58 protein-coding genes and 1 tRNA gene (2 of these 59 running past the window's edge) are annotated in these 55,067 nt (G+C 70.6%); 24 read left to right on the top strand and 35 right to left on the bottom strand.

From position 1 onward, the window contains the following. The 7 genes from ABT254_RS08315 to ABT254_RS08345 all read right to left on the bottom strand — a co-directional run. Window positions 1-517: the 5' portion of a serine/threonine protein kinase gene (locus ABT254_RS08315; RefSeq protein WP_351465379.1), read on the bottom strand. Its footprint begins 278 nt before the window's first position; the window shows 517 of its 795 coding nt (coding positions 1-517); the start codon lies at window positions 515-517; the stop codon falls past the left edge of the window. 96 nt (window positions 518-613) lie between these two features. Next, complete coding sequence (locus tag ABT254_RS08320; RefSeq protein ID WP_351465382.1) at window positions 614-751, bottom strand: hypothetical protein; 138 nt, start codon at window positions 749-751, stop codon at window positions 614-616. Window positions 752-1,133: 382 nt separating this feature from the next. Next, window positions 1,134-1,595, bottom strand: coding sequence for an ATP-binding protein (locus tag ABT254_RS08325; protein WP_351465385.1), 462 nt, complete (start codon window positions 1,593-1,595; stop codon window positions 1,134-1,136). Window positions 1,596-1,730: 135 nt separating this feature from the next. Next, the gene (locus tag ABT254_RS08330; RefSeq protein ID WP_351465388.1) at window positions 1,731-1,928 is read right to left on the bottom strand and encodes an ANTAR domain-containing protein; all 198 of its coding nucleotides are present in this window, start codon (window positions 1,926-1,928) and stop codon (window positions 1,731-1,733) included. Between the two features lie 229 nt (window positions 1,929-2,157). Further along, window positions 2,158-2,616, bottom strand: a complete 459-nt coding sequence (locus tag ABT254_RS08335; protein ID WP_351465391.1) for a phosphatase PAP2 family protein — start codon at window positions 2,614-2,616, stop codon at window positions 2,158-2,160. Window positions 2,617-2,767: 151 nt separating this feature from the next. Further along, on the bottom strand, window positions 2,768-3,817 hold the full coding sequence (locus ABT254_RS08340; RefSeq protein ID WP_351465394.1) for a YihY/virulence factor BrkB family protein: 1,050 nt from the start codon (window positions 3,815-3,817) through the stop codon (window positions 2,768-2,770). Window positions 3,818-3,905: 88 nt separating this feature from the next. Beyond that, a complete protein-coding gene (locus ABT254_RS08345; RefSeq protein WP_351465397.1) occupies window positions 3,906-4,100 on the bottom strand; it encodes a hypothetical protein in 195 nt (64 codons plus the stop codon). Window positions 4,101-4,388: 288 nt separating this feature from the next. Here ABT254_RS08345 and ABT254_RS08350 point away from each other — a divergent pair, with 288 nt between their 5' ends. Genes ABT254_RS08350 through ABT254_RS08360 form a run of 3 tightly spaced genes read left to right on the top strand, consistent with a single transcriptional unit; the run spans window position 4,389 to window position 5,459 of the window. Next, entirely contained in the window at window positions 4,389-4,748 is a 360-nt protein-coding gene (locus ABT254_RS08350; protein WP_351465400.1) for a phage holin family protein, read from the top strand. Continuing rightward, the gene (locus ABT254_RS08355; RefSeq protein WP_351465403.1) at window positions 4,745-5,188 is read left to right on the top strand and encodes a DUF3618 domain-containing protein; all 444 of its coding nucleotides are present in this window, start codon (window positions 4,745-4,747) and stop codon (window positions 5,186-5,188) included. The genes ABT254_RS08350 and ABT254_RS08355 overlap by 4 nt, the downstream gene beginning before the upstream one ends. A 4-nt stretch (window positions 5,189-5,192) precedes the next feature. Beyond that, complete coding sequence (locus ABT254_RS08360; protein WP_351465406.1) at window positions 5,193-5,459, top strand: DUF4235 domain-containing protein; 267 nt, start codon at window positions 5,193-5,195, stop codon at window positions 5,457-5,459. Between the two features lie 842 nt (window positions 5,460-6,301). Here the strand turns inward: ABT254_RS08360 and ABT254_RS08365 are convergent. Both ABT254_RS08365 and ABT254_RS08370 read right to left on the bottom strand, forming a co-directional pair. After that, window positions 6,302-6,375 (bottom strand) — tRNA-Pro (locus ABT254_RS08365). A 111-nt stretch (window positions 6,376-6,486) separates the two neighbouring features. After that, a complete protein-coding gene (locus ABT254_RS08370; protein WP_351465409.1) occupies window positions 6,487-7,935 on the bottom strand; it encodes an MFS transporter in 1,449 nt (482 codons plus the stop codon). A 225-nt stretch (window positions 7,936-8,160) separates the two neighbouring features. On the opposite strand from ABT254_RS08370, the gene ABT254_RS08375 reads away from it, so the two are divergent. Next, entirely contained in the window at window positions 8,161-8,745 is a 585-nt protein-coding gene (locus ABT254_RS08375) for a TetR/AcrR family transcriptional regulator (protein ID WP_351465610.1), read from the top strand. Between the two features lie 93 nt (window positions 8,746-8,838). Here ABT254_RS08375 and ABT254_RS08380 read toward each other — a convergent pair whose 3' ends face one another. Beyond that, window positions 8,839-9,840: an ABC transporter permease gene (locus ABT254_RS08380; protein ID WP_351465411.1), complete on the bottom strand. Its 1,002-nt coding sequence runs from the start codon at window positions 9,838-9,840 to the stop codon at window positions 8,839-8,841. 52 nt (window positions 9,841-9,892) lie between these two features. After that, a complete protein-coding gene (locus ABT254_RS08385; protein ID WP_351465614.1) occupies window positions 9,893-10,852 on the bottom strand; it encodes a substrate-binding domain-containing protein in 960 nt (319 codons plus the stop codon). 345 nt (window positions 10,853-11,197) lie between these two features. Between ABT254_RS08385 and ABT254_RS08390 the strand changes: the two genes are divergently transcribed. Both ABT254_RS08390 and ABT254_RS08395 read left to right on the top strand, forming a co-directional pair. Next, window positions 11,198-11,959 carry an ATP-binding cassette domain-containing protein gene (locus ABT254_RS08390; protein ID WP_351465414.1) on the top strand — a complete coding sequence of 254 codons (762 nt, stop codon included), beginning with the start codon at window positions 11,198-11,200 and terminating at the stop codon, window positions 11,957-11,959. 75 nt (window positions 11,960-12,034) lie between these two features. Then, entirely contained in the window at window positions 12,035-12,469 is a 435-nt protein-coding gene (locus ABT254_RS08395) for a VOC family protein (protein WP_351465417.1), read from the top strand. 32 nt (window positions 12,470-12,501) lie between these two features. Here the strand turns inward: ABT254_RS08395 and ABT254_RS08400 are convergent, their stop codons facing one another. The 9 genes from ABT254_RS08400 to ABT254_RS08440 form a co-directional block, all read right to left on the bottom strand. Beyond that, on the bottom strand, window positions 12,502-12,717 hold the full coding sequence (locus tag ABT254_RS08400) for a hypothetical protein (RefSeq protein WP_351465420.1): 216 nt from the start codon (window positions 12,715-12,717) through the stop codon (window positions 12,502-12,504). Between the two features lie 111 nt (window positions 12,718-12,828). Beyond that, window positions 12,829-13,653, bottom strand: coding sequence for a hypothetical protein (locus ABT254_RS08405; protein ID WP_351465423.1), 825 nt, complete (start codon window positions 13,651-13,653; stop codon window positions 12,829-12,831). 64 nt (window positions 13,654-13,717) lie between these two features. Then, window positions 13,718-14,464 carry a PP2C family protein-serine/threonine phosphatase gene (locus ABT254_RS08410; RefSeq protein ID WP_351465426.1) on the bottom strand — a complete coding sequence of 249 codons (747 nt, stop codon included), beginning with the start codon at window positions 14,462-14,464 and terminating at the stop codon, window positions 13,718-13,720. 273 nt (window positions 14,465-14,737) lie between these two features. After that, complete coding sequence (locus ABT254_RS08415) at window positions 14,738-15,688, bottom strand: catechol 2,3-dioxygenase (protein ID WP_351465429.1); 951 nt, start codon at window positions 15,686-15,688, stop codon at window positions 14,738-14,740. Next, window positions 15,685-16,797, bottom strand: coding sequence for a 4-oxalomesaconate tautomerase (locus tag ABT254_RS08420; protein WP_351465432.1), 1,113 nt, complete (start codon window positions 16,795-16,797; stop codon window positions 15,685-15,687). Before ABT254_RS08420 ends, ABT254_RS08415 begins: the two co-directional genes overlap by 4 nt. Further along, window positions 16,794-17,498, bottom strand: a complete 705-nt coding sequence (locus ABT254_RS08425; RefSeq protein WP_351465435.1) for a 4-carboxy-4-hydroxy-2-oxoadipate aldolase/oxaloacetate decarboxylase — start codon at window positions 17,496-17,498, stop codon at window positions 16,794-16,796. Before ABT254_RS08425 ends, ABT254_RS08420 begins: the two co-directional genes overlap by 4 nt. Further along, a complete protein-coding gene (locus ABT254_RS08430; RefSeq protein WP_351465438.1) occupies window positions 17,495-18,244 on the bottom strand; it encodes a PIG-L deacetylase family protein in 750 nt (249 codons plus the stop codon). Before ABT254_RS08430 ends, ABT254_RS08425 begins: the two co-directional genes overlap by 4 nt. Window positions 18,245-18,420: 176 nt before the next feature. After that, the gene (locus ABT254_RS08435; protein WP_351465441.1) at window positions 18,421-19,071 is read right to left on the bottom strand and encodes a GntR family transcriptional regulator; all 651 of its coding nucleotides are present in this window, start codon (window positions 19,069-19,071) and stop codon (window positions 18,421-18,423) included. A 142-nt stretch (window positions 19,072-19,213) separates the two neighbouring features. Next, on the bottom strand, window positions 19,214-19,357 hold the full coding sequence (locus ABT254_RS08440; protein WP_351465444.1) for a hypothetical protein: 144 nt from the start codon (window positions 19,355-19,357) through the stop codon (window positions 19,214-19,216). 75 nt (window positions 19,358-19,432) lie between these two features. Here ABT254_RS08440 and ABT254_RS08445 point away from each other — a divergent pair, with 75 nt between their 5' ends. Continuing rightward, on the top strand, window positions 19,433-20,908 hold the full coding sequence (locus tag ABT254_RS08445; RefSeq protein WP_351465447.1) for an MFS transporter: 1,476 nt from the start codon (window positions 19,433-19,435) through the stop codon (window positions 20,906-20,908). A gap of 60 nt (window positions 20,909-20,968) precedes the next feature. Here ABT254_RS08445 and ABT254_RS08450 read toward each other — a convergent pair whose 3' ends face one another. Genes ABT254_RS08450 through ABT254_RS08465 form a run of 4 tightly spaced genes read right to left on the bottom strand, consistent with a single transcriptional unit; the run spans window position 20,969 to window position 24,096 of the window. Then, window positions 20,969-22,012, bottom strand: a complete 1,044-nt coding sequence (locus ABT254_RS08450; RefSeq protein WP_502971944.1) for a maleylacetate reductase — start codon at window positions 22,010-22,012, stop codon at window positions 20,969-20,971. A gap of 35 nt (window positions 22,013-22,047) precedes the next feature. Further along, window positions 22,048-22,914, bottom strand: coding sequence for an intradiol ring-cleavage dioxygenase (locus ABT254_RS08455; RefSeq protein WP_351465453.1), 867 nt, complete (start codon window positions 22,912-22,914; stop codon window positions 22,048-22,050). A 26-nt stretch (window positions 22,915-22,940) separates the two neighbouring features. Further along, complete coding sequence (locus ABT254_RS08460; protein WP_351465456.1) at window positions 22,941-23,534, bottom strand: hypothetical protein; 594 nt, start codon at window positions 23,532-23,534, stop codon at window positions 22,941-22,943. A gap of 49 nt (window positions 23,535-23,583) precedes the next feature. Then, on the bottom strand, window positions 23,584-24,096 hold the full coding sequence (locus tag ABT254_RS08465) for a hypothetical protein (protein ID WP_351465459.1): 513 nt from the start codon (window positions 24,094-24,096) through the stop codon (window positions 23,584-23,586). 127 nt (window positions 24,097-24,223) lie between these two features. Between ABT254_RS08465 and ABT254_RS08470 the strand changes: the two genes are divergently transcribed. Beyond that, complete coding sequence (locus ABT254_RS08470) at window positions 24,224-24,568, top strand: cupin domain-containing protein (RefSeq protein WP_351465462.1); 345 nt, start codon at window positions 24,224-24,226, stop codon at window positions 24,566-24,568. Here the strand turns inward: ABT254_RS08470 and ABT254_RS08475 are convergent. Further along, a complete protein-coding gene (locus ABT254_RS08475) occupies window positions 24,558-25,562 on the bottom strand; it encodes a LacI family DNA-binding transcriptional regulator (RefSeq protein ID WP_351465465.1) in 1,005 nt (334 codons plus the stop codon). The genes ABT254_RS08470 and ABT254_RS08475 overlap by 11 nt on opposite strands. A 122-nt stretch (window positions 25,563-25,684) precedes the next feature. Here ABT254_RS08475 and ABT254_RS08480 point away from each other — a divergent pair, with 122 nt between their 5' ends. After that, window positions 25,685-26,842, top strand: coding sequence for a Gfo/Idh/MocA family protein (locus tag ABT254_RS08480; protein ID WP_351465468.1), 1,158 nt, complete (start codon window positions 25,685-25,687; stop codon window positions 26,840-26,842). Here ABT254_RS08480 and ABT254_RS08485 read toward each other — a convergent pair. After that, a complete protein-coding gene (locus ABT254_RS08485; RefSeq protein ID WP_351465471.1) occupies window positions 26,826-27,440 on the bottom strand; it encodes a poly-gamma-glutamate hydrolase family protein in 615 nt (204 codons plus the stop codon). The genes ABT254_RS08480 and ABT254_RS08485 overlap by 17 nt on opposite strands. Next, window positions 27,437-28,480, bottom strand: coding sequence for a LacI family DNA-binding transcriptional regulator (locus ABT254_RS08490; RefSeq protein WP_351465474.1), 1,044 nt, complete (start codon window positions 28,478-28,480; stop codon window positions 27,437-27,439). Before ABT254_RS08490 ends, ABT254_RS08485 begins: the two co-directional genes overlap by 4 nt. 115 nt (window positions 28,481-28,595) lie before the next feature. Here ABT254_RS08490 and ABT254_RS08495 point away from each other — a divergent pair, with 115 nt between their 5' ends. From ABT254_RS08495 to ABT254_RS08515, 5 genes are all read left to right on the top strand, one after another. Further along, window positions 28,596-29,762 carry a phytanoyl-CoA dioxygenase family protein gene (locus ABT254_RS08495; protein ID WP_351465476.1) on the top strand — a complete coding sequence of 389 codons (1,167 nt, stop codon included), beginning with the start codon at window positions 28,596-28,598 and terminating at the stop codon, window positions 29,760-29,762. A 17-nt stretch (window positions 29,763-29,779) separates the two neighbouring features. Continuing rightward, window positions 29,780-30,556, top strand: coding sequence for an SDR family oxidoreductase (locus tag ABT254_RS08500; RefSeq protein WP_351465479.1), 777 nt, complete (start codon window positions 29,780-29,782; stop codon window positions 30,554-30,556). A 113-nt stretch (window positions 30,557-30,669) separates the two neighbouring features. Further along, the gene (locus ABT254_RS08505; RefSeq protein WP_351465482.1) at window positions 30,670-31,674 is read left to right on the top strand and encodes a Gfo/Idh/MocA family protein; all 1,005 of its coding nucleotides are present in this window, start codon (window positions 30,670-30,672) and stop codon (window positions 31,672-31,674) included. 160 nt (window positions 31,675-31,834) lie between these two features. Continuing rightward, window positions 31,835-33,196 (top strand): protoporphyrinogen/coproporphyrinogen oxidase, encoded by a 1,362-nt coding sequence (locus ABT254_RS08510; RefSeq protein ID WP_351465485.1) that lies wholly within the window; start codon window positions 31,835-31,837, stop codon window positions 33,194-33,196. After that, window positions 33,193-34,209: a Gfo/Idh/MocA family protein gene (locus tag ABT254_RS08515; protein ID WP_351465488.1), complete on the top strand. Its 1,017-nt coding sequence runs from the start codon at window positions 33,193-33,195 to the stop codon at window positions 34,207-34,209. Before ABT254_RS08510 ends, ABT254_RS08515 begins: the two co-directional genes overlap by 4 nt. Here the strand turns inward: ABT254_RS08515 and ABT254_RS08520 are convergent. Further along, entirely contained in the window at window positions 34,164-35,852 is a 1,689-nt protein-coding gene (locus tag ABT254_RS08520; protein ID WP_351465491.1) for a tetratricopeptide repeat protein, read from the bottom strand. The two genes, ABT254_RS08515 and ABT254_RS08520, sit on opposite strands and share 46 nt — an antisense overlap. 30 nt (window positions 35,853-35,882) lie before the next feature. Here ABT254_RS08520 and ABT254_RS08525 point away from each other — a divergent pair, with 30 nt between their 5' ends. Further along, window positions 35,883-36,326: a GNAT family N-acetyltransferase gene (locus ABT254_RS08525; protein WP_351465493.1), complete on the top strand. Its 444-nt coding sequence runs from the start codon at window positions 35,883-35,885 to the stop codon at window positions 36,324-36,326. Here ABT254_RS08525 and ABT254_RS08530 read toward each other — a convergent pair. The 5 genes from ABT254_RS08530 to ABT254_RS08550 are packed head-to-tail and all read right to left on the bottom strand — an operon-like array spanning window position 36,316 to window position 41,290. Then, window positions 36,316-37,344: a Gfo/Idh/MocA family protein gene (locus tag ABT254_RS08530; protein ID WP_351465496.1), complete on the bottom strand. Its 1,029-nt coding sequence runs from the start codon at window positions 37,342-37,344 to the stop codon at window positions 36,316-36,318. The two genes, ABT254_RS08525 and ABT254_RS08530, sit on opposite strands and share 11 nt — an antisense overlap. Window positions 37,345-37,368: 24 nt before the next feature. Then, window positions 37,369-38,271, bottom strand: a complete 903-nt coding sequence (locus tag ABT254_RS08535) for a sugar phosphate isomerase/epimerase family protein (protein WP_351465499.1) — start codon at window positions 38,269-38,271, stop codon at window positions 37,369-37,371. A gap of 1 nt (window position 38,272) precedes the next feature. Continuing rightward, a complete protein-coding gene (locus ABT254_RS08540) occupies window positions 38,273-39,187 on the bottom strand; it encodes an ATP-binding cassette domain-containing protein (RefSeq protein WP_351465501.1) in 915 nt (304 codons plus the stop codon). A 7-nt stretch (window positions 39,188-39,194) separates the two neighbouring features. After that, window positions 39,195-40,271 (bottom strand): ABC transporter permease, encoded by a 1,077-nt coding sequence (locus ABT254_RS08545; protein ID WP_351465504.1) that lies wholly within the window; start codon window positions 40,269-40,271, stop codon window positions 39,195-39,197. After that, window positions 40,271-41,290, bottom strand: a complete 1,020-nt coding sequence (locus tag ABT254_RS08550; protein WP_351465507.1) for a sugar ABC transporter substrate-binding protein — start codon at window positions 41,288-41,290, stop codon at window positions 40,271-40,273. Before ABT254_RS08550 ends, ABT254_RS08545 begins: the two co-directional genes overlap by 1 nt. Before the next feature lie 293 nt (window positions 41,291-41,583). Here ABT254_RS08550 and iolC point away from each other — a divergent pair, with 293 nt between their 5' ends. The 7 genes from iolC (at window position 41,584) to galE (ending at window position 49,788) form a co-directional block, all read left to right on the top strand. Further along, window positions 41,584-42,546, top strand: a complete 963-nt coding sequence (gene iolC / locus ABT254_RS08555) for a 5-dehydro-2-deoxygluconokinase (RefSeq protein WP_351465510.1) — start codon at window positions 41,584-41,586, stop codon at window positions 42,544-42,546. Between the two features lie 14 nt (window positions 42,547-42,560). After that, a complete protein-coding gene (locus ABT254_RS08560; protein WP_351465513.1) occupies window positions 42,561-43,448 on the top strand; it encodes a Cgl0159 family (beta/alpha)8-fold protein in 888 nt (295 codons plus the stop codon). 28 nt (window positions 43,449-43,476) lie between these two features. Further along, window positions 43,477-44,367: a 5-deoxy-glucuronate isomerase gene (iolB, locus tag ABT254_RS08565; protein ID WP_351465516.1), complete on the top strand. Its 891-nt coding sequence runs from the start codon at window positions 43,477-43,479 to the stop codon at window positions 44,365-44,367. Next, complete coding sequence (gene iolD, locus ABT254_RS08570; RefSeq protein ID WP_351465518.1) at window positions 44,367-46,244, top strand: 3D-(3,5/4)-trihydroxycyclohexane-1,2-dione acylhydrolase (decyclizing); 1,878 nt, start codon at window positions 44,367-44,369, stop codon at window positions 46,242-46,244. Before iolB ends, iolD begins: the two co-directional genes overlap by 1 nt. 39 nt (window positions 46,245-46,283) lie before the next feature. Continuing rightward, entirely contained in the window at window positions 46,284-47,777 is a 1,494-nt protein-coding gene (locus ABT254_RS08575; RefSeq protein ID WP_351465521.1) for a CoA-acylating methylmalonate-semialdehyde dehydrogenase, read from the top strand. A 32-nt stretch (window positions 47,778-47,809) separates the two neighbouring features. Beyond that, window positions 47,810-48,592 (top strand): GntR family transcriptional regulator, encoded by a 783-nt coding sequence (locus ABT254_RS08580; protein ID WP_351465524.1) that lies wholly within the window; start codon window positions 47,810-47,812, stop codon window positions 48,590-48,592. 95 nt (window positions 48,593-48,687) lie between these two features. Next, the gene (gene galE / locus ABT254_RS08585; RefSeq protein WP_351465527.1) at window positions 48,688-49,788 is read left to right on the top strand and encodes a UDP-glucose 4-epimerase GalE; all 1,101 of its coding nucleotides are present in this window, start codon (window positions 48,688-48,690) and stop codon (window positions 49,786-49,788) included. On the opposite strand, the gene ABT254_RS08590 is transcribed toward galE, so the two are convergent. Further along, window positions 49,736-51,559 (bottom strand): glycoside hydrolase family 15 protein, encoded by a 1,824-nt coding sequence (locus ABT254_RS08590; protein ID WP_351465529.1) that lies wholly within the window; start codon window positions 51,557-51,559, stop codon window positions 49,736-49,738. The two genes, galE and ABT254_RS08590, sit on opposite strands and share 53 nt — an antisense overlap. 640 nt (window positions 51,560-52,199) lie before the next feature. On the opposite strand from ABT254_RS08590, the gene ABT254_RS08595 reads away from it, so the two are divergent. Further along, window positions 52,200-53,453, top strand: a complete 1,254-nt coding sequence (locus ABT254_RS08595) for a family 16 glycosylhydrolase (protein ID WP_351465532.1) — start codon at window positions 52,200-52,202, stop codon at window positions 53,451-53,453. Between the two features lie 192 nt (window positions 53,454-53,645). Next, on the top strand, window positions 53,646-54,479 hold the full coding sequence (locus ABT254_RS08600) for a class I SAM-dependent methyltransferase (protein WP_351465535.1): 834 nt from the start codon (window positions 53,646-53,648) through the stop codon (window positions 54,477-54,479). 42 nt (window positions 54,480-54,521) lie between these two features. Here the strand turns inward: ABT254_RS08600 and ABT254_RS08605 are convergent, their stop codons facing one another. After that, on the bottom strand, window positions 54,522-55,067 hold the 3' end of the coding sequence (locus ABT254_RS08605; protein ID WP_351465537.1) for a carboxylate--amine ligase. 675 nt of this gene lie beyond the right edge of the window; only the last 546 of its 1,221 coding nucleotides appear in the window; the start codon falls outside the window, past its right edge; it ends in the stop codon at window positions 54,522-54,524.

The following is a 55,067-nucleotide window of genomic DNA, read 5'->3' on the forward strand; positions in this document are numbered from 1 at the left end:
CGTCGTCCGAGGGGTCGCGCAGCCGCGGCTCGCACAGGGCCACCAGCACCAGGAAGTACTTCGCCGTCGCATCGAGCGCGTAGGGATGCACGGTCAACTCCCCGGCGCCGGGCGAGGACTGCTCGTCCAGATAGGCGTGCTGCGGGGCGAACACCTTGAAGTCGACGGTCCCGCTCAGCGCGGGCAGGACGACTCTGGAGAACTCGAAGGGGACCGGTGCTCCGAGCCGGCCTGGCGCGACGGTGATGTATTCGCCGGCCCCCTCCAAGTTCTCGACCACATACGCCGTGTCACGGCTGAAGTTCGACAGCCGCCAGTAGTCCTCGGCCGCCTCCAGCCGTCCCGCCCGCCGGGAGATTCCAGGGTCGGGCAGGACGATGGAGACGGCCCGGTCGCCGGGTGTCCCGCGCCCGAAGTCGGCCACGTCGCCCGGTCCCATGTGCAGCAACTCGGGCCCGCCGACGTCGACTTGGCCCGGCCGTGACGGACCGGGCGGCTGCACAATGATCGTTTCCATACCGACTTTCCCCCGATGTGGTCGCCAGGATTGTAGAGACGCGTGGAGGTTTCCGCCGACCCGGTGCCTGCGCACGGGGCAGGGCGCATCCCTCGGTCACAGTCGCCGCTTCGCCGCCTCGTGAGTCCTACCCGACGCGCCCCGCGCAGTCAGTGCCGTGAAGGCGTCGATGGAACGTTCGCCACAGCGCACCGGCTTCTGGTCAAAAGCCGCACGCGTGACATCGTTATCCATGCCAGGCACCGTATAAGGGCCGATTCCAGGGGTGAGAGCACGAGGCACGACCACTAGGACGATCGGCCGATCATCCCGGTTCCCTGCGCGGGGCCGACCACTTCGGAGGTCGAGGCCGGGGTTCGTAGCCACCCTGCCACTCAAACGATCAAGAGGCCGTATTCGGCATGTGCCGATACGACGTCTGACCTGCTTCGCGAGTGGGGACGACAGCAAGGCGCTCAAGCGCCCTCGTCGAAGGCTGAAGGCCAGGGCGCGACGCCCGGTGATCGCGGGCGAGATCACCGGTGAACCCATCTGCTGATCGACCTGGGGGAACGGGAGCGGCCATGCAGAGCTTCAGGGCCCCCGCCTTGCGGGCGCATGCCGGCTGGCCAGGCGGTCACATCAGTCGGCCTATCGGGTCCCCGCCCGGATCGTCGGCCAGCACGATCGCGGCCTTGATCCGCTTGCCCACCGGCTCACGCCGCACCTCGAAGCTGCGGCACACCGCCATCACTATCTCCAGGCCGTGCTGTCCGACCCGACCCGGATCGGTCGGACAGGCCGCCGGCAGCGTCGGGTCGCTGTCCCAGATGCTCACCTCCACGACACCGTCGTTGACCTCCAGGTCCAGCAGGCACGGTCCGGGCGCGTATTTGTAGGCGTTGGTCACCAGCTCGCTGACCACCAGCTCGACCAGGCCCATCGCACGTTCCGACACCGGAACTCCATGAACGGCCTGTACGTCGGTCATGAACCGGCGGGCAGCATGCCGGGCCTCCGCGATCGGCTCGCTGCCCTCGAAGGCCACGGCGGACAGGATCGGGCGGCTGACCAGCGGCTCGTATTTGTCTTCGCGCATCACCGCGGCACGCCCTTCGTCCTGAGCCACCCGGTCATCGACGCGCGAATACCCCCGAAACGACGCCCCACACCAGGCTCAAAAACGATAGATCCGCCACGCCCCCCCACTCCGGATGAAACCGCCGACCTGCGCCTATGCGCCGTGGTCTTCGGCGAGCGCGCCATGCCGCCACCGCCGCCGCCAGGTCCTCTTGCAGATCGGCCGGCTCGGCACCTGCTGCGTGGTCGCCACCACGGCCTCCGCCACGTCGTGCAGCTTGGTGTTGGAGTGCTGGGATACCCGGATCAGGATCTGCCACGCCTCTTCCTGGGTGCACGGCCAGGTCGCCATCAGCACCCGCGGGCCACGTCGATGACCGGCCGCCGCTCCAGGGCCTCCTTCAGCTGCTCCGTCTCCTCGTACAGCACTTCGGCCTGCTCGTCGGCCGGCAAGTCAGAAAGGCTCCCGGGGAGTTCCTGGCCCGAGCGCCGCGCGTCATGGGCATCTCTCCATGTCGGGGGGCCTGCTGGCCCGCTTCCGGAAGCTCGATCTACTGATCATGGAGATGCGACCGCTCCCGTCAGGCTGAGAGCCAGTCGCGCGTGATCAGGTGCAGGGCGCAGCCTGTGAGCCAGGCGCTGGCCAGGCCGATGGCGGCGCCGGTGGCCACGTCGCTGGGGTAGTGGGCGCCGCTTTGCACCCGCTCCAGCGCCACCACGGCGGCCGGCACGGCACATGCGGCGCCGGCGGCCGGCCATGTCGGCGTCACGGCGGCGGTGAAGGCGACCGCCGCGGCGGTGTGGCCGGAGGGGAAGGAGGAGGAGTCGGGGCGGTCGTCGACCTCGTCGTGGGGGAACCATTCCTTCGGTGGCCGCGGGCGGTCGGCCAGTTGCTTGCACAGGCCGTTCGAGATCAGCTCCGCCATCGTCAGGGCGGTCAGGCCCGCGGCCGCTGCCTTGCGGCCGCGCCACCCGCCCAGTGATGCCATCGCGGCGGCGGCGCCGCACCACAGCTTCGAACTTTCGACGCTCTCCTCCACGACTGAGAGCACCTTCCCGATACGGGGCGGTATGCAAGAGGCCACGCGTTTGGTCAGTGTCCGATCAGCGTCACGCAACCCCGCCATAAGCCTCATGAAAGGCAGGTATCCCGAGGTCACCGGCCTACACTCAAGATCATAGGGTGTCCGGTCACACGCCGCCCAGGCGGCGGCGGTCCTCCTCGTCCCACTTCCGGGTGTCGCGTGGCTGGGTGTAGGGCTCGGCCTGGGGTGGATGGCCGCCGGCGACGGCCCGCTGGCGTACGGTCTCGGCGTCGAACTCCAGGCCCAGCAGGATGGCCAGGTTGGTGATCCACAGCCACAGGAGGAAGACGATGACGCCGGCCATGGTGCCGTAGGTCTTGTTGTACGAGGCGAAGTTCGCGACGTAGACCGCGAAGGCGGCGGAGGCGATCATCCAGATCAGCAGGGCCAGGAGGCTGCCCGGGGTGATCCACCGGAAGCCCTTCACCCGGGCGTTGGGTGTCGCCCAGTACAGGATGGCGATCATCACCGTGACCAGGACCACGAGCACCGGCCACTTGGCGATCGACCACACCGTCAAGGCGGTGTCCCCGATCCCGAGCACCTTCCCGGCCTGGCGGGCGAGGCTGCCGGTGAAAACCACGATCAGCGCGCTGATCACGGCCAGCACCATCAGCACGACCGTCACCCCGACCCGCACGGGGAGAATCTTCCACACCGGCCGGCCCTCGGGCATGTCGTAGACGGCGTTCGCGGCGCGGATGAAGGCGGCGACGTAGCCGGAGGCCGACCACACCGCCAGCACCAGGCCCACGATCGCCATGACGGAGCCGATACCGGCATTTCCCTGCAGCTGATGCACGGCGTTGGTGATGATGTCGCGTGCGGAGCCGGGGGCGAACTGCCGGATGTTGTTCAGCACCTTGTCGGTGGTCGACTTCCCGGTCAGGCCCAGCACCGACACGAGCACCAGCAGCGCCGGGAACAGCGCCAGGATTCCGTAGTAGGTCAGCGCTGCCGCCCGGTCGCTCAGCTCGTCGTCCTTGAACTCCCGCAGGGAGCCCCTGAGCACCGCGCCCCATGACCCTTTCGGCAGCTTGGTCGGCGCCTGTGGCGCCCTGCGTTCCACCTCCGGCCCGGGCCCTGCCTCGTCCGGCGCGGGTGCCTCATCGCGGGCGTGGTGGTCCTTTCGCCCCGGAAGATGCAACTTTGTCATGCTGGCCGGGTACCCGTCTTGCTCACTCCAAGCGCTGTACGGCTCGACAGCGACCGCGGGATCGGATCTCGGCCGCTCTCTGCAAGCGTCAGGCCGCGTCCGCATGTCGCCCGACGGCGCGGCGATCAGCAGACGACGGGCTCGCGCCATGGATCAGGTGCAGACGGTGTCCGCGAGCGGGGCGGGCCTCCGGCGGCTTGCCGAACAGCCGATCCTCCAGGCGGTCCATCCCATACAGCAGCAATCCCAGCATCGGCAGCAGCAGCACAGCCAAGACGATCACAACACGCAGCCCCCTCCTGGATGGCAAGCACCTCTGCCGGGTGCCCGCCACCGGTCACAAACAGGCGGGGCTTTGTGAAGGTCTGGTGACCGCACGCGCCTGGACAGAATTGGCCAGGTTGTGGGTACTCGCACGACCGGCAGAGACGCTCGGCCGGCCCTCATGGCGCGGCCGGGCTCGCGCGAACAGGGCAGATGGGAGGTGAGAGCCGTGTCGCACACACCACCGCAGTAGGCCGGCCCCGGCAAGGACACTCACGGCTCGGGAACGGAGCCGGTCAGTGAGCTGGTGCAGCGGGCCTCGCAGCAGCTGACGGAACTGGTGCGCGGAGAGCTGAGGCTGGCGCAGGCGGAGATGAAGGAGAAGGGCAGGCGCTACGGCAAGGGCGGCGGCCTGTTCGGCGGCGCCGGACTGGTCGGCTTCCTGATGCTGCAGGCGATGGTCGCCACCGCGATCGCCGCCCTGGCGGTGCCGCTGCCGGTGTGGGCAGCGGCGCTGATCGTGACCGCGGCGCTGGGTGTGGTCGCCGCGGTGATGGCCCTGACCGGGAAGAAGCAGGTCGACCAGGCCGGACCGCCCACACCCGAGCAGACGATCGACAGCGTCAAGGCCGACGTAACCGAGATCAAGGGGAGTGCACAGCGATGACCCAGCCGTACGACGAGCAGAACTCCAGCCCCGAGGAGCTGCGCGAGCAGGTCGAGCAGACCCGCGAGGAACTCGGGCAGACCGTCCAGGCGCTCGCGGGCAGGACCGACGTCAAAACGCGCGCCCAGGAGAAGGCCACCGAGGTCCGCCACCAGGCCGCCACCAAGGCCGGAGAGCTGAAGACCAAGGCTGCCGACGTCGCGCACCAGGTCCAGGACAAGCTGCCCGACCCGGTCAAGGACAAGGCCGCCCACGCCGTCGAGCAGGCCCGCGCCAGGGCCACCGAGACAGGCCACCTCCTGCAGGAGAAGACGCCCGAATCCGTGCGGCACACCGCGGCCCAGGGCGCGCAGGCCGCGCGGGACAAGCGCACCCCGCTGCTGGCCGCGGCGGCCGGCGCCGCCCTGGTATGGCTGGCGTACCGCCGCAGGAAGGAGTGAGCTGATGAAAGCCTCGAAAATCGCCTACAAGCCGGTCGGTCTGGCCCTGGGAGCCGTCAGCGGCATGCTCGCCGGAGCTTTGTTCAAGCAGGCGTGGAAGATGCTCGGCCACGAAGAGGACGCCCCCGACGCCACCGACGAAGAGCGCACCTGGACCGAGGTGTTGCTCGCCGCCACCCTGCAGGGGGCGATCTTCGCCGCGGTCAAAGCCACCGTCGACCGCGCCGGCGCCACCGCCACCCGCAGCCTGACCGGCACCTGGCCCGGCTGACGGCCGCGCGGTACGCGCACGGGGCCCGCCTCACCGAGAACCTGCGACGTCCCCCCGCCGGCGCGGCGCCAAGTCCAGCCTCTGACCGGCTCCGTGCGTACCGCGGTGCCCCACATGCCCGGATCTGCTCGTTTTCCACCAGAAGGACGACGGACAAGGAGAAGGACGACACGTCTTCAGCCTGCCCCGGGACGCCGGCGTCTGCGCGGAGCCACTCCGGAATGTCGACAGCCCCTGGCTTCGAGGGGGAAGACCAGGGGCCACCTGCCATGACATGACGGTCACCGGAAAACCATGACCTACGCGATCCCGAGACCCACGCCGTCGAGAACTGGTAACGGCCCGACACTCCGGTGCACAGGCCACACGACGACAAGGGACGGGGAAGGGCCGCTTCGACCTCCCCAGGTGTGGACGGCCCTTCCCCGGACAAGCAGAGCCCGACTACCCAGATGACGGCCGCTCACGCTCCGCCTGCCATATCTGCAGGGCTGTCGCCAGATGGTCCTTTAGATCCGCGGGCATCGGCTGCCCGGTCGCGGACGCAGCCACCGCCTCAGCGACCACCCCCGCCCGCTGCCCACAGACGCCCAACGCACCTCCGCCAACCGGAACTTACGCCGAGCGGCGACTGCCTGCGAACGACCCGCCGGAGCCGCCTGTACGTCCGACCGTTGATCCGCCTTCCGCGCGTGGCGACGGATACCTCTGAACCCGCCCGTTTCCACGGAGGTCAGTCTTCCGTGAGAAATGGTGAGACGAGAGCCTCAGAAATGATCAAGGGCCTCGTCTCACATGATGTGATCCAAGGCCCTGATCTGCGACTACGGAGAAGACTCCAGTCGGGACGACAGGATTTGAACCTGCGACCCCTTGACCCCCAGTCAAGTGCGCTACCAAGCTGCGCCACGTCCCGGTGCGCTTCCCGCGGAGGACCGCGTGATCGCGCAGGTCAACCTTACCGTACGTGCACCGGTGTTCCAGCCGGGCCGGTGGCCGACCCGGTAGTCCGGGCCGGCCTGCCGTGTCAGCCGCGGGTGCCGGATGCGGCCGCTTCCGGCTCGGTGGGGGTCCGGTCGGCTGTGCGGGCCGGGCCGGTGAGGGGGGCCTTGCGGGCCGTCGGGACCAGCAGGGCCGCCAGCGCTGCGGCCAGGCACAGCACCGCCAGCAGGGCGAAGCCGTGGGTGTAGCCGGAGGCGTACGGCAGGCCCGAGGGCTGGAGGTGGCCGGTGACCAGGACGCTGGTGACGGCGGCGCCGATGGAGCCGCCGATGGTGCGGATGTTGGCGTTCATGCCGGTCGCGGCGCCGGTCTGGGAGGCCGGGACGCTGCCGACGATCAGGTTGGCCATGGAGGCGAAGGCCAGTCCGATGCCAAGGCCGAACACGCCCGAGACGACGGCGACTTGCCACTGCGCGGAGTGCCAGAGGGCGAGCATGCCCAGGGCGAGGGCGCCGAGTGCGGCACCGGTGGTCAGGAGGGACTTCGCGCCGACCACGGGTTCCAGGCGGCCGCTGAGGATGCCGGAGAGGAACATCGCCACCAGCATCGGCAGCATCAGCAGGCCGGAGGCCGTGACGCTCGCGCCGAAGCCGTAACCCGCGGCGGCGGGCGTCTGGACGAAGGCCGGCAGGAAGGACCAGAGCGCGTACATGCCCGCACCGAACAGCAGTGCGGCGGTGTTGGTGGTCCACACGGCCGGCAGGCGCATGACGCGCAGGTCGATCAGCGGGGTGCGGGAGCGGGCCTCGGACAGCAGCCACAGCGTGAACAGGGCCAGCGCCGCGGCGAACAGGCCGATCACCTTCACGGAGCCCCAGCCCCACTTGCTCGCCTGGCTCAGCGGCAGCAGGAGGGCCACCAGCCAGGCCGAGAGCAGGCCGGCGCCCAGCCAACTGACCTTGCCCTCGGCCCGGTTGGGCGACTCGGGCACGTATCGCAGGGCGATGAGCACGGTGACCGCGACGACGGCGACCGGGATCCAGAACAGCCAGCGGTAGTCGAGCGCGGACACGATGGGTCCGGCCGCGACGATGCCGACGCCGCCGCCCGCGGCGATCACCGCGGACAGGTTGCTGATGCTGCCGCTGACCCGGGACGGGGCGAACTCGTCGCGGATGATGCCGAAGGAGAGCGGGAAGAGGGCGCCGCCGACGCCCTGGACGACCCGGGCGACGATCAGGACGCCGATGTTCGGGGCGAGCGCGGCGAGCAGACAGCCGAGCAGCACGACGAACAGGACGGCGACCAGGGTGCGCTTCTTGCCGATCAGGTCGCCGACGCGGCCGAGGATCGGGGTGAAGACCGAGGCGGACAGCAGATAGGCCGTCATCACCCAGGTCGCGGTGGACTGGGAGGTGTGCAGCGCGTGCTGGACGGTCGGCAGGGCCGGCGCGATCAGCGACTGCAGCATGGCGAACACACCGGCGCCGGTCGCGAGGACCGCGAAGGTGAGACGGGTGGACTTGCGGGGCATGAAGGGCCTCTCCGAACGAGCGGGGTGCGGCCGAGGTTCTCGGGCCACGGTCGTGCGGACCCGGAGCGCCGGTGGGCGGGTTCGGGCACGCCGACGGCCGCGGTGAGCGGTCGCGGAAAGGTGGTGGACGTACCGTCCACTGGTAAAGTGGAGGAGTACCTCCACTCTAGCGGAGGCACACCTCCGGTTCAAGTACCGGAGGCATTCCTCCGTATCGATCCAGCTCTGGAGGCACCCGTGACGTTCCCCGTCGGCGAGATCGTGGCGTCCCGGCGGCCGCACCGTAAGGACGCCGCCCGCAACTACGACGCCTTGCTGGACGCGGCCCGCGAGGCGTTCGCGGAGCACGGTTCCGATGCCTCTCTGGAGGACATCGCGCGTCGTGCGGGCGTGGGCATCGGCACGCTCTACCGCAATTTTCCGACCCGCCGCGACCTGTTCGAAAGCGTCTACGCGAGCGACGTCAACGAGCTGTGCCGGGTCGCGCAGGAGGTCGCCGGGCTTGAGCCGTGGGAGGCGCTGACGGCCTGGCTGCGCCGGTTCGCGGGTTACATGGTGACCAAGCGGGCCGTCCGCGAGGCCCTCAACGACGAGTCCGAGATCTTCCAGGCCTGCCGGGAGTCGATGTACGCGGCGGGCGGGCCGCTGTTCGAGCGGGCGCAGGAGGCGGGCGAGGCGCGGGGGGACATGGACTTCGTCGACCTGCTGCGGATGGTGGCCGGCATCACGGCCACCGCCTTCGACGACGACGCCCAGCGCGATCGCGTCCTGGCGATCGCGCTGGACGGGGTGCGCACCACCGTCCGCTGACGCCGGTGCCGCTCCCCCGCTCTGCCGCCCGTGTTCGGCGCTGGGTTCTCGACACGACCTCAAGCCCGGCCGCTGAACGGTAGCGCGTCGCTGTCAGCGGGCGGAGCCTCTGCGCAGGAGCTTGTCGACGGCGACGGTGACGACGACGAGGGTCCCGGTGGCGACGTCCTGGTAGAGGCTGTCGATGCCCGCCTGGGTGAGGCCGGAGCGGAGCACGGTGACGATGAGAGTTCCGATGAGCGTGCCGACGACGCTTCCCCGGCCGCCGAAGAGGCTGGTCCCGCCGATGACGACGGCCGTGATGCTCTCCAGGTTCGCCGTCTGGTAGGAGTTCGGGTCGGCATTGGGGATGCGGCCGAGGGCCTGCCAGGCGGCGATGCCGTAGAGGAGACCGGCGGTGACGTAGACCGACAGGATCGTGCGCCGCACGTTGATGCCGGTCAGGCGGGCGGCCTCGGGGGCGTTGCCGACGGCGTAGATGTGCCGGCCCCAGGCCGTCTTGGCGAGCCCGTACCAGAAGAACGCGTACAGGCCCACCAGCAGGAACGTTCCCCAGGTCACGAGGACGCTGCCGACGTGGACGCCGTTGCCCCAGAAGACGAGCAGATCGTCGGTGACCGGGAAACTGCGGGAGTCGGAGTAAAGCCTGGCCACGGCATAGATGACGGTCAGCGCGCCCAGCGTCACGATGAAGGGAGGCAGGCCCACGCGGGCCACGAGCAGGCCGTTGACCAGCCCGAGGACGGTCGCCGTGAGCAGGCCGAGCAGCAGCGCCCCCGCGGGGCCGTTCCCCTCGAAGGCCAGCTTGGCCATGACCAGCGTGCTGAGGACCGCGATCGCCCCGTTCGCCAGGTCGATGCCCGCGGTGAGGATGATCAGGGTCTGGCCCAGTGCCAGCGTGCCGGTCACGATGGACTGCTGGAGGACCAGGGCGAGGTTCTCCGGCGTCAGGAACGTGTCCGTCGCGAGCGAGAAGACCAGGACGGCGACGGCCAGGGCCGCGAGGGGGCCGACGGCAGGTGTGCGCAGGGCGTACCGCAGCGCGTCCCGCAGCGCGGTGCCCGGCTCGCCCTCGGCGGCGGCACTGGTGGTCACGGGAGATCTCATGATCCGTTACTGGTCCCTTCGCCCGATCGGCGCCCGGCAGTCACCCCCAGCAGTGCCGGAGCCCCCAGCCGGTGTCGCGGGACGCCAGCCCCGGCACCGGCTTGTCGGTGATGAGTTGTGTGCCCGTGTCCGTGAACCCGGACGGTTTCTTCCCGTGCCTGACGAAGTCGGTGACCGCGGCCACGCCCAGGTCGGCCATCCTGACCGGGAACTGCATGACGGTGGCGGCGTACTTGCCAGCCCTGACGTCGCGCACGCCCGCGCATCCGCCGTCGATGGAGCCGACGGTCACCCTGCCGCTCAGACCGCGTGCCGCGAGGGCCGTGTAGGCGCCGTCGGCCACCGGTTCGTTGATGGTGTAGACCGAGTTCACGTCGCTCGTGCGCTGGAGCAGGTTCTCCATCGCGGTCTGCCCTCGGTTGCGGTCGCCGTTGGTGATCGCGCGTCCGCGGATCGCCGGGGAGTCGTCCTTGATCCCGAAGCCGCTGAGGAAGCCGTCGTGGCGTTGTTGGCTGACCGTGGAACCCTCCGTGCCGTCGAGCATGAACAGCTTGGGGGCCCGGCGGTCGAGCACGGCCCTGACATAGGCGCCCTGGAGGCGTCCGGCCTTGAAGTTGTCGGTCGCGTACGTGGCCGCCGCCGCGTTCTCCGGGTCCGTCGCGGTGTCCAGCGCGATCACCAGGATGCCCTCCCGACGGGCCTCGGCGATGGCACCCAGGATCCCCGTCGTGTTCGACGGTGTGATCATGATTCCCCGCACATTGCGGGCGATGAGACTCTCCACGGCGTCGACCTGGCCCTCGTTGTCGCCGTCGAACTTGCCGGACAGGGCGATGAGCTCGGCGCCCCTCTTCTTCGCCGCAGCCTGGGCCGCCTCGCGCAGAGCCACGAAGTACGGATTGGTCTCCGTCTTGGTCACCAGACCGATCGTGACCTTCCCCGTCCCCTGGCCGCCCGTGGAGGCCTGGTTCCCGCCGCAGGCCGCGGCGCCGAGCAGCATGGTTCCCACCAGGAGGAGCGTCGGCCCCGCGCGCGAACTCCGTGGCCGACCGCGCCTGCGGACGGTGCAGTGGTGTGCCATCGGTGACACCCTTCTCCGGCCGGGCCCAACGTGGTGGAAGCCCCAGCGATCTACACCACGTGCCCAGTTTGTTCATACATATCGCACTGTGTCGCTTCAGTCTCCTCTTCAGGCGGGCGCGGTCGGCCACGCGAGTCGGGCGGGTTCATGCGTTCTGCATTGCATACGTCCGGATAGGGACGAAAGATGGTGATCGGAACAGGGCCGGGGTTCCACCGGGGCCGTGCGGCGTCAACGCGGTCGTGCGGAGAAGGCGAGGTGCGCGTGACTGGGCCGCCGCTGCTCGCGCTGCACGGGATCTCCAAGCGGTTCGGGGCCGTCCAAGCCCTCAAGGACGTCGACCTGGAGGTCCACAAGGGGGAGGTCGTCGCCCTTCTGGGTGACAACGGCGCCGGCAAGTCCACCCTGATCAGGGTCATCTCGGGGGTGGATCCCCCCGACAAGGGCGTCATCGAGTGGGAGGGGCGGGCCATCCAGATCAGGACTCCCCGGATCGCCCAGCGTCTGGGCATCGCGACCGTCTACCAGGACCTGGCACTGTGCGACGACCTCGATGTCGCCGCGAACCTCTTCCTGGGCCGGGAGCGGCGGTGCTCCGGTGCCCGGGGCCGCCTGTTCCGGTCGATGGACGACAGCGGTATGCGCAAGGAGGCACGGGGGCAGCTCGACACACTGGGCATCCGCGTCCCCGATGTGCGCGCTCCGGTCGCCTCACTGTCCGCGGGCCAGCGGCAGACCGTCGCGATCTCCCGCGCGCTCCTCGGCCGGCCGAAGGCCGTCCTCCTGGACGAGCCCACCGCGGCGCTGGGCATCGCGCAGGCCGGCCACGTCCTCGACCTCGTCGAGGAACTCCGCGACCGGGGCATCGGGGTGATTCTCATCAGTCACAACCTCGGAGACGTCAAGGCCGTCGCGGACGAGGCGGCGGTGCTGCGGCTCGGCTGCAACAACGGCTTCTTCCATGTGCCGACCTCGCCGCAGGACCGCATCTTCTCCGCCATTGTGGGCGCCACGAGCAACTCCTGACGCTCTCTCACCCCTCCCCCGCCCCCTGTGGACCCGACGGAATCGAGCAGATGATCACCCTGCTATGGTGCGCCGATGTCATCGGTCAAGCAGTTCCAGGTCACCTTCGACTGTGCGGAACCTGAGCGCGTCGCTCGCTTCTGGTGCGAGGTGTTGGGGTACGTCGTACCGCCACCCCCGGAGGGGTTCACGACTTGGGACGATTACGATCGCTCGCTGCCGCCCGAGCGTCGGGGTGCATCGTTTGTCTGCATGGATCCCACCGGTGTCGGCCCGCGCATGTACTTCCAGCGCGTCCCCGAGGACAAGGTCGTCAAGAACAGGGTGCACCTTTGCGTGCGAGCCGGTACCGGGCTCGTGGGCGAGGAGCGCCTGGCCACACTGGAGGCGGAGTGCGCACGCCTGCTCGCGCTCGGTGCCAGCCGCGTGCGTCTGCTGCGCGCCGATGGCGTCAATGAGTCGTGCATCGTGATGCAGGACATCGAGGGCAACGAGTTCTGTCTCGACTGACCGGCCGCCGGGCCTGAGCCGGGCAGCGGCTGCTACTCGGTGCCGCTGCGCAGGATGCGGCGGGCCGCCTCGGCCTCCGCTGCCGGCGGTGACAGTTCGTCGAGGGTGTCGAGTTCGTCGTCCGCTTCGAGTTCCTGTTCCCAGGCCGCCGCCAGGCGTTCTTGCTCCTGGCGCGGCTTGGCGCCGACGGCCTCGCGCTCCTCGGGGCCCAGGGCTGCCAGGAATCGTCCGACCGGGTCCGTGCGCATACGGTGCTCCTTGCCGCAAGAAGAGGTGCCACCCCGTTCCAGCATGACTGAACGTTCCCCCGTCGGCCGCCCGAGAGCGCTCACGGGTGGCGATGGGACGACGTGCCGTGCTCACGGTGATGCCGGGCACGTACCCAAGTCGGCCCACCCGTCCTTCTGCCCGGCGAATTCCTGTCCCCACCGGGGCAGCGGCTCGTCCGGCACCACCAGGTCATGACCGAGTTTCCGGCCCTGGTACGTCTCGAACGCGCCGTCGCCGGTCGTCTGGTGGATCAGCAGCCGGGCAGGGCCCGGATTGGCCCTGGCACTGGGCCGGGTGCCCGCCACCGCGCGCAGGCCGTCGATGTAGTAGCCGTGGCTCATCCGGATCGAACCGCGGCTCCTGCCCTTGAGGTCACGGCCCAGCGGCCCCCAGCGCACCTCGCGCATGCTCGCCGAGTCGACCGGATCGTCGCCCTCGGGGAGCGCGGTGTACGTGACGGCCAGGTCCACGCGGCCGTCGTGGTCGAAGTCTCCGAACGCCGCCCGGAATCCCTCCTCGGGCGACGCATGGGCCTTCAGGCGCCCTTTCGCCGTGGTGACGATCGACCACACGGGGTGCCGGGCCTGCTTGTTGCCGGGTCCCGCGAACGTGACGACCGTGCGCCCGTCACGGTCCTCGCTGTCCCGCACCTCGTCCACCACTCCGTCGCCGTCCACGTCCGCGTACAGCGTCCGCCCGTCCGGCGAGGCACAGATCGGCTGTCGCTTGCCGGGGTGGCGCACATGGGGATCCGCGCTCGTCTCCTGGCCCGTGGGCCACGCGTACCAGGCCACCCCCACCGCTGCGATCACGGCGATCGAACCGCCCCACAGCCATCTGCGACGCCGCACCGCCCCGGCGCCGGGCGCGCTCACGGACCTGTTGCCGCGCTCGGACATGTCGTCACCCCGCATCCGAAGACCCTAGACGAACGGTTCCGCCGTGACCCGGCCCTGAAGATCACGATCCGGCGCGGGATCACCGGTCGTCCGCGACCCGTACCACCGCCAGCGTGATGTTGTCGGGCCCGCCCGCGGCGATCGCGGCCCTCCACAGCTCGAAGGCCGCCCGGCCGTCGTCGTGGTCCCTCAGCAGCTCCTCGATGACGTCCGTCGTCAGCGGGTCGGTCAGGCCGTCCGTGCAGACGAGGTAGCGGTCGCCGGAGGAGAGGGGCGCCGCCGTCACATGGGGAGTGATGGCCCGGTATTCGGGACTGCCGCCCAGGCACTGGGTGACCAGGGACGTGGTGCGCTGCCCGGGGGCGAGAGGTGGGCTGTCGTCGACGCTCACCTGGCGCAGGCCGTCGCGGGAGGCGGCGAGGACCCGGCTGTCGCCCACGTTGAAGATCAGCAGCGAGTCGGGGCGTACGACGATACCGGCCACCGTCGTTCCCATACCGGTGAGCTCGCTGCCCTCCGCCGCGGCCTGGTACACGGCACGGTTGCAGGCGTTCAGGGCGGCGCGCACGGCGTCCTCGTCGTCCAGGGCAGGGCCGATGTCCGCGATCCGGCGGGCGACCAGGGCGCTGGCCACGTCACCGCCGGGATGCCCGCCGAGCCCGTCGGCGACCGCGACGACCAGGGGTGTCCCGAGCGGGAAGACCAGGGTCTGCGGGCTCTCGGTCACGGTGGCGCACAGGGTCCACGGTCCGACGACGAGGCTGTCCTCGTTCCGCTCGCGCAGCAGCCCGGGATGGCTCACCGCGCTCACCGCGACGTACTGCATGGAGCGCCACCGCCTTCCCGCACCGGTCGCGCCAGGACGCACCACTGGAGGGCCCGCTTCCGCTGCAAGTCTAGGAGCGGTTCGGTGTTTCTGCTGGTCAGCAGTCCTCATCGGCCGTCGTCCGCTCCTCGGCGGCATAGGAAACCCGGCCAGACAGCGCGGCCTCGGCCCATGCCCGAGCCGTGAACGGCGCCCGCAGCACGGCCCACGGACGCGCCGGCCCCCGTACAGGTGTCGCGCATGATCGCAGCGTCCCGTCCGTCCGCCCGCCCGCTAGACGACGGGCGGCGTCCCGTGCGTGTGGAACGACTCGATGGTCTTCAGGCCCCAGGCCTGCCCTTTCTTCCGCTCCTCCTCGGTCCAGGTGATCAGCGGCCAGTCGGGCGCGAGGACGAGGCGGGTGAGCGGGTTGCACAACTCGATGCGGTTGCCGCCCGGCTCGTAGACGTACAGGAAGAACGTCTGCTGGATGGCGTGCTTGTGCGGGCCGGTCTCGATGAACACGCCGGTGTCGATGGCGAGATCGGCGGCGCGCAGGATGTCCTCGCGGGTGTCGGTCGCGAAGGCGATGTGGTGCAGCCGTCCGGTGGAGCCGGTCCAGTCCTCGGTGTAGACGACGTCGTACGACTTGTTCGTGTACGTCAGCCAGCGCGCCGCGATCCGGCCGGAGTCGAGCTGGATCTGTTCCGTCGGCCTGGCTCCCAGCACATGCTGCTGGAACCCGGCGTTGGAGGCCACGTCGGCCGCAAGGAAGTTGATGTGGTCCAGGCGGCGCACGCCGACGCCCCGGTTGGGCTTGGCCTGCGGCTGGTTCTTCAGGGCCGGTTTCAGCTCCTCCGGGGCCCGGTAGTGCTCGCTCTCCCAGTACAGGGCGTGCTCGTGGCCGTCCGGGTCGGTCGTCACGTACAGCCTGCCCAGGCCGGGTTCGTCCTCGACCCACTTGCCGGAGCCGCCCGCCTCCTCGATCGCCTCGACACGGCGGTGCAGGGCCTCCTCGCTGGAGGTGCGCAGGGCCAGCCGGCCGAGGCCGGGCTGTTCGCGGGCGGTGAGGACGAGGCTGTGGTGCTCGTAGTCGTCGAAGGTCCGCAGATAGGCCGTGTCGCCGTCCTGGCTGTTGACCGTGAGGCCGAGGTAGTCGGTGAAGAAGGCGACGCTCGCGTCCAGGTCCGGAGTGAAGAGCTGGGCGTGGCCGATGTGGGCGATGTCGCCGAGCGGCGGGGTCATCGGTGACCTCCTCGGGGGCGCGGGGGGATGGGTGCCGTCTCGGTGGACCGAGGGAAGACGGTGCCGTCGAAGATCTTGCGGGCCGTGCGCACCACGGCGGTGCGCCGGGCGGCGGGCAGGCCGTCGGGACCGGTGGCGATTGCGCTGTCGATGTCCAGGAATCCGGTGGGGTGTTCGATACGGACACGGTCGCTGCCGGTATCGAACTGTGCGAGTTCCGCGCCCACCCCGCCCGCGATCCGCAGGCCGGCGGCCACGCCGGCCGCGCCGAGCACACCGATCGACGTATGGCAGCGCACCGGGATGAAGGTGCGGGTGGAGATCGCGCCGCCATCGCGGGGCGGCGCGAGGAGGGTGAGCTTGGGCACGGTGGCGTCCGAGACGTCCCCGAGGCCCATCAACCGGCCTGCTTCCAGGCGGATTTCCCGCAGCCGGTCGGCCAGCGCGACGTCCTCCTCCAGGTCCTTGGGCGACTCGTAGCCGGTGACCTTGAGGGAGGAGGCGGCGATGAGCACCGTCGGCATGCCGTTGTCCACGCAGGTGACGGGTGTGCCGTCGATGTCGTCCCGGGCCTTGCCGGTGGGCAGCAACTTCCCCGTCCCGGCGGGGAATTCGATGGCCACGGACGCAGCCGTCCCCGGCACGCCCGAGATCTCGGTGTCTCCCGTGTAGTCGACATGGCCGCCGGGGGTCGGGAAGGTCGCCGTGGCGAAGTCGCCGGTGTTGACCATGCGGATACGGACGGAGGTCTCCTCCTCCCCCGCCGCCACCAGCCCGCGCTCGACGGCGAACGGGCCGACGCCGGCAAGGATGTTTCCGCAGTTCTGACGGTCACTCACTTCAGGGCGGTCCACGGCGACCTGGAGGAAGAGGTAGTCGACGTCCGCGCGCGGATCGGCCGAGACGGACACCACGGCCACCTTGCTGGTGAGAGGGTGCGCGCCGCCGAGCCCGTCGATCTGCCGCTCGTCGGGGCTGCCCATGATGCGCAGCAACAGCGCGTCGCGCAGGGCCGGTTCGGCGGGGAGGTCGCGGGCGAGGAAGTAGGCCCCCTTGGAGGTGCCGCCCCGCATCAGCAGACAGCGGACCCCCTCGGGTACGCCGGTCACGGCCGCTCCCCCACGTACTCCTCATACGTCCGGTACTCGACGCCGAGTCGTTTGAGGGTGTCCCTCAACCCGTAGCGGTCCAGGCCGAGTTGGCCGCCCAGGAAAGCCGCTCGGGTGGCGGCCTCCTTGGCCTCGCGGGCCTCCGCCTGCTCCGCCGTCTCGCGGGCGCGTTCACGGGGTATGACGACTACCCCGTCGTCGTCGGCGAGGATCACGTCGCCGGGGCTGATCACCTGGCCGTCGATGGCGATCGGTACGTTGACCGAACCGCCGGTGGCCTTGACCGTGCCCTGCGAGGAGACGGCCCGGGACCAGGCGGCGAAACCCATCTCCCGCAGCTCCTGGGTGTCGCGGATCCCCGTACTGAGGACGACACCGCGCACGCCGCGCCGCTTCAGGGCGGTCGCGAACAGCTCGCCGAACAGACCGTCCGTGCAGGGCGAGGTGGTGGTGACGACCAGGATGTCGCCCTCGCCGCACTGCTCGACGGCGGCGTGGATCATGAGGTTGTCGCCGGGCCAGCCGATCACGGTGACGGCTGTTCCCGCGACTCGTACGCCCTGCTGGATCGGGCGGATCTCCGGTCCCAGCAGGCCTGTTCGGCCCATCGCCTCGCTGACCGTGGCCACGCCGAAGGCGGCCAGCTCCTCGACGTCCTTCGCAGCCGCCTTCGGCGGGTTGGTGACGATCACGCCGCTCATGCCAGCTCCTTCGCGATCTGCGGGAACGGCCGCATGTACGCCTCGGCCATGGTGGTGTGCGCAAGACCCAGGTTCGGGCCGGCGTTCCGCTTGAGCTGGACGCCGCGGCGGACGGCGAGGTCCGTGTAGTACGCCCACAGGTGCTGCTGGGCGGCCAGGCACTCCATGGCCTTGCGCTTGGTGTCCCACACCTCGGTGATGTCGAGCAGGACCTCCGGCCGAAAGCCGCTCATCTCGGGCTGGTGCGGCTCGAAGTAGAAGACGGGCGGGGCGCCGATGATGTCGCCCTCGCCCGGGTAGCCGATGGCCTGGGCGAGGATGCGGGCCTGAAGCGCCATGCGGTTGGCGGCCGGGTGGTCGCCGTTGTACGGGTCCTCGACGGGGTGGGTGAGGACCACGTCCGGCTGGGTCTCGCGGTGGAGGGCGACGAGTTGGTCGGTCAGCTCGGCGGTGGGGATGAGCGGGTAGTCGCCGGCGTCGAAGAAGCGGACCTCGGCGCCGAGGGTGGCGGCGGCACGCTCGGCCTCGTCCCGGCGCAGCGCCTTGATCTCGTCCAGTTTCCTGCCCTCGCGCCACGCCTTGGCGGACTCGCCGCGCTCGCCGAAGGTCAGACAGGCGATGGTGACCTTCTCTCCCCGGGCGGCGGCCAGGGCGATGGCGCCGCCCGCCCGCCACACGAAGTCCCCGGCATGCGCCGTGACGACGAGGGTGGACCGCGGGGAGGCGGGCGCGTTGGCCTGGGTCATGCTGGCATCTCCCAATTCTCCGGGCGGCTCACCTCCGGGGTGCCGGCCAAAGCCGCGAGCATGCCCAGCCCTTCGGGCCTTCGGCGCGCTCGCAGCCACCGGCGCGGCCCTTCGGCTCGCTCGCCTTGGTGACAGGTGGGCGCCCGCCCTGTCAGCGGCTCTCGGCCGCGCGGATGTCAGTCGCGCAAGGCCTCGATCACGCTGGTCAGGTGGGCGCGGACGGCCGTCTCGGCCGCCTGCGGGTCCCTGGCCCCGATCGCCTCGATCATGGCCAGGTGCTCCTTCAGGGAGTGCTGCGGACGGCCCGGCCGAAGCGCCAACTGGAAGCGGTGGCGCACCAGTTGGGCATTGAGCCGCTCCAGCAGGTCCACGGCCGTCCGCTGGCCGGAGAACTCCCGCACCTTGGTGTGCAGTTCCTGGTTGAGCTCGGAGTAGGTCAGCGGCTCACCGTCGGCCACGGCCTTGGTCATCGCCGTGCCCAGCTCCGTCAGCTCGGCGAGCTGCTCGTCGGTTGCGGCGACGGCGGCCTTCGCCGCGCACAGCCCTTCCAGGACCATCCGGCACTCGGTGATGGCGACCGCCTCCTCCACGGTCACCACCCGCACCCGCGAGCCTCGGTTGCGGATCCGCTCGACGAGGCCCTGGGCCTCCAGATCGATGAGTGCCGCGCGGATGCTGGCCCGTGTCACACCGAACTGCTCGGCGAGCTCGTTCTCCACCAGCCGCTGTGCCGGCGCCATCTCGCCGTGCAGGATCGCCTGCCGCAGCTGCGCGAGCGCATGCTGCTTGGCCTGCTCTCCGGTGCTCGGACGGGCTTGTGTCGGCATCGTTGCCCTCCCTGAGTGAGTGCCTGTCGAACCTAAATCTATCCAGACAACATTGTCAACAATTTTGTCTGCCATATTGCGGGCATGGTTCGACACCGCCTGCCGAGTGGAAGCAGGCGGTCCCGGGGGTCGTCAGAGCCGGTCAGGCGGCCGGAGGCCCCGGCCACGGATCCTCGGCATGGGCGACGAAGTCGTCCACCAACCGGCGGAAGAGGGCGGCGAGTTGCTCCAGGCCCTCCCCCGACCAGTCGGCCGGGGCGATCTGCGACCCCACACGAGCGGGCACGCACTTGCGTAACTCAATTAATCTCTCATATGTTTGCGTAAGTCAAGCAATAACCCCTTTGCCGGAGGCCCTGCCATGCCCGAAGCACCCGCCCGACCCGCCGTCGCCGGGACATCCGCCCCGCCCAGGCCGAACGCCGTGGTGGCGGTGCTGGCCCTGGCCGGGATCGTCGTCTCGCTGATGCAGACCCTGGTCATTCCGATCGTCCCCGAGCTGCCCACCCTGCTGCACGCCTCGGCCTCCAATACCGCCTGGGCCGTCACGGCCACCCTCCTCGCGGCCGCGGTGGCCACCCCGGTCGTGGGCCGCCTCGGTGACATGATCGGCAAGCGGCGGATGCTGCTGGTCAGCATCGTGCTGCTGGTCTCCGGCTCGGTGGTCTGCGCGCTGGCCGACTCGCTCGTCCCGATGATCATCGGTCGTACGCTGCAGGGTCTCGCGGCCGCCGTGGTGCCGCTGGGCATCAGCATCATGCGGGACGCGCTGCCGGCCGAGCGGCTGGCGGGTTCCACCGCGCTGATGAGCGCCTCGCTGGGGGTGGGCGGTGCGCTGGGTCTGCCGGCGGCCGCGTTCATCGCCGACAAGTGGGACTGGCACATCCTGTTCTGGATCTCGGGCGCGCTGGGCGCCGTCGCCCTCCTGCTGGTGCTGCTGCTCGTGCCCGAGTCCAAGGTGCGCACCGGTGGCCGCTTCGACCTGCTCGGTTCGCTCGGTCTCTCCGCCGGCCTGGCCTCCCTGCTGCTGGCCGTGTCCAAGGGCGCCGACTGGGGCTGGACCAGTGGCACCACGCTCGGTCTGGGTGCCGCCGCCGTCGTGATCCTGCCGGCCTGGGGCTGGTGGGAGCTCAGGGCCAAGCAGCCGCTGGTCGACCTGCGGACCACTGCCAAGCCGCAGGTGCTGTTCACCAACCTGGCCTCGGTGGCCCTCGGATTCTCGATGTTCGCGATGTCCCTGGTGCTTCCGCAGCTGCTGCAGCTGCCGACCCGGACCGGCTACGGCCTGGGCAGGTCCATGCTCACGGTGGGCCTGGTGCTCGCCCCGCAGGGCCTGGTCATGATGGTCATGTCCGCCGCGTCCGCCAAGGTCACCCAGGCCAAGGGCCCCAAGGTCACGCTGATGATCGGCGCGCTGATCGTGTCCGCCGGCTACGGCCTGAACATCCTGCTGATGTCCGAGGTCTGGCACCTCGTCCTGGTCTCCTGCATCATCGGCGCCGGCGTCGGCTTCACCTACGGCGCGCTGCCCGCCCTGATCATGGGCGCGGTCGCCCCCTCCCAGACCGGTGCCGCCAACAGCCTCAACACGCTGATGCGGTCCCTGGGTACGTCCTTCGCCAGCGCCCTGGCCGGCGTCATCCTGGCCCGGATGACCACCGACTTCGGCGGTCACGCCCTCCCCTCGGAGAACGGCTTCAAGGTCGTCATGGCCATCGGCGCCGGAGCCGCCCTGCTCGCCTTCCTGGTCGCCACCTTCATCCCGCGCCGGCAGCCGGCCGCGCGGGCCTCCGAGGACGCGCCCGAGCAGGCGGAGCCCACAGCCGCGCAGGCATGAGCCACGACCGTCCGGCACTCGGCCGTCGTCCCGCTCCGGCGGGGCGGCCGCCCTTGCGCGTCAGGCGGCGGGGAACGCCGGTGCCGCGCCCTCGTAGGCCGCCCGCAGCACGGCTAGTGCCCCGTCGGCCGTGACCTCGCGGGGGTTGGCGTAGGCCTGGCCCGCGGTCTGCGCGGCCGCCTCCGCCAAGTCGCCTTCCTTCAGGCCGAGTTCGGCGAGGGAGCGGGGTGCGCCGAGGCGCCCGGCCAGCTCCCACAGGGCCTGCGGGGCGTCGTCCGTGTCGAGGGCGCGGGCGACGGCGGCCGCCGCGTCCGGGGCCGCGGGCGCGTTGTACGCGAGCGCGTACGGCAGGACCACCGTGTGCGTCTCGGCGTGGGGCAGGCCGAAGGTGCCGCCGAGGACGTGGCACAGCTTGTGGTGCAGGCCCATGGTGGTGGCGCCGAGGCAGGAGCCGCACAGCCAGGCGCCGTACAGGGCGCGGCTGCGCGCGTCATGGGATTCCGGGTCGGCGGCCACCTCGGGCAGGGCGCCCGCCATGGCCCGTACGCCCTCCTGGGCCATCAGCGCGATCAGGGGCGAGGTGTCGGGGGCGTACAGCGCCTCGACGGCGTGGGCGATGGCGTTGATGCCGCTGGTGACGGAGAGCGGCACCGGCAGGGAGAGGGTGAGCTCGGGGTCGTAGACGACGCTGCGCGGCAGGACGACGGGGTCGCGGCCGGTGCGTTTGGCGCCGTGCTCGGTCAGACCCCAGACCGGGGTCATCTCCGAGCCGGAGTAGGTGGAGGGCACGGCGATCAGCGGCAGACCGGTGCGCAGGGCGATCGCCTTGCCGAGGCCGATCGAGGAGCCGCCGCCGACGGCCACACAGCCGTCCGCACCCGCCGCACGGGCCGCCTCGACGCCCCGGTCCGCGACCTCGACGGGCACATGCATCCGGGCTCCGTCGTGCAGGCCCGCGCAGACGGGCCCCAGCGAATCGGCGACCGCGCGCGCCGTCTCCGCGCCATGGCTGCCGCACACCACCAGCAGCCGCCGCAGGCCGAGCGCCGCGGCCTCGCCGGCGGTCGCGCTCGTGGCGGCCCCGGGCCGGAAGACGACCCGCATGGGCCGGGACTCGTAGGAGAAGTCGAGGTGGTGCTTCACGAACGCTCCAGTACGAGGTCGAAGCGGGCGTGGCGGAAGGGGTTCGGGACGCCCAATTCCCGCGCCAGAGCAGAGTCATCCGTTTGGGTGAACTCCTGGACGAGGCTCGGCTTGACGGCGAAGACCGCGTCCGAGTCGAGGTAGTCGCTGCCGGCGACGAAGATGTGCGTGGTCACCGGTACATGACCTGCGGCCGAGGCGATGAAGTGGATGTGCGCCGGCCGGTAGGGATGGCGGCCGGTCGCGCGCAGCAGCTCGCCGACCGGGCCGTCGGTGGGGATCGGGTACGGGCTCGGCACGCAGGTGCGGAACCAGAAGCGGCCCTCGGCGTCCGCGGTGAACAGCCCGCGGCCGTTGCCCGGCGGCTGCACGTCGGGGCGCTGGACGTCGTAGAAGCCGTTCCCGTCGGCCTGCCAGACGTCGACGACCGCGCCCGGCAGCGGAGTTCCGTCCCCGGACAGCAACCGGCCGCTGACCACACAGCTCTCGCCGCCGCCCACAAGGTCGATGTCGGCGCCGAGTTCGCGGACCGGGGACTCGGTCATGTGGAAGGGGCCGAGGACCGTGGACTCGGTGGCTCCGGCGGCGCGCTCGCCGTTGATCGTCTCGACCAGCATCGACAGGCCGAGCACGTCCGACAGGAGGATGAACTCCTGCCGGGTGTCCGTGCACATCTGCCCGGTCGCCGTGAGGAAGTCGATCGCCCGTTCCCACTCCTGCTGCGTCAGCCGGGTCTCGCGGGCGAAGGCGTGGAGGTGGCGGACCAGGCCGGTCAGCAGTTCGCGCAGGCGCGGGTCGGTGGTGGCCTGCAGACTTCGTACCGCCTCGTCCGTGACCGTGGTCCCGGTGGCGTCGGTCGTCATGTCCGCTCCCTTCGCCGGTGCGCGGGTCAGCTGAACCAGACCACGAGTCGTACCTGCTCGTCGCCGTATCTGGCTGCCAGGTCCCGCATGGTGCTCCATACCTGTGCCCAGCATCCCTCGTCCGGCGGGGCGAGCATCCGCGCCGTGAGGGTCACGGGGCGATGCGCCACGTCGTCCAGGCGCACCTCGGCGCCGGGGGGCCACTCCGGGGGCGCCAGCAGCAGGTTTCCGCCGAAGGTGTCGGCGGCCGCCGCGCGCAGGCCCGGAGTCACCCGCACGAGTTCGTCACCGTCCGGCAGCGACCGCACCGCCCAGTTCCAGGCCGGGCCGTGGGCGAGCGGGGCGTCCCAGTCGACCGCCTCCACCTCCGCCCAGGTGGCATAGGTGTGGTCGTGCTGGTATTCCCCGATGCCCGCCTCCCGTACCGCCTCGGAGATGCCGTCCGGCAGCCCGCGGGCGGCGAACAGCGGACGTTCCACGTCCCCCGCCCCGCGCACGCCGAAGAGACACTCCCAGGCGACGTAGTCCCGGGGCGGCTGGAAGTCCAGCAGATCGGCCGTGAACCGCCAGGGCCCGTCGGGCGAGCGGCTTTCGATGACACCGTCGATGTCCGTACCCACGAGGGATGACCATACGACAGTCCGGGCAGCAATTGGCCCGCGGAAGGCGTCACTTGATGATGGCATTCGCTACGACCACCACGACACCGAGCAGTGCGTCGACCAGGCCGGTGCCCAGCGCGACGGCCCAGGAGCGGCCCGACCACCGCGCGGCGACCAGCCCCATGCCGAACAATAGTGCGATATTCAGGAGGAACGCCGGATCCTCCACCCCGTCCGCCGGCCACCAGCCCCAGCCCGCCCCTGCGAGGATCGCCACGGTCGGCAGAACCGCCGTGACCAGGGGCCATTCGTCGACGAGGGCGCGCAGGGCGTCCCAGCGGCGGTGCGGTGCACGCTCGGCGATGTAGTGGGCGTAGCCGTGGGCGAGGGCGGAGGCCAGCGCGGTCACGAGCAGCCAGATGGCGTCGTAGCGGCGGCTGGCGCGGGAGCTGTGGCCGTACTGGCTGAGCGCCGCGACCATGGAGCAGGCCAGTACGGCGCCGTAGACACCGCCGAAGAGGACGACCTCGCGGGTGTCGTGCTGCCGTTGCCCGGGGGCGGCCGTGGTTGTCTGGGCCATGCCCTCCACGATCACCCGGTACCTGCGGGGCCGCCAGTCGCGGGGCGACGAACTGTCCTCCCACCTGGGGCGATGCCGCACACAATGTCCATGCGCGGGCCAGGGGCGGTCTCGCTAGGGTCGGCCCATGACCCACAGCTTCGTTGTGCACATCCCGGACGCCGAGCTCGAGCCCGAGCCCCTCGACCCGGAGCAGATCGTCTCCGGGACGCCGGAGGTGACCGGGAAGGTGGTCTGGGAGTCGGCGGACGGTCGTCAGGTCCGCGGGATCTGGCAGATCACGCCGGGCGTCGTCACCGACACCGAGGCGGACGAGCTGTTCGTGGTGATCAGCGGGTCGGCGACCATCGAGGTCGAGGGCGGGGCGACGCTGACGGTGGGGCCCGGGGACATGGCCGTCCTGCGTGAGGGCGACCGTACGACGTGGACGGTGCACGAGACGCTGCGGAAGGCGTACGCGATCAATCTGTGACCGGGGGCGCCGTGGTGCCGCGGATCTCCAACGTCGGTGCCGTCAGGTGCAGTTGGCCCGCTCCCCCGGGGTGTTCGAAGCGGTCCAGGAGGCAGCGGGCGGCGCGCCGGCCGACCTCGTGGCTGCCGTTGTCGACCGTGGTCAGCCAGACGTGGCGCAGCCGGGCGATGCTCGTGTTGTCGTAGCCGACGACGGACACGTCCTGCGGGACGCGCAGGCCGAGCTCCTCGGCTGCCGAGAGGGCGCCGACGGAGGTGATGTCGTTGACGGCGAAGAGGGCGGTGGGCCGGGCCGGGCGGCTGAGCAGCCGGACGGTGCTGCGGTACCCGCCCTCCTCGGTCATGTCGCCTGCCTCCACCAGGGCCTGGTCCGCGAGGCCGTGTGCGTGCATCGTCGCCTCGAAGCTGCGGCGGCGCAGTTCGCCGACGGCGCCGTAGCCCGCGATGTGCGCGATGCGGCGGTGGCCGAGGCCGATGAGGTGCTCGGTGACCAGGCGGGCGCCCCGCTCGTCGTCGCCCGCCACCACGTCCACTCCCGCCGGGGCGGGTTCACGGGCGCCCGCGACGACGACCGGGATCCGCTCGGCGGCCGTGCCGAGCGCGGCCGGGTCGGGCAGGGTGCCGACGACGACGAGCCCGTCCACTCGCAGGTCGAGGAGCGGGTCGGCGGGGTCCTGGCCGGTGCGGCGGTTGAGGCGGGCGTCCGCGAGCAGCATGCGCAGGCCGTTGTCGTGCAGCAGCGAGTTGAGGCCGTCGAGCAGGTCGACGAACCAGGGGTTGCGCAGGTCGTTGAGGAGCACGCCGACCGTGCGGGTGCGCTGCTCGCTGAGGCTGCGCGCGGCGGCGTTGGGCCGGTAGCCGAGTTCCCGTACCGCCCGCAGCACGGCCTCCCGCTTCTCGGGCCGCACCTGCTCGGAGCCGCGCAGCACGAGCGAGACCAGCGACTTGGAGACCCCGGCCCGTTCGGCCACGTCGCGGATCGTCGGCGGTTTCATGGTGTGGACCGTTCCATGGGCTGGTGCGCCTTGTCAAAGGGACCGGGGAGGGTTGACAGGCGCTGAGCGGGGGCTTCAGGGTGGCCTGGACAGATTGTGGACCGGTCCAAAGAAGGGCTGTCATGGTGGATTCGCTCGGTGTCGCCGTCGTGGGGTTCGGCTGGATGGGCCGGGTGCACACCCAGGCGTACGCCCGCGTCCTGCACCACTACCCGCGGCTGGGCCTGCGCCCGCAGCTGATCACGGTCGCCGAGGAGGTGCCGGGCCGGGCCGAGGAGGCCGCCGCGCAGTTCGGGTTCGCCTCGACGACCCGCAACTGGCGTGATGTCGTCGAGGACCCGCGGATCCAGGCGGTCAGCATCACCGCCCCGAACTTCCTGCACCGCGAGATCGGCGTCGCGATGGCGCAGGCCGGCAAGCACATCTGGATCGAGAAGCCGGTCGGCCTGAGCGCGGCGGACGCGCGGGCGGTCGCGGAGGCGGTCGCCACGGCAGGGGTCCAGGGCGCCGTCGGCTTCAACTACCGCAACGCGCCCGCCGTCGAGGCCGCCCGCGAGCTGATCACCTCCGGCGCCATCGGTACGGTCACCCATGTCCGCGTCCGCCTCTTCAGCGACTACGCCGCGCACCCCGAGTCCGCGCTGACCTGGCGTTACGAGAAGGAGCGCGGCGGCAGTGGCGTCCTGGGCGACCTCGCCTCGCACGGCGCCGACCTGGCCCGCCACCTCCTCGGCGACATCGAGGCGCTGACCGCCGACACGGCCGTGTTCATCCCCCAGCGGGCCCGTCCCACCGGCGCCACCGCCGGCCACACCCGCGCCACCGGCGGCGAGCTCGGCCCCGTCGAGAACGAGGACTACGTGGGCTGCCTGCTGCGTTTCGCCTCGGGCGCCCGCGGGGTGCTGGAGGCCTGCCGGGTGTCGGTGGGCGAGCAGAACAACTACGGCTTCGAGGTGCACGGCACCAAGGGGGCGGTCTTCTGGGACTTCCGCCGCATGAACGAGCTGGGCGTCAGCCGCGGCACCAGCTACCAGGACCAGCCCGTCAGCACGGTGTACGTCGGCCCGGGCGACGGCGAGTTCGGGGCGTTCCAGCCGGGCGCGGCGAACGCCATGGGCATGGACGACCTGAAGGTGATCGAGGCTTACCGCTTCCTGCGCTCCATCGCGGAGGGCAAGCCGCACGGGGCGACGCTCCCGGACGCCGTGCACAGTGCCGCCGCACTGGAGGCGATGGTGCGGTCGGCCGAGAGCGGCTCCTGGGTCAGTCTCCGGGCATAGCGGAGGTCAGCGACTCCACGCCCTTGGCCAGGGCGTCGACGACCGACCGCGGGGGTGTGTCCGGCACTCCCGGTGCCCATCGCCTGCGCTCGGTCCTGGCCGCGAGCGGGAGCTCCACCTGGACCCCGCCCCGGCGGGTGAGGTTCACCGGGTTCCTGGAGTGCAGGCCGCGCAGCTTCACGGGGATCTCGTCGAGGTCGATGACCGGGTCGAACTCCGGCCGCAGGGCTTCGAGTTCACCGGCGACGAGCCGGGCCGCCCGCCGGTTGCCGCCGCCGAGGAAGATGGCCCGTGGAGTCGCGGTCCTGTTGTGGCCGTGCAGGGAGACCGTGAGCGCCACCCGGGACAGGAAGTCCCGCAGCAGTGCGCAGTGCCCGACCGCCATGCGCGGGGAGGGGATGTGCACCGGCTCGGGCACGCCCGGCTGGGTGAAGACCAGGCTGGTGGCCCCGCACCGCTCGGCCACCGCCCACGCCATCTCGGCCGTACCGCCCTCGTTGCTGCCGTGCAGCGCCAGCAGTCCCAGCTCGCCGCCCGTCGTGAGCGTGGCCAGCAGGCGCACGCCCTCGATCTCCACGTATTCGCTGCTCGTCGTCACCCGGCTCCTCGGTTCGTGGCCTGCGGGGGCATGTTGTACGGCGTCACCACCTGGATCGCCGACGGCAGCGTGGGCCCGGCGGGCGGCAGGGCGCCGTGGGCGCGCATCACGATGTGGCAGGCCTCGCGCATGTCCTGGCGCAGGTCGTGGTGGAGGACGGCGGACAGTCGGTGCTCGCGCAGCAGGCGGGTGTTGTCGTGGTCGAGGTCGTGCGCGACGAACACCGCGCACTCGCGGCCCAGGTCCTCGAAGGCGCGCAGGGTGGCGTTGTTGCCGCCGCCGATGGAGTAGACGGCGCGGATGTCCGGGTCGCGTTCGAGGGCGGCGCGGACCAGGTCGTACTGGGTGGCGTCCAGGCCGTGTCCCTCGGCGATCTCGACCAGGGTGCGGTCCGGGTGGCGGCTGCGCATCGCGCTGCGGAAGCCCATCTCGCGCTCCTCCTCGTTGCGGAAGAAGCCGCTGCTGAGGCTGGTCAGCACATTGCCGGGGCGCTCGCCCAGCCACTGGCCCATGAGGTACGCGGCGGTCGCGCCGGCCGCCCGGTTGTCGATGCCGACGTAGGCGAGGCGGGCGGTGGCGGGCAGGTCGGTGACCAGGGTGACGACGGGGATGCCGGCCTCGGCGAGGCGGCCGACCGCGGCCGTCACCTCGGGCACGTCCGGGGCCTTGAGGATCACACCCTGCGAGCCGCGCCGGGCGATCCGGTCCAGCGTCCTCGTCAGCTCCGCCGCCGGGCCGGTCTCGCGGAAGTGGAAGCGCGAGCGCACCACGGCCGGGTGCAGGGCGGGCAGCTCCGCCTCCAGGGCGGCGCGCACGGCGGTGGAGAACCGTTCCGGCGTCTGCATCACTATGTCGATCATGAAGGTGCGGCCGACCAGCCGGACCTGGGTGCGCTGCCGGTCGAGGTCGGCGATGGCCTGCTGGACCTCCCGTGCGGTGCTCTCGCGGACGCCGCCCCTGCCGTTGAGGACCCGGTCGACGGTGGCCTCGCTCAGGCCCGCCTGACGTGCGATCTCCCGGATCGGGAAGGGATGGCCCACCGCGGCTCCTCTCGCCGGCTTGAGGGGTTTTTGATGGCCGCCTGCTGGTTGTTCGACGGGTTTGTACTGACAAGAATGACAGGGCTGAGTCGCCCCTGTCACCGAGAGGACACCGATGTCCTTCACCGCCGTACACCACCGTGCCTGGCTCTCCGAGCAGGACTGCGACCTCGACTCGTTCCGCGCGCTCGTGGAGCGGACGGCCGACCCCGCCGACTACCCGCACGCCTTTGCGGTGGAGCGCAACGTCCTGCTGTACGACGCCGAACGCGCCCGCGCCGCGAAGGACCGCCGGGGGATCCAGGAGGAGCTCGTGCGGGCCCTCACCGACGGGCCCGGCGTGGTGGTCTTCCGGGGCGCCTTCCCCGATCACGCGGTGGTCGACCGGGTCACCGAGGTGTTCGACGCGCTGATCCGCGAGCAGTACGCGGCGGGCACGACGGCCGGCGACCACTTCGCCAAGCCCGGCGCCAACGAGCGGGTGTGGAACGCACTGGAGAAGGCGGCCCTCTACGACCCGGCGGCGTTCGCCGACTACTACGCCAACCCGGTCCTCGCCCTGGTCTGCGAGGCCTGGCTGGGCCCCGGCTACCAGGTGACCTCCCAGGTCAACGTGGTCAACCCGGGCGGCCTCGCGCAGACCGCGCACCGCGACTACCACCTCGGCTTCCTCTCCGACGAGTCGGCCGCGGCCTATCCGGCGCACGTCCACCGCCTCTCCCCCGTGCTCACCCTGCAGGGCGCGGTCGCGCACTGCGACATGCCGGTGGAGTCGGGGCCGACGCTGTACCTGCCGTTCTCGCAGGCGTACGAGCCGGGCTATCTGGCCTGGCGGCGGCCCGAGTTCCAGGCGTACTTCAAGGAGCACCACGTCCAGCTGCCGCTCGCCAAGGGCGACGCCGCCTTCTTCAACCCGGCACTGTTCCACGCCGCCGGGACCAACCGCACCACGGACGTGCGGCGCATGGCGAATCTGCTCCAGGTGTCCTCCGCCTTCGGCCGGGCGATGGAGACCGTGGACCGGGAGGCGGTGGCGAACGCGGTCTACCCCGTGCTGCTGCGCCGCAAGGCGGAGGGCGCGGACGAGGCCTGGCTGGAGAACGTGATCGCCGCGAGCGCCGAGGGCTACCCCTTCCCCACCAACCTCGACAGCGACCCACCGGTCGACGGCCTGGCCCCGCCCTCGCAGGCGGACCTGGTACGCGAGGCACTGCGCGAGGACCGGCCCGCGCGGATCCTGCGGGACCACCTGCGGGTGGCCGGCGAACGCCGCGCGAGCTGAAAGGACGGCAGAGATCCATGGGACTCCTCGACGACAAGGTCGTCCTCGTCAACGGCGGCAGCCAGGGCGTGGGGGCCGCCATCGCCCGCGCCGCCGTGCGTGAGGGGGCGGTCGTGGCCGTCACCGGTCGGCGCCCGGAACCCGGCGAGGCACTGGTGGCCGAGCTGACGGCCGCCGGCGGCAAGGCGATGTTCGTGCGCGCCGACCTGTCCGACGCCGCACAGGCGAAGGCTGCCGTGGCCGAGGTGGTCGTCGCGTACGGGCGGATCGACTGCCTGGTCAACTCCGCGGGCCTGACCTCGCGGGGCACGCTCCTCGACACCACGCCCGAGCTGTTCGACCAGCACATCGCGATCAACCTCAAGGCGCCGTTCTTCGCGATGCAGGCCGCCGTCGCCGACATGGTCTCCCGCAAGGCGCCCGGCACGATCGTCAACATCATCACGTCCTCGGCGCACGGCGGGCAGCCGTTCCTGGCCCCGTACGTCGCCGCGAAGGCCGGCCTGGTCGGCCTGACCCGCAACGCCGCGCACGCCCACCGCTGGGACCGGGTGCGGATCAACGGCCTCAACATCGGCTGGACGGCCACCGAGGGCGAGGACGCCACCCAGAAGGCCTTCCACGGCGCCGACGACACCTGGCGCGAGGAGGCCGCCGCCAAGCTGCCGATGGGCAAGCTGGGCCAGCCGGACGAGATCGCGGACTTCGTGGTCTTCCTGCTGTCGGAGCGGTCGGGCGTGGTGACCGGATCGGTGATCGACTGGGACCAGAACGTCCTGGGCGGCCTGGACTGATCCAGCCCGGGCCGGCGATTGAGGACGAGCCCGAAGGGCGATCGGGGTCCGGGGCGGGGCCCCGGCAACGGACAGCAACCACACACCCAAGAAACAGGAAAGCAGCGGAGCTCATGCGTATCGGAATCCTCGGCCTCGGCCGCATCGGCGCCTTCCACGCCGAAACCCTCTCCGGGCTCGACGTGGTCGAGTCGCTCGTGCTGACCGACCCGTTCGCGGACGCCGCCAAGTCCGCGGCGGAGCGGTTCGGCGGCGAGGTCGTGGACTCGCCGCAGGCCCTGCTGGCCGCCGGCGTCGACGGCATCGTGGTCGCGGCCGCGACGGACGCCCACCCCGGCCTGATCCTGGCCGGCGTCGAGGCCGGCGTCCCGGTCTTCTGCGAGAAGCCCGTCGCCCGGACCATGGCCGAGGGCGTCGAGGTCCTCAAGGCCGTCGAGGGCACGGACGTGCCGATCCAGATCGGCTACAACCGCCGCTTCGACACCGGTTTCGTGAACGCCCGCGCGGCCGTGCGGAGCGGTGAGCTGGGCAAGCTGCACACCGTACGGTCGACCACGCTGGACCCGGCGCCCCCGCCGGCCGCGTACATCGCCGCCTCGGGCGGCATCTTCCGCGACTGTTCTGTCCACGACTTCGACATCATCCGCTGGGTGACGGGCCGCGAGGTCGTCGAGGTGTACGCCGTCGGCGGCAACCGGGGTGCCGAGTACATCAAGGACGCCGGCGACGCCGACACCACCGGCGCGATCCTCACCCTCGACGACGGCACCATCGCAGTGGTCTCCAACTCCCGCCACAACGCCCGGGGTTACGACGTCCGCATGGAGATCCACGGCTTTACGGACTCCATCGCGGTGGGCCTGGAGGACAAGCTGCCGCTGCGCTCCGTCGAGCCCGGCGTGACCTTCCCGGCCGGCACCCCGCACGACTTCTTCATGGACCGCTTCACCGCGGCCTACCGCGCCGAACTCACCGCGTTCACCGAGGTCGTGGCCGGCACCCGCCCCTCGCCCTGCACGATCGCGGACGCCCTGGAGGCCGGCTGGATCGCCGACGCCTGCACGCTGTCCCTGCACGAACACCGCCCGGTGACCATCGCCGAGGTCCGCACCGCCTGAGCGGCGGCCCCAGTCCCTCGTGCTCCGGGCGCCTGCCCGGCCTCCTGCGCCCGGAGCACGAGTGTGCGAATCGCCACGTTGCCCCTGACGGTCACGACCGCGGGATCTCTCCGTACGACCATGAGATCCACGCACGTCGGACCGACGAGGAGCAACGACCATGAGCACCGGCGAGATATCCCGGCCCCACCCCGACACCCCTCAACCCGCCTTGCCCGGCGGGCAGTTACCCGGCGAGCGGCGTGTGGTCGTCGTCGGCGCCGGACCGAGCGGCCTTGCGGCCGCCCGTGAACTGGAACGGGCCGGACACCGGGTGACCGTCCTGGAGGAGCAGGAGACGGTCGCCGGGAAATGCCAGAGCGTGCACGTGGACGGCCGGGCCCACGACCTGGGCGGCCACATCTGCACCAACCGGTACGAGCGGACGGCACAGTTGCTGACGGAACTGGACATGGAGACGGAGCGCACCACGCGCTACCGGGTCCTCGACGTCGAGGGGCGCACCGCGACCCGGCAGACCATGTCGTTCCTGCGCGACGGCGCCTTCCGGCGCTACCGGGCGCTGCGCGAGCGGGAGTTCCCGCGCATCGCCGAACCCGGGCTCGCCCACTCCGCGCGGGCCCTGGCCGCCCCGGTCACCCACTGGCTCGCCGAGCACGGCCTCGAGTCCATGGCGGAGTCGTTCGGCACCGGATACACCGCGGCCGGGTACGGCTATCTCGACGACCAGGTGCCCGCCCTGTACTTCGTCAAGTACGCCGAGATGACCGGCCTGCTGTCCCCCACGCCCGAACTGCTGGGCCACGGGGGCGCGTTCACCGTCACGGGAGGCTTCGGCACGCTGTGGCAGCGGGTCGCCGAGGAGCTGAAGGACGTGCGGTGCGCGGTGCGCGTGGTGTCGGTCGAGCGGCACGAGGGAGGGGTACGGGTGCACACGGACTCCGGTCCGGTGGAGGCCGACGACCTGGTGCTCGCCGTCCCTCTGGACCGCGTCCTGCCGGTCCTGGACGCCACCGCCGAGGAGCGCGACCTCGCCGGGCGGATCCGCAGCAACGCCTACCACACCACCCTCGCCACCGCCTCCGGCCTGCCGGAGAACGCCTTCTACTTCCTCGACCGCCACACCGCGACCCGTGAGGCGACCGGCCACTGCGTCTCGTACCACCACCGCTACCCGGGCAGCGACGTGCGGACCTTCTACTCCTACGGCCGCCCCGAGGACGTCAGCGCGCTGCTGGAGGCCGACGTGGCGGAACTCGGCGGGCGGCTGGAGAAGACGCATCTGCACCGCCAGTGGGCGTTCATGCCGCACTTCGGCAGCGACGATCTCGCAGCCGGCGCCCTGGACCGGCTCGACGCGCTGCAGGGCCGCGACCACACCTACTATGTCGGCGGCCTGCCCGCCTTCGAACTGATCGAATGCACCATCGCCCACGCCCAGGACCTGGCCCGCCGCCATTTCCCGCCCGCCGACGGCACACTGCCCCCGTACGAACGGACAGAGAAGGAAACGACCTCATGAGCGAACCGGTCCGCGAACCCCTGCGCATCGGCGTCCTGGGCGCCGCCCGGATCACCGGACGCGCCCTGATCGACCCGGCCCGCACCACCGGCCACCGCGTGGTCGCGGTGGCCGCCCGCGACCGCTCCCGCGCCGAGGCCTTCGCCGCCGAGCACGGTGTGGAGCGGGTCGCCGACTCCTACGCCGCCCTGCTCGCCGACCCCGAGGTCGAGGTCGTCTACAACCCGCTCGCCAACGGCCTGCACGGTCCGTGGAACCTGGCCGCCCTCGCGGCCGGCAAGCACGTCCTGAGCGAGAAGCCGTCGGCGAGCAACGCCGAGGAGGCCGCCGAGGTGCGGGAGGCGGCGGCCAAGGCCGGCACGGTCTTCATGGAGGCCTTCCACTACCTCTTCCACCCGGTCACCCGCCGTCTGCACGGACTCCTGGAGAGCGGTGAACTGGGCGAGCTGCAGCGGGTGGAGACCATGGTCGCCATCCCGGCCCCGGAGGACACCGACCCGCGCTGGTCCCTGCCCCTGGCCGGCGGCGCCGTGATGGATCTGGGCTGCTACAGCCTGCACGCCGTACGGATGCTTGCACCGTGGGCGGGCGGCGCACCGAGCCTGGTCTCCGCGCGCGGCGGCGAGCGCGTGGGTGCCCCCGGCGTCGACGAATGGCTGGACGCCGACCTGACCTTCCCGAACGGCGCCACCGCCTCGGCACGCTGCCACATGGCGTACGACACGCTGGAGATGAGCTGCCGGATCATCGGCAGCCGCGGCGAGGCACTGGCCCCGAACTTCGTCCTCCCCCAGATGGACGACCGGATCATCGTCCGCACCGCGGACGGCGAGCGGACGGAACGGCTCGGCACCCGTTCCTCGTACACCTACCAGCTGGAGGCGTTCGCGGCGCGCGTGCGGGAGGGCGCTCCGCTGCCCCTGGACCCGGACGACGCGCTGGCGACGATGACCCTGATCGACGAGAGCTATCGGGCGGCGGGGTTCGAACCGCGGCCGCGGAGTCGGGTGTAGACGAACGTCGGGTACGGCTCTCCGGTCGCCTCCTCCCATGCCCGCACGATGCTCCCCCACTCCGCGCGGCTCTCGGCGAAGGCCGTGACACAGAGGGCGTGTACGTCCGTGCCGTCCGCGCGGCGGGTGAGGTCGAGCAGGGAACGCAGGGCGGCCACCGCCTCGGCGGTGCGTCCGGCCTCGAGGTGGGCGCGGGCCGCCGCGCGGAGTGTGGGGGCCAGCTGGGAGTGGGTCAGGGCGAGTTCGGCGGCGTTCTCCGTCAGTTCGTCCAGGACGGCCTCCGCCTCCTCGTAGCAGTCCACGGCCGTGTCGTACTCACCGGTGCGGCGCAGGGCCCGGGCGAGGACGCGGAGGCGGCGGGCGAGCAACGGCCGGTAGGTCGCCGGGTCGGCCTCGGCCAGCCGCCGGGTGAGCGCGACAGCCTCGCGCCCGGTCACGACCGCCGGCTCCGGTTCGTCGGACTCCTGCTGACGGGCGCTCAAGTTGGCGAGCAGTCGGGCGAGTCGGGGTTCATGCCGCTCGGGATCGCGTTCCGCCGCACGGCGCGCCACGGATACGGCCCGCTCGCCCTCGGCCCGGGCGGCCGGACGGTCGCCGGTCCGCCCGAGGCAGCGGGCGATGTCGTCCAAAGTGTCCGCCAGCAGAGGGTCGGCTTCGAGGCGGGTGTACAGGGCCGCCAGTTCCCGCAGGGCGGTCAACTCCTCGTCATACGCCTTGAGTTCATCGAGTACGGCGGCCAGGACGTCCAGTACGGCGGCAAGGTGCGGTTCGCCCGACTCGGGATGTCGCACGACCAGCCGGCGGGCCTGCGCGACCGCTTCCCCGGCGGTGGCACGCGCGTCCTTCGGCCGGCCCCCGGCGCTCTCGCAGGCGGCAAGGTCCCCCAGCAGCTGCACCCGCAGCGCCAGGACGATCTCGGGCACGGACCACACCAGCGGACCCTGCACCGCCTCGCGGGCCTCCGCGCCGACCGCCAGAGCCTCCTCGTACCGGCCCAGGGCCCGCAGGCCACCGACCAGTTCGACGAAGACCCGGGGCCGCACCAGCTGGACGTGCGCCAACTCCCGTACGGACATGGCCCGCAGGAGCGCGGCGCACTCCTCGTACACGGCCACGGACTCGGGCGTGCGGTGCAGCCCGCCCAGCACGAAGGCGTGGGTGCGCAGGGCGCCCGGCAGATTGCCGAGCGGCCGGTCCCGGCGCCCCGGAGTGGGACCGCGCCGATACGACTCGACGGCCTCGCGAGCTGATTCCAGGGCCTCCTCGTAGCGGCCGAGACCCGCCAGCGCCTGTGCGCGGAGATGGACGGCGTGCCCGGACTGCGCCACCGACAGGCGGGCGCCCGGCACGGCCAGCGAGGCCTCCACCGCCGCGCACGCCTCCTCGTACCGCATGGACAGGAGCAGCCCGTACGCCTGCAGGGCCAGCGCACGGGACAGCCGGTCGGGGTCGGCCGGCGCGCGGTACAGGGCGACCAGTTCCTGCGCCCAGGCCAGTCGTCGCTGCGCCGGCGGTGGCCGCAGCAGCACCCAGCGGGGCATGACGCACCACGACAGTGCCGCGCCGAGCAGCGGACGGCCGACTCCCGGCGCCAACCGGGCCGCCGCGCGCGGCAACGGCAGCAGGATCCGCACCAACCCCATCCCCCAGCCCCCTCTGCGATGATCGACGGCATGGCCGTACGCATCACCCCCGCCCAAGTCACCGACATCCAGCAGGTCCTCGCCGACCACCCCCGTTACTGGGGCGAGCGGGATCTGCGGGAGCTTCATCTGCTGGCGCTGGTGCAGGAGTTCGGCGAGACCTGTCTGGTCGCCCGGTCCGACGACGGCATTCTCGGGTATCTGATCGGCTTCGTCACGCCCGGCGGTACCGGATATGTGCACTTGATCGCGACGCGGGACGACGCTCGGGGCAGCGGTCTGGGGCGGGAGCTGTACGGCGCCTTCACCGAGGCCGCGCGGCGGCAGGGGGCGGTCCGGCTGAAGGCCATCACTAGCCTCGGCAACAAGGGGTCGGTGGCCTTCCACCGCAGTCTCGGGTTCGAGGTCCGGGTGGAGGAGGACTACAACGGGCCCGGCGAGGACCGGGTGGTGTTCAGCCGGGCTATCGGGTGACCTCGTACAGCGCCGGCCGCTCCACCAGTTCCACCGGCACCCGGGTGCCTTCCTCCAGCGCCTTCACGCCCGCCTCGCACACCGCGGCGACGGCGTAGCCGTCCCACGCGCTCGGGCCGACGACCTCGCCGCGGCGGGTGGCGTCGACCCAGGCCTGGACCTCGCGGTCGTAGGCGTCGGCGAAGCGCTCGATGTAGTCCTGGGCGATGGTGCCGCCCCAGCGGCCTGCCATGTTGGTGACCAGGGCATGGCCGTCGCCGATGCGGGCGGTGCCGCGTTCGCAGACCACCTCGGCCTGGACCTGGTAGCCGAAGCCGCAGTTGACGAAGATCTCGACGTCGACGACCGCGCCGCCGTCGGTCTCGAAGACGACGAACTGCGGGTCCTGTATGCCGTCCGGCGCGTTCGCGGACGGGGTGGGGCGCAGCACCGTGACGGCGGTGATCTCCTGGCCGAGCAGCCAGCGCGTCACGTCCATCTCGTGCACGACGGAGTCGTTGATGAGCATCTCGCTGCGCCAGCCGGGCGGCGAGGCGAGGTTGCGATGCCGGTTGTGCAGCATCAGCGGGCGCCCCAACTGGCCTGTGTTCAGGAGGGACTTGAGACGCAGGTACTCGGCGTCGTAGCGTCGCATGAAGCCGACCTGGACCCGGCGGCGGCCCAGCTTCTGCTCCGCTTCCAGGACCCGGAGCGCGGAGGCCGCGTCCGGGGTGAGCGGTTTTTCGCACAGTACGGGCAGGTCGTGCTCGAACGCCGTCAGCAGGGCAGCCTCGTGGGCGGGCCCCGGGGAGGCGATCAGCACGGCGTCGACATCGGCTGCCGCCATGGCGGCGGCCGGGTCGGAGTAGGCGGTGCAGCCGTCGATGCGGGCCGCGACGTCCTTGGCGCGTTCCGCATCGACGTCCACGACGGCGGTCACCCTGGCCCTGCTGATGACCTCCTGGACACGGCGGACGTGGTCGGCGCCCATCTTGCCGGTGCCGACGACCGCGACTTGCAGTGTTCCGTGCCGAGCCATGGTCGTTCGTCCCCCTTCGAAGGGTCAGGCGCCGCAGGACCTCAGGAACTTACGGGTGCGCACCGCGATCGGCAGCGGCTTGTCCGGCTCGCAGGGGTACATGTCCTGCTCGACGATGGCGAACAGTTCCACGCCGAGCTTCTGCGCGGCCTCCATCACCGGCCCCAACTCCGGGACCCCGGTGGGCGGTTCGCACATGACGCCCTGCGCCACGGCAGGCCCGAACGGGGTGCCCTTGGCCGTCACGTCGGCGAGGATCTGCGGGTCGACCTGCTTGAGGTGCAGATAGCCGATGCGCTCGCCGTAGGTCTCGATCAGCTTGACGCTGTCGCCGCCGCAGTAGGCGTAGTGCCCGGTGTCCAGGCACAGGTTGACCAGTTCGGAGTCGGTCGAGTCGAGGAAGCGCTCGACGTGGTCCTCGGTGTCGATGTGGGTGTCGGCGTGCGGGTGTACGACGATGTCGAGGCCGTACGCCTCCTTCACCTCGTGCCCGAGCCGCTCCATGCCCTTGGTGAGGTACGCCCACTGCTCGCCGGTCAGCTCCGGCGGCTCCAGGATCTCGGCCGTCTTGTCGTCCCGCCAGAAGGACGGGATGACGACGAGATGCTTCGCGCCCATCGCCTGGGTGAGCGCCGCGACCTGGCTGACGTGCTCCCAGGTGGACTCCCAGACGGCGGGGCCGCGGTGCAGGCCGGTGAAGACCGTGCCCGCCGAGACCTTCAGCTCACGCTTGCCGATCTCGTCGGTGAGGCGGGCCGGGTCGGTCGGCAGATAGCCGTACGGGCCCAGCTCGATCCACGAGTAGCCGGCCTCGGCGACCTCGTCGAGGAAGCGTTCCCAGGGCACCTGCCGGGGGTCGTCCGGGAACCAGACGCCCCAGGAGTCGGGGGCCGATCCGACCCGGATGCGGTCCAGAGCACCTGCCATGTCAGGGGGTTCCTTCCGGGCTTGTCACCACGGGTGCGGTGAGGTCTTCCTTCTCCGGGAGTTCCTCGACGTCGACGCCGCTGACCTGGGACAGCTCGTGCTTGAGCGCGGCGAGTTCGGCGCCGCCGGCCATGTGGTTGGTCAGCTCTTCCAGGGTGATCTGGCTGCGTTCGGCGGACAGTTCCATCGTGCCCAGGCGCAGCACGCTGAAGTGGTCGCCGACCATGTAGGCGTGGTGCGGGTTGTGGGTGATGAAGATGACGCCCAGACCGCGCTCGCGGGCCGCGGCGATGTACTTCAGCACGACCCCTGACTGCTTGACGCCCAGCGCCGCGGTGGGCTCGTCGAGGATCAGGACGCGGGCGCCGAAGTAGACGGCGCGGGCGATGGCCACGCACTGGCGCTGGCCGCCGGAGAGGGTGCCGATGGGCTGTTCCAGGTTGTCCAGGATGATGCCCATCTCCCGCAGCTCATGGTCCGCGGTCTGCTTCATCTTCTCGATGTCCAGACGCCGCACGGGCCAGGGGCCCTTGGTCATCTCGGAGCCGAGGAAGAAGTTGCGCCACACCGGCATCAGCGGCACGGTCGCCAGGTCCTGGTAGACGGTGGCGATACCGCGGTCCAGGGCATCACGCGGGGTGGTGAAACGCACCGGGGCGCCGTCGACGAGGAACTCGCCCTCGGTGTGCTGGTGCAGCCCCGAGATGATTTTGATCAGCGTGGACTTGCCGGCGCCGTTGTCGCCGAGCACGCAGGTGACCTGGCCGGGATGCACCTTCAGGCTCACCCCGTGCAGCGCCCGGATGTTGCCGTAGGCCTTGCCCGCATTGCGCAGTTCGACGATCGCGCCGTCCTTCGCCGCCGGGGCGGTGTCGGGGAGGATGGCTCCGTGGGTTGCGGAGTTGTTGTCTGTCATCGCGAATTCACCTTCGGGTCATGGTGCGCTGGACCCACAGATTGATCAGGACGGCGCCCAGCAGCATGACGCCGAGGAAGGCCTTGAACCAGTCGGGGTTCCAGCCGGCGTAGACGATGCCCTGCTGGACCATGCCGAACATGAACGCACCGAAGACCGGGCCGATCGCCGAGCCGTAGCCGCCGGTCAGCAGGCAGCCGCCGATCACCGCGCCGGAGATGTAGATCAGCTCGATGCCCACGCCCTCACCGGACTGCACCGTGTTGAAGGAGAACAGCTGGTGCATGCCCACGAACCAGGCCCCGAAGCCCACCAGCATGAACAGGGAGATCTTCGTGAAGGCGACCGGGACACCCACCGCCCGCGCGCTCTCCTTGTTGCCGCCGACCGCGAACGTCCAGTTGCCGTAGCGGGTGCGCAGCAGCACCCAGGTCGCCAGGCCCGCGAACAGCAGCCACCAGAACACGGTGATCTTCACCTGCACGCCGCCGATGTCGAAGCTGGAGGCGAAGACCTTCTTGGCCTGGTCGAAGCCGTCCATGTTGCTGATGTCGTCGGTGGCCACGTTCCCGGTGACCAGCTTGGTCACCGCGAGGTTGACGCCCTGCAGGATCAGGAAGGTGCCCAGCGTGACCAGGAAGCTGGGCAGACCGGTCTTGACGACCATCCAGCCGTTGAAGAACCCGATCGCCAAAGAGACGACCAGCGCGGCGATCACACCCACCCACACGTTCATGGTCAGCTGGTAGCTGATCATGGCCGCGGTCAGCGCCGAGGTGATCACCCCGACACCGGCCGACAGGTCGAACTCCCCGCCGATCATCAGCAGCGCCACCGGGATGGTCACGATGCCCAGCGTCGAGGACTGGTAGAGGATGTTCGCCATCGAACTGGCATCCCGCACCGGCGGCGCCGCAACCAGGAAGAACACGTACACCGCGACGGCACCGAGGAAGACACCCACCTCGGGCCGGGCCAACAACCGTACGACCAGAGGCCGTTCGGCAGTGCGCCCGTCGGTCTCCTTGGGGCCGGGGGCCGGCGGTGAGGTCACCGCCGGCTCGGCATGCTGGGTCATGCTCATCACCGCGTTCCGTTGGCGGCAAACTTGGAGACCGCCTCGACATTGGACTTGTCGACGAACGCCGGACCGGTCAGCACCGGCTGCTCACCGCCGCCCATGTAGTTGCCGTTGTTCTTGTACAGCCACAGCGAGTCGATCGCCAGGTAGCCCTGGAGCCAGGGCTGCTGGTCCACCGCGAACTGGATCGTGCCCTTGCTGATGGCGGTCGTCAGGTCCTTGTTGAGGTCGAAGGTGGCGACCTTCGCCTTGGAGCCGGCGTCCGAGATCGACTGCACCGCGGTGAGCGCGTACGGGGCGCCGAGGGCGGTGACGTAGTCGATGGAGGAGTCCTGCTTGAGCTTCGCGGTGATCGTCGACTTCACGGACGGCATGTCGGTGCCGTTGACGTAAAGAACGTCGGTCTTGCCGGAGAAGGTCTTCTTCACGCCGTCGCAGCGCTGGGTCAGGCCGACGTTGCCCTGCTCCTGGATGACACAGACGGTGTGCTTGGCGCCGAGCTCGTTGAGCTTCTTGCCGAACGCCTCGCCGGAGACGGACTCGTCCTGGCCGAAGAACTCCATCAGGCCGAGCTTCTTCCAGTCACTGAGACCGGAGTTGAGGCCCACCACGGGTATGTTGGCCGCCTTCGCCTTGCCGACGACGGTCTTGAGGGCGTCCGGCTTGGCCAGGGTGATGGCGATGCCGTCGACCTTCTGGTCGATCGCGTTCTGCACCAGGTTGGACTGGTTGCCCGCGTTCGGGTCGTGCGAGTAGATGAGCTTGATGTTGTCCTTGGCCGCGGCGGCCTCGGCGCCCTTGCGGACGATGTCCCAGAAGGTGTCACCGGGCGACTGGTGCGTGACCAGCGCGACCGTCATCCGGGGCGTGGTGGCCTTGCCGGCCGATGCGTTGGCGCCACCCTCCTCGGACTTCTTGCCCCCGGAGCTGCTGGAGCAGCCGGCGAGGGTCAGGGCAGCCGCCGCGGCCACCGCGACAACGGGGGCGATTCTGCGGGAGCGGGGGTGAGAAGAGCGGTCCATCTTTCCTGGCACCTCACTGTGCGTTGCGGGGGAAAGGGAGAGGGGGATCACGAAGATCCAGGGCCCGGGATCTTGGCATGCCCGGGTCGTTTGCCGCAAACGCGGCGGTCGGCCTGGGACGGGATCAAACCCCTGGCCGAGCCCGCTGTCAATACTTTGTTAAGACATCATTTCACGAGCTAGTCCGAATGTAAGTACAAACTATTGACAGCGTCGCCCTCCGCGGCCTACACCTGGGGGGCGGCAGGCCCTCTGGGACCCGCATCCCCAGACCAGCTCGAGGAGCGTCGCGCATGGCCGAGTCAGACCAGTCCTTCGACTTGATCACTATGGGCCGTATCGGAGTCGACCTCTACCCGCTCCAGTCGGGGGTTCCCCTGGCCCGGGTCGAGACCTTCGGCAAGTTCCTCGGCGGTTCGGCCGCCAACGTGGCGGTCGCCGCCGCCCGGCTCGGCCGCGACACCGCGGTGATCACCCGCACCGGGGACGACCCCTTCGGCGCCTATCTCCACGGGGCGCTGAAGGAGTTCGGCGTCGACGACCGCTGGGTCGCACCCGTCGCCGCGTACCCGACACCGGTGACCTTCTGCGAGATCTTCCCTCCGGATGACTTCCCTCTGTATTTCTACCGGCAGCCTAAGGCTCCTGACCTGGAGATACATTCCGAGGAGCTGGACTACTTCGCCATCCGGGCGAGCCGGGTCTTCTGGATCACCGGGACCGGTCTGAGCGAGGAGCCGAGCCGCTCCGCCACGCTCGCCGCCCTCAAGGCACGCGACAAGGCGGGTACGACGGTCTTCGACCTCGACTGGCGCCCGATGTTCTGGCGCGACCCGGAGGAGGCCCGCCCGTACTACGCGGAGGCGCTGCGGCACGTCACGGTCGCGGTCGGCAACCTCGACGAGTGCGAGGTGGCCACCGGCGTCCGTGAGCCGCGGGCCTGCGCGGAGGCGCTGCTGGAGGCGGGCGTGGAACTGGCGGTCGTCAAGCAGGGCCCCAAGGGCGTCCTCGCCGTGCACCGCGACGGCAGCAGCGCCGAGGTCCCGCCGGTGCCGGTCGAGGTGGCCAACGGTCTCGGCGCGGGCGACGCCTTCGGCGGTTCCCTCGTGCACGGTCTGCTGGCCGGCTGGGAGTTGGCCGAAATCATGCGGTTCGCCAACGCGGCCGGTGCCCTCGTCGCCTCCCGTCTCGCCTGTTCCTCCGCGATGCCCACCGAGGCCGAGGTCGAGGACCTCCTCGCGCGCGCCACCCTCTGAAACGGAGCTTCCCCTTGTCCCTCAGCATCCCGGACCTCGTCTCGGTCAGGGCCCGCCATCCCGAGGCCGTCGCCGAGGCGGCCGCCCGGCGCGCGCGCCGCCCGCTCATCGGCGACAGCGGCCGTCTGATGATCGTGGCCGCCGACCACCCGGCCCGCGGCGCCCTCGGCGTCGGCGACCGGCGGCTCGCCATGGCCGGCCGCGCCGATCTGCTGGAGCGCCTGTGCGTCGCGCTGTCGCGGCCGGGCGTGGACGGGGTGCTGGCCACCGCCGACATCCTGGAGGACCTCCTCCTGCTCGGGGTGCTGGAGAACAAGGTCGTCATGGGGTCGATGAACCGCGGAGGTCTGGCGGGCGCCGTCTTCGAGATGGACGACCGCTTCACCGGCCACCGCGCGGAGGACATCGCCCGGCTCCGCTTCGACGCGGGCAAGCTGCTGCTGCGCATCGACTACGACGACCCGGGCTCGCTGACCACGCTGGAGTCCACGGCCCGCGCGATCGACGACATGGCGGCCCACCGGCTGCCGCTGTTCGTCGAGCCGTTCCTCTCCCGCCGGATCGACGGCCGGGTCAGCAACGACCTGTCCGCCGAGGCCGTCACGAAGTCGATCGCGATCGCGGCGGGCCTGGGCGGCACCTCGGCCTACACCTGGCTGAAGCTGCCCGTCACCGACGACCCGGACGACATGGGCGAGGTGCTGGAGACCTCCACCCTGCCGACCGTGCTGCTCGGCGGCGAGGTGGGCGCGTCCGCCGAGGAACAGGCGGGGGCGTACGAGCGCTGGCGCAAGGCCCTCAGACTGCCGACCGTGCAGGGCATGGTCGTCGGACGGTCGCTGCTCTACCCGGCGGAGGGCAGTGTGGAGACGGCGGTCGACACGGCCGTGGGTCTGCTGTGACGTGGCTCGTGATACGGAGGAGTGCCCGATGACCTACCACCTGCCAGCCGGAAAAGCCCTCGGCGGCCCGTACGTCGTGGACGTCACCCCGGAGAAGGCCGGCTGGGGCTACTCCAGCCTGCGCGTGCTGGAACTCCCGCCGGGCGGCACGCACACCTTCGACACCGGCGACAGCGAGTGGATCGTGCTGCCGCTCAGCGGCGGCTGCACGGTCGCGGCGGCCGACGACTTCGGCCACGACACCTTCGAACTCACCGGCCGCGACAGCGTGTTCAGCGCCGTCAGCGACTTCGCGTATGTGCCCAGGGACGCCCGTACGACGGTCACCTCCGTCGGCGGCGGACGGTTCGCGCTCACCGGGGCACGGTGCACCCGCCGGCTGCCCGCCCGCTACGGCCCTGCCTCGTCCGTACCGGTGGAGCTGCGCGGCACCGGGAACTCCTCCCGCCAGGTCAACAACTTCGGGGCGGCCGGCGTCTTCGACTGCGACAAGCTCATCGCCGTCGAAGTGATCACCCCGGGCGGCAACTGGTCGTCGTTCCCGCCGCACAAGCACGACGAACACCGGCCGGGCGAGGAATCGGTCCTCGAAGAGATCTACTACTTCGAGTTCGCCGCCCACGACGGCATCCCCGGCCTCGGCTACCAGCGGGTCTCCCCCTCCGGGCAGGGCCGCAACACCGATGTGCTGGCCGAGGTGCGCGGCGGTGATGTCGTGCTGATCCCCGACGGCTGGCACGGGCCCTCCATGGCCGTGCCCGGCCACCACATGTACTACCTCAACGTCATGGCGGGCCCCGAGCCCGAGCGTGCCTGGCTGATCTGCGACCACCCCGATCACGCCTGGGTCCGCTCCACCTGGCCCGAGCAGCCCGTCGACCCCCGCCTCCCCCTCTACACGGCCCCGGAGAAGTCCTGATGAGCACCACCACCCGCCGCCTGACCGTCGCCCAGGCCCTGGTGCGGTTCCTGTCGGTCCAGTACACCGAGCGCGACGGCGTGCGCCGGCGGCTGATCGCGGGCACCTGGGGCATCTTCGGCCATGGCAACGTTGCCGGGATCGGCCAGGCCCTCCTGGAGGCGGGCGAGGAGACGATGCCGTACCACCAGGGCCGCAACGAGCAGGCCATGGTGCACGCGGCCGTCGGCTACGCCCGCCAGCTCGACCGCCTCTGCGCGCAGGCCGTGACGACGTCCATCGGCCCGGGCGCCACCAACCTGGTCACCGGCGCCGCGCTCGCCACCATCAACCGCCTGCCGGTCCTGCTGCTGCCGGGCGACTACTTCGCCACCCGCGTCGCCGACCCGCTGCTGCAGCAGCTGGAGCACCCGACCGAGGCCGATGTGTCGGTCAACGACACCCTGCGCCCGGTGTCCAGGTACTTCGACCGCATCACGCGCCCCGAGGCCCTGATCCCCTCCGCCCTCAACGCCATGCGGGTCCTCGCCGACCCCGCCGAGACCGGGGCTGTCACCCTGGCCCTCCCGCAGGACGTGCAGGCGGAGGCTTACGACTGGCCGGAGGAGTTCTTCGCCGAGCGGGTGTGGCACGTACGGCGGCCCGCGCCCGACCCGTACGAGCTGGCGGAGGCGGTGGCGGCGATCCGCGCGGCCGAGCGTCCGCTGATCGTCGCGGGCGGCGGCATCCACCACAGCCAGGCCGAGGAGGCGCTCCAAGCCCTCGTGGACGCCACCGGCATCCCGGTCGCCTCGACCCAGGCGGGCAAGGGCTCGCTGCGGTACGACCACCCCGCCGACCTCGGCGGCATCGGCCACACCGGCACGGCGGTCTGCGACGACATCGCCCGTACGGCCGACCTCATCATCGGCGTCGGGACGCGCTACACGGACTTCACCACCGCCTCCAACACGCTCTTCCAGCGGCCGGAGGTCCGGTTCGTCAACCTCAACATCGCCGCGTTCGACGCTCACAAGCTGGCTGCGCGGACCGTGGTGTGCGACGCGCGTGCGGGGCTCACAGCGTTGACGCAGGCCCTCGCCGGTCACCGTGTGAACTCGGTTTACGAGGCTGAGTACCGCGCCGGCAAGGAACGCTGGGATCAGGTGGTCGACGCCGCTTTCACCGCCGCCGACGAGAACGCCGTACCCACCCAGACCCAGGTGCTCGGCGCCTTGGACGCGGTGGTCGGCGACGACGACGTGGTGATCAACGCGGCCGGTTCGCTCCCCGGCGACCTGCACAAGCTCTGGCGGGCCCGCAGCCGGCGCCAGTACCACCTGGAGTACGGCTACTCCTGCATGGGCTACGAGATCCCGGCCGGCATCGGTGTCCAGCAGGCAGCCCCCGGCACCCCGGTCTGGTCCCTGGTCGGCGACGGCACCTATCTGATGATGCCGACCGAGATCGTCACCGCCGTCCAGGAGGGCCTGCCCGTCAATCTGGTCCTCATCCAGAACCACGGCTACGCCTCCATCGGCGGCCTGTCCGAGTCGGTCGGCGGCGAGCGCTTCGGCACCGCCTACCGCTACCGGGCCGCCGACGGCACCTTCTCCGGCGCCCCGCTCCCCGTCGACCTGGCCGCCAACGCGGGCAGCCTCGGCATGGACGTCCTGCGCGCCAAGACCGTCCGCGAACTGCGCGAAGCGCTCACCGCGGCCCGCGCCTCCGACCGCCCCACCTGCGTCTACGTCGAGACCGACACCGCGACCCCGACCGCTCCCCCGGCCGAGGCCTGGTGGGACGTGCCGGTCGCCGAGACCGCCTCCCGCGAGGCCGCCGTACAGGCCCGCGAGGAGTACGACCGGCAGGTCGCCGGGCAGCGCCGCCACCTCTGACCTCCCCCCGCACGACCCTTTGTGAAAGGCCCCCGCACCATGAAGACCATCACCCACTGGATCGACGGCAAGCCCGTCGAGTCCGCCTCCGGCCGCCACGGCGCCGTATACAACCCGGCGACCGGCGCGCAGGAGAAGCAGGTCGGATTCGCGAGCGTCGACGAGGTGGACGCCGCCGTCGCCTCCGCGAAGGCCGCCTTCGAGACCTGGGGTACCTCCTCGCTGGCCAAGCGCACCGCGATCCTGTTCAAGTACCGCGAGCTCCTCGACGCCCACCGCGACGAGATCGCCGAGCTGATCACCGCCGAGCACGGCAAGGTGCACTCCGACGCGCTCGGCGAGGTCGCGCGCGGCATGGAGATCGTCGAGCTGGCCTGCGGGATCAGCGTGCAGCTGAAGGGCGAGCTGTCCACCCAGGTCTCCACCCGCGTGGACGTCGCCTCGATCCGGCAGCCGCTGGGCGTGGTCGCGGGCATCACGCCGTTCAACTTCCCGGCCATGGTGCCGATGTGGATGTTCCCGCTGGCCATCGCGTGCGGCAACACCTTCGTGCTCAAGCCCAGCGAGAAGGACCCCTCGGCCTCGTACCGGCTCGCGGAACTGGCTGCCGAGGCCGGGCTGCCGGACGGCGTCCTGAACATCGTCCAGGGCGACAAGGTGGCCGTGGACCGCCTGCTGGAGCACCCGGACGTCGAGGCGGTCTCCTTCGTCGGCTCGACGCCGATCGCCAAGTACATCCAGCTCAAGGCGGTCGAGCACGGCAAGCGCGTCCAGGCCCTGGGCGGCGCGAAGAACCACATGCTGGTGCTGCCGGACGCCGACCTGGACTTCGCGGCCGACCAGGCGATCAACGCGGCGTACGGCTCGGCGGGCGAGCGCTGCATGGCCGTGTCGGTCGTGGTCGCGGTCGGCGACACGGGCGACGAGCTGGTCGCGAAGATCGCCGAGCGGGCGAAGGACCTGAAGATCGGTCCCGGCAACGACCCGTCCTCCGAGATGGGCCCGCTGATCACCCGCGAGCACCGCGACAAGGTGGCGTCGTACGTGATGTCGGCCGCCGAGCAGGGCGCGGAGGTGGTGGTGGACGGCACCGGCTACACCGTGGACGGCCACGAGAACGGCTTCTTCCTCGGCGTATCGCTGCTGGACAAGGTGCCGCTGACGGCGGACGCGTACCGGGACGAGATCTTCGGCCCGGTGCTCGCCGTGGTCCGTGCGGAGTCGTACGACGAGGCCATCAAGCTGATCAACGACTCCCGCTGGGGCAACGGCACCGCGGTCTTCACCCGGGACGGCGGCGCCGCCCGCCGCTTCCAGCTGGAGGTCAAGGCGGGCATGGTCGGCGTGAACGTGCCGATCCCGGTGCCCGTCGGCTACCACTCCTTCGGCGGCTGGAAGGACTCCCTCTTCGGTGATCTGCACATCTACGGAGGCGACGGCATCGCCTTCTACACGCAGGGGAAGGTGATCACCACGCGCTGGCCGGACCCGGCCGACGCGGGCATCAACCTCGGTTTCCCCAGCCACTCCTGACGTTTCGTCAGCACTCAGAGGGAGGTACGCCCATGGCGAAGACCGGCGGCACCACACGTGCCGCGTCGGCCGCTGTCGACTCGCTGGACTTCGCCCTGGACCGGGGCAGTCCGGTGCCGCTGTACTACCAGCTTGCCCAGCAGCTGGAGGCGGCGATCGAGCACGGAGCTCTCGCCCCGGGCAACCTCCTGGGCAACGAGATCGACCTCTCGACGCGCCTGGGCCTGTCCAGACCCACCGTCCGCCAGGCCATCCAGTCCCTGGTCGACAAGGGGCTGCTGGTACGCCGTAGAGGGGTCGGCACCCAAGTCGTCCACAGCCAGGTCAAACGCCCCCTGGAACTCTCCAGCCTCTACGACGACCTGGAGTCGGCCGGACAGGGCCCCAGCACGCAGGTGGTGCGCAACGAGCGCGAGCCGGCGTCCCCGGACGTCGCCGCCGCGCTCGGCATCGCGGAGGGCAGCGAGGTGATCGTCCTGGAGCGGCTGCGCCTCACCCACGGCCAGCCGGTCGCCCTGCTGTGCAACCACCTCCCCGCGACCCTGCTGGAGCTCGACTCCACCCGCCTGGAGTCGACCGGCCTGTACCGGATGATGCGCACCACCGGCATCACCCTGCACAGCGCCCACCAGACCATCGGCGCCCGCTCCGCCACCGCCGAGGAGGCCACCCGCCTCGACGAGGAGGAGGGCGCGGCCCTGCTGACCATGCAGCGCACGGCGTACGACGACACCGGGCGACCGGTGGAGTACGGGACGCACATCTACCGGGCATCCCGGTATGCGTTCGACTTCCAGCTGCTGGTCAGGCCGTGACCCGGTCCCCTTGACTGCCGGGGGCCGAAGAGTGCACTGTCTAGATATACGCCGTAAACATACGACGTCACTCTCCTCCCGCCCGACGAGGAACCGTGGACAAGTATCGGCGAGCGCGTGCACGCCCGGGGGCCGCACCCTCCTGGGCTCCCTCCACCGTTCTCGTCACCGGCGGCGCCGGGTTCCTCGGCAGCCACGCCTGCGTCGAGCTCCTCGACCACGGTTACGAGGTGATCGTGGTCGACGACTACGCCAACAGCACGCCCCACGTCTTCGCCCGGGTGGAGCGGATCGCGGGCCGGTTCGTCGGGGCCGTCTACGAACTGGACATACGGGACCGGCGCGCCCTGTCCGCCGTCTTCGACCGGCACCCCGTGGACGCCGTCATGCACTTCGCCGCGCTCAAGTCCGTGAGCGGATCGATCGAGTCGCCGGTCGAGTACTACGACACCAACGTGGGCGGCACCACCGCACTGCTGCGCACCATGCACGAGCACGGAGTCCACCGGCTCGTGTTCTCCTCCTCGTGCTCGGTCTACGGCGACGCGGGCGCGGGCCCCCTCGACGAATCGACCCCGGCCAGGCCGACCAACCCCTACGCGGCTTCGAAGTGGACCTGCGAGCAGATCCTCGACGATGTCTGCCGTCGCCGCCCCGAGTACACGGTGCTGTGCCTGCGCTACTTCAACCCGGCCGGCGCCCATCCCAGCGGACTGCTCGGCGAGGACCCGCAGGGCGCCCCCGACAACCTCATGCCGCACGTGGCGCAGGTCGCCCTCGGGCACTGGAAGCGGCTGCAGGTGTTCGGCGGTGACTACCCCACCCCGGACGGCACCGCGGTCCGCGACTACATCCACGTCATGGACACCGTCGAGGCGCACCGCACAGCACTCGACCACCTCGCCGACGCCCCTGGCATGCGGGTGTTCAACCTCGGTCTGGGGCAAGGCATTTCGGTCCTGGACGTCGTCAACGCCTTCTCCGAGGCCAGCGCCAAGCCCATTCCCTACGAAGTCGGGCCCCGCCGTCCCGGAGACGTCCCCACACTCATTGCCGACGCAAGCGCCGTCAGCCGCGCCTGGGGCTGGCGGCCCACCCGCACTCTTGCGGACATGTGCCGGGACGCGTGGCACTTCCAGCGGCTCAACCCGAACGGGTACGCCGGTGCCGAACGGCGCCCGAACTCGAAGCCCTGAGCGCGAACGCCGTCTCCACCAGGGCGATGTGGCTGAACGCTTTGGGCGCGTTGCCCAGCTGACGGCCCGCGCCGGGATCCCACTGCTCCGAGAGCAGGCCGACGTCATTGCGCACGGCGAGCACGCGCTCGAAGAGGTCCCGGGCCTGTTCGACGTGGCCGGTCGCGGCAAGCGCGTCCGCGTACCAGAGGGAGCAGGACACGAAGGCGCCTTCCGAGCCGTGCACACCGTCCACTTCATGGACACCGTCGCCGTCCGACGCGTAGCGCCGCACGAAGCCCCCGAGATCGAGCCGCCGCATCGCGCGGACGGTGCCCCGCATCCGCCGGTCGCGGGCGGGCAGGAAACCGAACCGTGGCATCAGCAGGACCGAGGCGTCCAGCGCCGGCGAGCCGTAGGACTGCACAAAGCTGCCCTGTCCAGGGTCCCAGCCTTCCTGGCAGACCTGGCGGTGCACCTCGTCCCGCATGGCGCGCCATTCGCCGGAGGAGCCGTTGCGGCCGAGCAGCTCCCCCATCCGCAGGGCGCGGTCGGCAGCGACCCAGGCCATGACCTTGGAGTGCACGAACTGCCGCCGGGGGCCCCGCATTTGCCACAGACCCTGATCCGGTTCGCGCCAGTGCCGCTGCAGATAGCCCATCATCGCCTCCACCAGATGCCACACATGGGCCGGCATCGCGATGCCGGCTCGCAGCGACAGGCAGAAGGTGTCGAGGACCTCGCCGTACACGTCCAACTGGAACTGGTTCGCAGCGGAGTTGCCGAACCGGACGGGCCGCGAGCCCTCATAACCGGCCAGCCACGGCGCCTCGGTCTCGGGCAGCAGGCGCTGCCCGCCGACGCCGTACACGGTCTGCAGATCGCACGCGTTGCCGGCGATGGCCCGCACCAGCCAGTCCAGCCAGGCCGTCGCCTCCTCCCGGTAGCCGCTGTGCAGGAGGCAGGACTGGGCGAACGTGGAGTCGCGCAGCCAGCAGTACCGGTAGTCCCAGTTGCGCTCGCCGCCGATGCAGCCGGGCAGGGAGGTGGTGGGGGCTGCCACGATGCCGCCCGTGGGGGCGTAGATGAGCGCCTTCAACGTGATGAGTGACCGCACCACGGCGTCCCGCCAGGGCCCTTCGTAGCAGCACTGGGCGGTCCAGGTCCGCCAGTAGTCGGTCGTCTCCTTGAGCAGGGTGTCGGCCGGGACGCTCAGCGGTGTGGGCGGTTCGGGCAGGTGCGAGGGCGACCACGCCAGCGTCAGCGCGAGTCGCCGTCCGGCCGGGACGGTGAATTCGTGGACCGTGGCGTCCACACCGCCCGGTTCCCGTACGGCCCCGTCGGCGCCCAGCCATACGGCGTCCGGGCCGGCGACCGCCACCGCGCACTGGTCGACGGCCCGGACCCAGGGCACGACCCGACCCTGGTGGAAGCGCAGCCGCAGCTCGCTGCGCATGGACACGGAGCCCGAGAGTCCCTCCACCACCCGGACCAGACAAGGCACCCCCGCTCGCGGCGGCATGAAGTCCGTGACCCGCACGGCCCCCTCCGGGGTCTCCCACCGCGAGTCCAGGACGAGCGTGTCGCGCCGGTACGACCGGCATGCACAGACTCCGCCGCCAACAGGTGCGACCCGCCAGAACCCGTTGTCCGGCGTCCCCACCAGCGCGGCCAGACAGGCGGGCGAGTCGAAGCGGGGCAGACAGAGCCAGTCGATCGATCCGTTCCGGCCGACGACGGCGGCGGTCTCGAGGTCGCTGAGGAGGGCGTAGTCCTCGATGGGCGTACTCATCACCGGAGCCACCCGTTGTGCGTGCTCCCCATCACTGATCACCACCGAGGAACGGATGTTCAGATGCGTATATTTACGTCGTATACGTACATCATCACCTTCTGAACCTTCCGGGTCAACCCGTCAGGGCGCACACCGAGACGGCGACCCGCCTCCCGGTATCGCAGACCTCCCCCCGAGGGGCTCTGCGCCGGCGTCACGGACCGGCACCGAACCCGACCCCCGGTCCGCCGACCCCGCCACCGACAGAAACCGCGGTTTTGTCGTACATGAATGACAGACAGCCGTAACTCGGGCGCAATTGGGGCAATTAATCCATTCGGATGCACAGCACACCCATTAGGCGTATATGCCCGAATTATTCCCTCATGTGTCGGACATCACTGAAGGTGGCTCGGCGCGGTCAACTCGTCTACGGAGCAGGAAATTCGGAGAGCCGGCCGGTACTTCGACCCGCAACAGGCCCTTGCGGATCGAATTCACCTCGCGCAGAGTCCATGACCATTCAGCTCGCCATGCGCTTCACGCATAAGCGGGCTCTGCTGTCGAGATTGGGGGGTGAAAGGTCACGCCGTACATGCCAACAAAACACAGGGCTGGAATTCCGCGACGTCGTCGCCGCTTCGCCGGGCGGACGAAGGTGGGCGTCGCAGCGCTCGCCGGTCTCGCGCTCGCTGGGGGTGCTCTTACCCAAGCCGGCCAGGCCAATGCCTCGACGCCAGAGATCGTTGTCGATTCGCTGTCCGTGTCACCGACACCGAACGGTCAGTTCAAGGCCACCGCGAAGGTTCACGCCACTAAAACGATCAAGGTGCAGGCGCTGGCGGTCACCGCGCGATCCACGGACGGCGGCGTCCTTGACTTTCCCGGAGCCGCGGCGACCACGCTGAGTACTTCGTCCACCAGCTATACGTCGGGCGGTCGCACATTCCCCGCGGGCAGCTACACCTATTTCGTCACGTACAAGCTGCACAACAGCTGGCACAACCTTTCGCCCGCGAATTCCTTTACCTCCGGCAGCGGCGCCACGCCGACGCCGACAGCAACGACACCAACTCCCGCAGCCACGTCGACGCCCACCATCACGTCCGCGCCGTCGCCCACCGCCACGTCCGCACCGACGCCCACCGCCACGTCCGCGCCGACGCCCACCGCCACGTCCGCGCCGACGGCAAGTCAATCGTCCTCGGCGCCTTCGACGGCCGTCGGCGCACCGCTCGGCATCCCCGGAACATGGCGGAATGTGTTCAGCGACGAATTCAGCGGTACGAGCCTTGACGGCTCCAAGTGGAATCCGAACTGGCTCGGGTGCTCCGGGTGCGTCACGCCGCCCGTGAACTCCGCCGAAGAGTCCGCCTACTCCCCGTCACAGGTCAGCGTCAGCGGAGGAAATCTGCACCTCAAGGCCATTCAGCAGTCGACGACCGTGAACGGTAAGACGTACCCGTATGTTTCCGGTCTTGTGGAGAGCAACGGCAAGGCGCAGTTCACCTACGGCGCCTTCGAAGCCCGCATCTACACGCCTGCCTCCGGCACCCAGATCGCCAACTGGCCCGCCTTCTGGACCGATGGGCAGAATTGGCCGACCGACGGCGAGATGGATGTCATGGAAGGTCTGAGTGGATCTGCCTGTTACCACTTCCATTCCCCAGCCGGCGGCCCCGGCGGCTGCGCCACTGGCAGTTACACCGGATGGCACACGTATGGCGCCGAATGGAAGCAGGGCGCCGTCACGTACTACTACGACGGCAAGCAGGTCGGCCAGATCACGTCCGGGATCACCTCGGCCCCGATGTATCTGATCCTCAACAACGCCGTCAGCTCCGTCCATGGCGGGCCCACCCAGGTCCCGGCCGACATGATGGTCGACTACGTGAGGGTCTGGCAGCACTGACCCGACTGCTGCACTCCCGGGCGCCGGCCGCCGCTCCCCGGCCGGCGCCTCGTCGGATGCCACCGCCCGGCGAAGCACGGATACTGAGCACACAGGACGCTTCCGCACCAGAGGAAGACTGCACCTCATGGGGGACGTCGTTCCGGACTCCTGCTTCTCGGGACGCGTCGGTCCGGAACGGGAGCAGACACCATGAGAAATATCTCCGGACACGAATCAGTCGTCCGCCTTCGTCGCCTGGCCGGTTCATTTGTCAATGACCCGCTGGAGGCGGTTCGTCTCGTGCCGGAAGGAATTGCCAGCTACTTCGAGCATCCCGTCGGATACCACGTCGACAGCGGTTGGGAACCCGCGCTCCACCACTGGCTCGGCGCTCCGTGGCCGTGTTCCGACCGGCGTCCCGGCCAGGAGCTGTGGGAGACGATCGCCGAAGAACTGCGCGAGCGCGGGCTCGCGTTCGGGCGGCACACCTATGGCCAGTACAGCGACGCCGACGCCGCCCTCGGCTTGGCCTTGTGGTGCACGGTGATCCATCTGCGCCCGTCCGTGGTGCTCGAGACGGGTGTCGCTCGGGGAATCAGCAGCCGGATCGTGTTGGAGGCTCTGGAACGCAACGGGCGAGGGCACCTGTGGAGCGTGGACCTTCCGCATCCGTTCGAGCGTGAGCTCAGGGCTCAGACAGGAATCGCCGTGCCCGACCGCTGCCGGTCCAGATGGTCCTACGTCGAGGGGTCCAGCAGACGCAGACTGCCGCGATTGCTGCGCACTCTGGGCCGGGTGGACGTCTTCGTACACGACAGCCTGCACACCGCAAGGAACACGCGGTTCGAAATGGAGCGAGTCGGACGTGTACTGACCCCAGGCGGCGTGATGCTCATCGACGACATCAGCACCCACCAGGGCTTCGCAAACTGGGCGCGCAAGTCTCCGGAGGCCCGCACATTGATCTGCCCTTCGGCCGACGGAGAAGGTCTGTTCGGCATCGTGAGCGCGCGGCACACCGCGGCTTCGGGCCCGCCACCATGACCCGGTGGACGGGCGCAATGCGAGACCCGGAGGCCGGCATCGTCACAGGCCGGTCCGGGCGCGCGCCATCCTCGCCAGCCGGCGTGTCACCAGCCCGGTGAAACGGATTGCCTCGATCACCGCGGGCAGAGGATCATCCCGGCAGAGCCAGGCCCGCTCCATGGCCACGCGGTTCAGGAGATCGGGTGGCAGCCGGTGTTCCGTGCGCAGCCAGACCGCCACGGACGCAAGATCCAGTTGACCGGCGACGAAGGCCCTCCCCTCGGACTGACGGCCCTCGGGCACCTCCCGGCCGGTCAGATCCAGGTACATCGCACGCACCACGTCCACTCCGTGGACGTTCTCGAACAGGCGGAACTGAGCGCCCGTACGCGGATTGAAGTCCACCAATTTGTAGCGGCCGTCCCGGCGGTCGTATCGCCAGTCCAGGTCCGCCACTCCGCTGTAGCCGATCCTGCGGCACAGCTGGTCCGCCAGCTCGGCCAGCTCCGGATTGGACAGGGCCAGGGCCCGGGTCGTCACTCCTGCGTACGGTGGCCAGGAACGCAGCTTCAGGCCGGTGAACAGGACCCGTGGCACACCGCCCGG

Origin of the sequence: Streptomyces sp. NPDC001137, from assembly GCF_040298885.1 — a bacterium.
GTDB lineage: Bacteria > Actinomycetota > Actinomycetes > Streptomycetales > Streptomycetaceae > Streptomyces.

Excerpts from the sequence above, each read along its gene's own strand:
- ABT254_RS08320 (WP_351465382.1), bottom strand. The coding sequence starts at position 751 with ATGGATAACGATGTCACGCGTGCGGCTTTTGACCAGAAGCCGGTGCGC.
- ABT254_RS08325 (WP_351465385.1), bottom strand. The coding sequence starts at position 1,595 with ATGCGCGAAGACAAATACGAGCCGCTGGTCAGCCGCCCGATCCTGTCC.
- ABT254_RS08330 (WP_351465388.1), bottom strand. The coding sequence starts at position 1,928 with ATGGCGACCTGGCCGTGCACCCAGGAAGAGGCGTGGCAGATCCTGATC.
- ABT254_RS08340 (WP_351465394.1), bottom strand. The coding sequence starts at position 3,817 with ATGACAAAGTTGCATCTTCCGGGGCGAAAGGACCACCACGCCCGCGAT.
- ABT254_RS08355 (WP_351465403.1), top strand. The coding sequence starts at position 4,745 with ATGACCCAGCCGTACGACGAGCAGAACTCCAGCCCCGAGGAGCTGCGC.
- ABT254_RS08360 (WP_351465406.1), top strand. The coding sequence starts at position 5,193 with ATGAAAGCCTCGAAAATCGCCTACAAGCCGGTCGGTCTGGCCCTGGGA.
- ABT254_RS08370 (WP_351465409.1), bottom strand. The coding sequence starts at position 7,935 with ATGCCCCGCAAGTCCACCCGTCTCACCTTCGCGGTCCTCGCGACCGGC.
- ABT254_RS08385 (WP_351465614.1), bottom strand. The coding sequence starts at position 10,852 with ATGCTGCTCGGCGCCGCGGCCTGCGGCGGGAACCAGGCCTCCACGGGC.
- ABT254_RS08395 (WP_351465417.1), top strand. The coding sequence starts at position 12,035 with ATGTCATCGGTCAAGCAGTTCCAGGTCACCTTCGACTGTGCGGAACCT.
- ABT254_RS08400 (WP_351465420.1), bottom strand. The coding sequence starts at position 12,717 with ATGCGCACGGACCCGGTCGGACGATTCCTGGCAGCCCTGGGCCCCGAG.
- ABT254_RS08405 (WP_351465423.1), bottom strand. The coding sequence starts at position 13,653 with ATGCGGGGTGACGACATGTCCGAGCGCGGCAACAGGTCCGTGAGCGCG.
- ABT254_RS08410 (WP_351465426.1), bottom strand. The coding sequence starts at position 14,464 with ATGCAGTACGTCGCGGTGAGCGCGGTGAGCCATCCCGGGCTGCTGCGC.
- ABT254_RS08415 (WP_351465429.1), bottom strand. The coding sequence starts at position 15,688 with ATGACCCCGCCGCTCGGCGACATCGCCCACATCGGCCACGCCCAGCTC.
- ABT254_RS08425 (WP_351465435.1), bottom strand. The coding sequence starts at position 17,498 with ATGAGCGGCGTGATCGTCACCAACCCGCCGAAGGCGGCTGCGAAGGAC.
- ABT254_RS08430 (WP_351465438.1), bottom strand. The coding sequence starts at position 18,244 with ATGACCCAGGCCAACGCGCCCGCCTCCCCGCGGTCCACCCTCGTCGTC.
- ABT254_RS08435 (WP_351465441.1), bottom strand. The coding sequence starts at position 19,071 with ATGCCGACACAAGCCCGTCCGAGCACCGGAGAGCAGGCCAAGCAGCAT.
- ABT254_RS08445 (WP_351465447.1), top strand. The coding sequence starts at position 19,433 with ATGCCCGAAGCACCCGCCCGACCCGCCGTCGCCGGGACATCCGCCCCG.
- ABT254_RS08450 (WP_502971944.1), bottom strand. The coding sequence starts at position 22,012 with ATGCGGGTCGTCTTCCGGCCCGGGGCCGCCACGAGCGCGACCGCCGGC.
- ABT254_RS08455 (WP_351465453.1), bottom strand. The coding sequence starts at position 22,914 with ATGACGACCGACGCCACCGGGACCACGGTCACGGACGAGGCGGTACGA.
- ABT254_RS08465 (WP_351465459.1), bottom strand. The coding sequence starts at position 24,096 with ATGGCCCAGACAACCACGGCCGCCCCCGGGCAACGGCAGCACGACACC.
- ABT254_RS08470 (WP_351465462.1), top strand. The coding sequence starts at position 24,224 with ATGACCCACAGCTTCGTTGTGCACATCCCGGACGCCGAGCTCGAGCCC.
- ABT254_RS08475 (WP_351465465.1), bottom strand. The coding sequence starts at position 25,562 with ATGAAACCGCCGACGATCCGCGACGTGGCCGAACGGGCCGGGGTCTCC.
- ABT254_RS08480 (WP_351465468.1), top strand. The coding sequence starts at position 25,685 with ATGGTGGATTCGCTCGGTGTCGCCGTCGTGGGGTTCGGCTGGATGGGC.
- ABT254_RS08495 (WP_351465476.1), top strand. The coding sequence starts at position 28,596 with ATGTCCTTCACCGCCGTACACCACCGTGCCTGGCTCTCCGAGCAGGAC.
- ABT254_RS08500 (WP_351465479.1), top strand. The coding sequence starts at position 29,780 with ATGGGACTCCTCGACGACAAGGTCGTCCTCGTCAACGGCGGCAGCCAG.
- ABT254_RS08505 (WP_351465482.1), top strand. The coding sequence starts at position 30,670 with ATGCGTATCGGAATCCTCGGCCTCGGCCGCATCGGCGCCTTCCACGCC.
- ABT254_RS08510 (WP_351465485.1), top strand. The coding sequence starts at position 31,835 with ATGAGCACCGGCGAGATATCCCGGCCCCACCCCGACACCCCTCAACCC.
- ABT254_RS08515 (WP_351465488.1), top strand. The coding sequence starts at position 33,193 with ATGAGCGAACCGGTCCGCGAACCCCTGCGCATCGGCGTCCTGGGCGCC.
- ABT254_RS08520 (WP_351465491.1), bottom strand. The coding sequence starts at position 35,852 with ATGGGGTTGGTGCGGATCCTGCTGCCGTTGCCGCGCGCGGCGGCCCGG.
- ABT254_RS08525 (WP_351465493.1), top strand. The coding sequence starts at position 35,883 with ATGGCCGTACGCATCACCCCCGCCCAAGTCACCGACATCCAGCAGGTC.
- ABT254_RS08530 (WP_351465496.1), bottom strand. The coding sequence starts at position 37,344 with ATGGCTCGGCACGGAACACTGCAAGTCGCGGTCGTCGGCACCGGCAAG.
- ABT254_RS08535 (WP_351465499.1), bottom strand. The coding sequence starts at position 38,271 with ATGGCAGGTGCTCTGGACCGCATCCGGGTCGGATCGGCCCCCGACTCC.
- ABT254_RS08540 (WP_351465501.1), bottom strand. The coding sequence starts at position 39,187 with ATGACAGACAACAACTCCGCAACCCACGGAGCCATCCTCCCCGACACC.
- ABT254_RS08545 (WP_351465504.1), bottom strand. The coding sequence starts at position 40,271 with ATGAGCATGACCCAGCATGCCGAGCCGGCGGTGACCTCACCGCCGGCC.
- ABT254_RS08550 (WP_351465507.1), bottom strand. The coding sequence starts at position 41,290 with ATGGACCGCTCTTCTCACCCCCGCTCCCGCAGAATCGCCCCCGTTGTC.
- iolC (WP_351465510.1), top strand. The coding sequence starts at position 41,584 with ATGGCCGAGTCAGACCAGTCCTTCGACTTGATCACTATGGGCCGTATC.
- iolB (WP_351465516.1), top strand. The coding sequence starts at position 43,477 with ATGACCTACCACCTGCCAGCCGGAAAAGCCCTCGGCGGCCCGTACGTC.
- iolD (WP_351465518.1), top strand. The coding sequence starts at position 44,367 with ATGAGCACCACCACCCGCCGCCTGACCGTCGCCCAGGCCCTGGTGCGG.
- ABT254_RS08575 (WP_351465521.1), top strand. The coding sequence starts at position 46,284 with ATGAAGACCATCACCCACTGGATCGACGGCAAGCCCGTCGAGTCCGCC.
- ABT254_RS08580 (WP_351465524.1), top strand. The coding sequence starts at position 47,810 with ATGGCGAAGACCGGCGGCACCACACGTGCCGCGTCGGCCGCTGTCGAC.
- ABT254_RS08590 (WP_351465529.1), bottom strand. The coding sequence starts at position 51,559 with ATGAGTACGCCCATCGAGGACTACGCCCTCCTCAGCGACCTCGAGACC.
- ABT254_RS08600 (WP_351465535.1), top strand. The coding sequence starts at position 53,646 with ATGAGAAATATCTCCGGACACGAATCAGTCGTCCGCCTTCGTCGCCTG.